This window comes from Streptomyces sp. SCPE 10 (genome assembly GCF_051980735.1).
In the GTDB taxonomy this organism is placed as follows: Bacteria; Actinomycetota; Actinomycetes; order Streptomycetales; family Streptomycetaceae; genus Streptomyces; species Streptomyces misionensis.
This window is the reverse complement of the sequence record NZ_CP197069.1, coordinates 3,781,761-3,837,620: the sequence shown is the minus strand read 5'-3', so window position 1 is coordinate 3,837,620 and position 55,860 is coordinate 3,781,761. Positions and strand designations below refer to the sequence as shown.

The following is a 55,860-nucleotide window of genomic DNA, read 5'->3' as shown; positions in this document are numbered from 1 at the left end:
CGTCGAGTTCACGACCTGGCGGAAAGAGCAGCGGGATGGGACGGTCAGGGCTAGAGTAACCGAACGATCGGTCGGTTCAAGGGGGTCCGCCGTATCTGTGGAAAACCCCGTGCGGGAGGATCGCGGACATGACAGCACTCGACCTCAGCAGCCCCGTGGCCGTCGTCGGCACCGGCACCATGGGTCAGGGCATCGCCCAGGTCGCGCTGGTCGCCGGCCACCCCGTGCGGCTCTACGACGCCGCACCCGGGCGGGCCCGGGAAGCGGCCGTGGCGATCGGCGCCCGCCTCGACCGGCTGGTGGACAAGGGCCGGCTCGACGCCGCCGCCCGGGACGCGGCCCGCGCCCGTCTGGAACCCGCGCAGGCCCTCGCGGAGCTGGCCGACTGCGCCCTCGTCGTGGAGGCCGTCCTGGAGCGCCTCGACGTGAAGCAGCAGCTCTTCGGCGAGCTGGAGGACATCGTCGCCGAGGACTGCCTGCTCGCCACCAACACCTCCTCGCTGTCGGTGACGGCGATCGGCGGCGCCCTGCGCCATCCGGGCCGCTTCCTCGGCCTGCACTTCTTCAACCCGGCCCCGCTGCTCCCGCTGGTCGAGGTCGTCTCGGGGTTCGCCACCGACGTCGCCTCGGCCACACGCGCGTACGAGACCGCCCGTGCCTGGGGCAAGACCCCGGTGGCCTGCGCGGACACCCCCGGTTTCATCGTCAACCGGATCGCCCGGCCCTTCTACGCCGAGGCGTTCGCCGTCTACGAGGCGCAGGCCGCCGACCCGGCCACCATCGACGCGGTCCTGCGCGAGTCGGGCGGCTTCCGGATGGGCGCCTTCGAACTCACCGACCTGATCGGCCAGGACGTCAACGAGGCGGTGACGCGCTCGGTGTGGCAGTCCTTCTTCCAGGACGTGCGGTTCACCCCGTCGCTGGCCCAGCGCCGCCTGGTGGAGTCCGGCCGCCTCGGCCGCAAGACCGGACACGGCTGGTACGACCACACCGAGGGCGCCGAGCGGCCCGAGCCGCACACCGCCGACAAGGAGCAGCCGCCCGCCCACGTCGTCGCCGAGGGGCGACTCGGTCCCGCACGCGAACTGCTCGACCTGATCCGCGAGGCGGGCATCCAGGTCCGCGAGGAGGACGAGGACAACGGCACCCGCCTGGTGCTGCCGAGCGGCGGCCAGCTGGTCCTCGCCGACGGCCAGACCTCCGTGGAGTTCCGCGACGTCGTCTACTTCGACCTGGCCCTCGACTACCGCAAGGCCACCCGTATCGCCCTGGCGGCCTCCCAGGACACCTCGCCCCGCACCCTCGCCGAGGCCACCGGGCTCTTCCAGGCGCTCGGCAAGGACGTCAGCGTCATCGGCGACGTCCCCGGCATGATCGTGGCCCGCACCGTGGCCCGGATCATCGACCTCGCCCACGACGCGCTCGTCAAGGGCGTGGCGACCAAGGAGGACATCGACACCGCGATGCGCCTGGGCGTCAACTACCCGCTCGGCCCCTTCGAGTGGGACGACAGGCTCGGCCACGACTTCGCCTACGAGGTGCTCGACGAGATGCACGACCGCGACCCCTCCGGGCGCTACGCGCCCTCGCTCGCGCTCTTCCGCCACTCGTGCGCCGCCGAACGGCGGGAGGACCCCTCATGACCACGGCACGACGCGACACGTACACCCCCGAGACGCTGCTCTCCGTGGCCGTCCAGGTCTTCAACCAGCGCGGCTACGACGGCACCTCCATGGAGCACCTGTCCCGGGCGGCCGGTATCTCCAAGTCGTCGATCTACCACCACGTCAGCGGCAAGGAGGACCTGCTGCGCCGGGCCGTCAGCCGCGCCCTGGACGGCCTGTTCGCGATCCTGGAGGAGCCGGGGGCGCGGGAGGGGCGGCCCGTGGACATCCTGGAGCACGTCGTACGGCGCATGGTCGAGGTGCTCATATCCGAACTGCCCTATGTGACGCTGCTGCTGCGGGTGCGCGGCAACACCGCCACCGAGCGGTGGGCGCTGGAGCGGCGCCGCGACTTCGACCACCGGGTCGCGGAGCTGCTCAAGGCCGCCGCCGCCGACGGCGACGTACGCGCCGACGTGGAGATGCGGCTGGTCACCCGGCTGGTCTTCGGAATGATCAACTCCATCGTGGAGTGGTACCGGCCGGACGCGCGCGGTGCCACCGGCCGCGAGGTGGCCGACGCGGTCGTCCGGCTGGTCTTCTCGGGGCTGCGCGGCGACTGAGTCACGCGTCCGGCTCCAGGTCCTCCTCCTCGAACACCAGCAGCGTGCGGGTGCTCAGCACCTCGGGGATGGCCTGGAGCCGGGTGAGCACCAGCTCGCGCAGCGCCCGGTTGTCGGGCGTGTGCACCAGCAGCAGGACGTCGAAGTCGCCGCCCACCAGCGCGATGTGCGAGGCGCCGGGCAACTGCCGGAGCTGTTCTCGGACCGTGCGCCAGGTGTTCTGGACGATCTTCAGCGTGATGTACGCCGAGGTGCTGTGTCCGGCGCGCTCGTGGTCCACGCGCGCGCCGAAACCCCGGATCACCCCGTCCTCGACGAGCCGGTTGATGCGCGCGTAGGCGTTGGCGCGCGAGACGTGGACGCGTTCGGCGACCGACCGTATCGAGGCGCGGCCGTCCGCCTGGAGGATGCGCAGAATGTCCTGGTCGATGGCGTCCAGCGGCCGGGCCGGGGACAGTACGGCCTCCTGCGTCTCGTCGGCCATTCGTTCAGGTGCCATGTCCCCCCGCTTCCTCGCCGTGGACGTCCTGCGTTCATTCCAGGCTGTGCAGAACCGTTTGTCCACAGCCTCGACCCGCCTGTAGCCAAATTGTGCCAGCGACCGAACAATCGGTAGGTGAGGCGGGTCACAGCCGACACGCCTCCCGTAGCCGCTCCCACGAGGAGGTGCCGTCATGACGGTTCTGGAGCAGCGGGGCGCGTACCGGCCATCGCCGCCGCCCGCCTGGCAGCCCCGTATGGACCCCGCGCCGCTGCTGCCCGACGCCGAGCCCTACCGCGTCCTCGGCACCGAGGCGGCCGCCAAGGCCGATCCCGACCTGCTCCGCCGGCTCCACGCCCACCTGGTGCGCGGCCGCCGCTACAACACCCAGGCCACCGCGCTCACCAAGCAGGGCCGCCTCGCCGTCTACCCCTCCAGCACCGGCCAGGAGGCGTGCGAGGTCGCCGCCGCCCTGGTCCTGGAAGAGCGCGACTGGCTCTTCCCGAGCTACCGCGACACCCTGGCCGTCGTCGCCCGCGGGGTGGACCCGGTCGAGGCCCTCACCCTGCTGCGCGGCGACTGGCACAGCGGCTACGACCCGCACGCCCACCGGGTCGCCCCCCTGTCCACCCCGCTGGCCACCCAGCTCCCGCACGCCGTGGGCCTCGCCCACGCCGCCCGCCTCAAGGGCGACGACGTGGTCGCGCTCGCCATGGTCGGCGACGGCGGCACCAGCGAGGGCGACTTCCACGAGGCGCTGAACTTCGCGGCCGTCTGGCAGGCACCCGTGGTCTTCCTGGTGCAGAACAACGGCTTCGCCATCTCCGTCCCGCTCGCCAAGCAGACCGCGGCGCCCTCCCTGGCCCACAAGGCCGTCGGGTACGGCATGCCGGGCCGCCTGGTCGACGGCAACGACGCAGCGGCGGTGCACGAGGTGCTCACCGACGCCGTACGGCGCGCCCGCGCGGGCGGCGGCCCCACGCTGGTCGAGGCGGTCACCTACCGCATCGACGCCCACACCAACGCCGACGACGCCACCCGCTACCGGGGCGACGCCGAGGTGGACGCCTGGCGCGCGCACGACCCGGTGCGGCTGCTGGAGACGGAGCTGACCGAGCGCGGCCTGCTCGACGAGACCGCCCTGGAGACCGTACGGGAGGAAGCCGAGGCGATGGCCGCGGACCTGCGCGCGCGCATGAACCAGGACCCCGACCTCGACCCCATGGCCCTCTTCGACCACGTCTACGCCGAGACCACCTCCCAACTGCGCGAACAGCGGGACCTGTTGCGGGCCGAGCTGGCGGCCGAGCAGGACGGGCCCGACCAGCAGGAAGGCGACCGCCGATGACCACCGTGGCCGTCAAGCCCGCCACCATGGCACAGGCCCTCACCCGCGCGATGCGCGACGCGATGGCCGCCGACCCGAGCGTGCACGTCCTGGGCGAGGACGTCGGCACCCTCGGCGGTGTCTTCCGGGTCACCGACGGACTCGCCAAGGAGTTCGGCGAGGACCGCTGCACCGACACCCCGCTCGCCGAGGCCGGCATCCTCGGCGCCGCCGTCGGCATGGCCATGTACGGCCTGCGGCCGGTGGTGGAGATGCAGTTCGACGCCTTCGCCTACCCGGCGTTCGAGCAACTGGTCAGCCATGTCTCCCGGATGCGCAACCGCACCCGCGGCAGGATGCCCCTGCCGATCACCGTGCGCATCCCCTACGGGGGCGGCATCGGCGGCGTCGAACACCACAGCGACTCCTCCGAGGCGTACTACATGGCCACCCCCGGCCTGCACGTGGTCACGCCCGCGACCGTCGCCGACGCCTACGGCCTGCTGCGCCGGTCCATCGCCTCCGACGACCCGGTGGTCTTCCTGGAGCCCAAGCGGCTCTACTGGTCCAAGGACACCTGGAACCCCGAGCAGCCGACGGAGGTCGAGCCGATCGGCCGGGCGGTGGTGCGGCGCACCGGCCGCAGCGCCACGCTGATCACCTACGGCCCCTCCGTGCCCGTCTGCCTGGAGGCCGCCGAGGCGGCGCGGACCGAGGGCTGGGACCTGGAGGTCGTCGACCTGCGCTCCCTGGTGCCGTTCGACGACGAGACGGTGTGCGCCTCGGTGCGCCGCACCGGACGCGCGGTGGTGGTGCACGAGTCCACCGGATTCGGCGGGCCGGGCGGCGAGATCGCGGCCCGCGTCACCGAGCGCTGCTTCCACCACCTGGAGGCCCCCGTGCTGCGCGTGGCCGGGTTCGACCTGCCCTACCCGCCGCCCATGCTGGAGCGGCACCATCTGCCCGGCGTGGACCGCATCCTGGACGCCGTGGCCCGGTTGCAGTGGGAGGCCGAGGGCTGATGGCACAGGTGCTGGAGTTCAAGCTGCCCGACCTCGGCGAGGGGCTGACCGAGGCGGAGATCGTCCGCTGGCTGGTCCAGGTCGGTGACGTGGTCGCCGTCGACCAGCCGGTGGTCGAGGTCGAGACGGCCAAGGCCTCGGTGGAGGTGCCCTGCCCCTACGGCGGCGTGGTCACCGCCCGCTATGGCGAGGAGGGCACCGAACTGCCGGTCGGCGCACCGCTGCTGACGGTCGCCGTCGGCGAACCGGAGGCCGAGCCGGAGAGCGGATCGGGCAATGTCCTGGTCGGCTACGGCACCTCCGGGGCGCCCGGCCGCCGGCGGCGGGTACGGCCGGCGGCGCCGGTCCGCGGAGCGAGAGTGAACGGTGCCGCGCCCGCGCCCGCCGCGAGCGCCCCCGCCGTCACCCCGGCCGCGGCGCCCGGCGGTCCCGTGCCCGTGATCTCCCCGCTGGTCCGGCGGCTGGCCCGCGAGGGCGGGCTGGACCTGCGCGGGCTGGCCGGTTCGGGTCCGGACGGGCTGATCCTGCGCGCCGACGTGGAGCGTGCCCTGCGGGCCGCGCCGGCCCGGAACGGCGCCCGCCCGGCCGGGGCCCCCGCCTCCGCCGTTCCCGCCCCGGGCGCGGCGGAGGTCCGGGTCCCCCTCAAGGGCATCCGCGGGGCCGTGGCCGACAAACTCTCCCGCAGCCGCCGGGAGATCCCGGACGCGACCTGCTGGGTGGACGCCGACGCCACGGAACTGATGCGCGCGCGGGCCGCGATGAACGCGGCCGGAGGACCGAAGATCTCCCTCCTCGCGCTGCTCGCCCGCGTCTGCACCGCCGCGCTCGCCCGCTTTCCCGAGCTGAACTCCTCGGTCGACACCGAGGCCCGCGAGGTCGTCCAACACCCGTACGTGCACCTCGGGTTCGCGGCACAGACCGACCGCGGCCTGGTCGTACCGGTCGTCCGGGACGCCCATGCGCGCGGCGCCGAGTCGCTGACCGCCGAGTTCGCCCGGCTCACCGAGGCCGCCCGCGCCGGGACGCTGACCCCGGGCGAACTCACCGGCGGCACCTTCACGCTGAACAACTACGGGGTCTTCGGCGTCGACGGCTCCACACCGATCGTCAACCACCCCGAGGCGGCCATGCTCGGCGTCGGCAGGATCGTCCCCAAGCCCTGGGTGCACGAGGGGGAACTGGCGGTGCGCCAGGTCGTCCAGCTGTCGCTCACCTTCGACCACCGGGTGTGCGACGGCGGCACGGCGGGCGGCTTCCTGCGGTACGTGGCGGACTGCGTGGAACAGCCGGCGGTGCTGCTGCGCACGCTGTGAACCCGCGGTTCCCTGTGATCGGCCCGGCCCGCATACTCGGGGAGTGACCGACAAAGCCACCGCCGACGAGACCGGCGCCGGGCCGCCGGCCACCGCGGCCGCCACGACCCCCGTGCCGTACGACCCGTACGACGCCGTCGTGCTGGCCGGTGGTGCCGCGCGGCGGCTCGGCGGGGCCGACAAGCCCGGGGTGCGGGTCGGCGGCCGGGCACTGCTGGACCGGGTGCTCGCCGCCTGCGCGGGCGCCCGTACGACCGTGGTCGTGGCCGCGCCCCGGCCCACCGTCCGGCCCGTGCGCTGGGCACGCGAGGAGCCGCCCGGCGCGGGGCCGGTCGCCGCGCTCGCCGCCGGCCTGCGGCACACCACGGCCGAGCACGCCGTCGTCCTCTCCGCCGACCTGCCCTTCCTCCGCCCGGCCACGCTGCGCCGGTTGCTGGCCGCGCTCCACGAGACGGGCGCCGACGGCGCGCTGCTCACCGACGCGGACGGTCGCGACCAGCCGCTGGTGGCCGCCTACCGCACCGCCGCGCTCCGCCGCGAACTGGCCGCCCTCGCCGCCGCGCACGACGGCCTCACCGGCCTGCCGCTGCGCCGGCTCACCGGCGCCCTCCGACTCACCCGCGTCCCGGACCCGCACGCGTCCTTCGACTGCGACACCTGGGACGACATCGCCAACGCCAGGGCACGCATCAGGGAGCATGGGCACGTGTTGGATGAATGGATCTCCGCAGTCAAGGACGAGCTGGGCATCGACCTGGACGTCGACATGAACGTCCTGCTCGACCTGGCCCGGGACGCCGCGCACGGTGTGGCGCGGCCCGCCGCCCCGCTGACCACCTTCCTCGTCGGCTACGCCGCGGCCCGAAGCGAGGGCGGCCCCGAGGCCGTCGCCGAGGCCGCCCGCAAGGCCGCCGCGCTGGCGCTGCGCTGGGCGGAAGAGGCGCGGGAGACCGGCGGGGCCGGGGAAGGGAACGGGGGCCCGAGCGCCCCGGACGCCGGATGACCGCGTCCCGCCTCCGCGGCGGGGCACCCGTGGAGGACGGCGACGACCTCGATGTCGAGGAGGCCCTGGCCCTCGTGCGGGAAGCCAAGGACGACAGCACCGGCCCGGCCCCGGCGCCCGGGGCACGGGACGCGCGGACCGACGGGCCGCACCGGGCCACCCCCTGGCCCGAGGCCCGCGAGATCGCCGCCCGCGCCGCCCGGACGGCCCGGTCCGCGGGCGCCCGCCGCCCCGTCTCCGTCCCGCTCGGCGACTCCCTCGGCCTGGTCCTGGCAGCGCCCCTCGACGCGCTCGGCGACCTGCCCTCCTTCGACACCTCCGCGATGGACGGCTGGGCGGTCGCCGGACCCGGCCCCTGGACGGTGCGCGAGGAGGGGGTGCTCGCCGGGCACGCCCAGCCTGCGCCGCTCACCGACGGCGAGGCGGTGCCCATCGCGACCGGTGCCCGCGTCCCCGCCGACACCACCGCCGTGCTGCGCACCGAGCACGGCCGCACCGACACCCAGGGCCGGCTGCACGCCACCCGGGACCTGGCCCACGGTCAGGACATCCGCCCGCGCGGCCAGGAGTGCCGCAGCGGTGACCAGTTGCTGCCCGTCGGCACCCTGATCACCCCCGCCGTCCTCGGTCTGGCCGCCGCCGCGGGATACGACACCGTCACCGTCGTCCCCCGCCCCCGCGTCGAAGTCCTCGTCCTCGGGGACGAGTTGCTGACCAAGGGGCTGCCGCGCGAGGGACTGATCCGGGACGCGCTCGGCCCGATGCTGCCGCCCTGGCTGCGCGCCCTCGGTGCCGGGGTCGTCGCCGTACGCCGGGTCCGCGACGACGCCAGGGCCCTGCGCAAGGCGATCACCGCCTCCCCGGCCGACCTGGTCGTCACCACCGGAGGCACCGCCGCCGGGCCCGTCGACCATGTCCACCCCACCCTGGAACGCATCGGCGCCGAACTCCTCGTGGACGGCGTCGCGGTGCGCCCCGGCCATCCCATGCTGCTGGCCCGCATCCAGGACGGCCGGCATCTGGTCGGACTGCCCGGCAACCCCCTCGCGGCCGTCTCCGGCCTGCTCACGCTCGCCGAGCCGCTGCTGCGAACCCTGGCCGCCCACCCGGCCCCCGAGCCGTACGCGCTGCCCCTGACGGAGGCGGTGCAGGGGCACCCGTACGACACCCGGCTCGTCCCCGTGGTGCTGCGCGGCGACCGCGCCGTACCGCTGCACTACAACGGCCCGGCCATGCTGCGCGGTGTCGCCGCCGCCGACGCGCTGGCCGTCGTGCCGCCGGGCGGCGCCCGGCCGGGCGAGGAGGCGGAGCTGCTGGACCTGCCCTGGGCGGCCGCCGGGATCGGGGTATGTTTCACGTGAAACACGCGGACTACGACGCCACCGCCTCCCCCGATTCCGCCCTCTCCCGCGACGACGGCCCCCAGATGGACGAACGGTCGGTCGCCCACCGGGTGAAACTCCCGGTCAAGGTGGTGGAGCGCCCCCTCCGCCAGGTCGCCAAACGGCTGCTCATGGCGCTGCTGGTCCTGGTCCTGACCGCGCTCGTCGTCTACGTCGACCGCGCGGGCTACCGCGACAGCGCCGACGACTCCGTGGACCTGCTCGATTCCTTCTACTACGCCACCGTCACCCTCTCCACGACGGGATACGGCGACATCACCCCGGTCAGCGACAGCGCCCGGCTGACCAACATCTTCGTCATCACGCCCCTGCGCGTGCTGTTCCTGATCATCCTGGTCGGCACCACGCTGGAGGTCCTCACCGAGCGGACCCGGGAGGAGTGGCGCCTGAAACGCTGGAGGTCCGCCTTGCGCGAGCACACCGTCGTCATCGGCTTCGGCACGAAGGGGCGGTCCGCCGTGCAGACCGTGTGCGCGACCGGGCTGAAGAAGGAGCAGGTGGTCGTGGTCGACCCCAGCGCCAAGGTGATCGACGCGGCGACCGCCGACGGCTACGCCGGGGTCATGGGCGACGCCACCCGCAGCGAGGTGCTCAAACGGGCCGAGGTGGGCAAGGCCCGGCAGATCATCATCGCCCCGCAGCGCGACGACACCGCCGTGCTGGTCACCCTGACCGCGCGGCAGCTCAACCGGAGCGCCAAGATCGTCGCCGCCGTGCGCGAGGAGGAGAACGCCCCGCTGCTGCGGCAGTCCGGCGCCGATGCCGTCATCACCAGCGCCAGCGCGGCCGGCCGGCTGCTCGGTCTCTCCGTCCTCAGCCCCGCCGCCGGCATGGTCATAGAAGACCTCATCCAGCAGGGCAGCGGACTGGACCTGGTGGAACGGCCCGTGGTGCGCGCCGAGGCGGGCAAACGGCCGCGGGAGATCGACGACCTCGTGGTGAGCGTGGTCCGCGGCCATCGTGTGCTCGGATACGACGACCGCTCCATCGGCACCCTGCAACTCACGGACCGGCTCATCACCATCGTCCGCGCCAGCCCGGGCACCCAGATCACCCCGCACATCCGCCCGCTGCCCGCGGACTGAGCGAACGGCCCCCGCGCACCGGCACCGGCGCCGCTCGGGGAGTAGCGTCACCGGCATGCATGCGATCACGATTCCCGAACCTGGTGGTCCCGAGGCGCTGGTGTGGGACGAGGTTCCCGACCCGGTGCCCGGCGAGGGCGAGGTGCTGGTCGAGGTGGTGGCCGGTGCCGTCAACCGTGCCGACATCCTGCAGCGCCAGGGCTTCTACGACCCGCCGCCCGGTGCCTCCCCCTACCCCGGCCTGGAGTGCTCCGGCCGGATCGCCGCGCTCGGCCCCGGGGTGTCCGGCTGGGCCGTGGGCGACGAGGTCGCCGCCCTGCTCGCGGGCGGCGGCTACGCCGAGAAGGTCGCCGTACCCGCCGGGCAGTTGCTGCCCGTGCCGGAGGGCGTCGACCTCGCCCAGGCCGCCGCGCTGCCCGAGGTGGCGTGCACGGTCTGGTCCAACGTGTTCATGGTCGCCCATCTGCGCCCCGGCGAGACGCTGCTCGTGCACGGCGGCTCCAGCGGCATCGGCACCATGGCGATCCAGCTGGCCAAGGCGGTCGGCGCCAAGGTCGCGGTGACCGCCGGGACCAAGGAGAAGCTGGAGCGCTGCGCCGAGCTGGGCGCGGACATCCTGATCAACTACCGGGAGCAGGACTTCGTCGCCGAGATCAAGGAGGCCACCGGCGGCGCGGGCGCCGACGTCATCCTCGACAACATGGGCGCCAAGTACCTCGACCGCAACATCCAGGCCCTCGCCGCCAACGGGCGGCTGGCGATCATCGGGATGCAGGGCGGCGCCAAGGCCGAGCTGAACATCGGCGCCCTGCTGAGCAAGCGGGCCGCCGTCAGCGCCACCTCGCTGCGGGCCCGCCCGCTGGACGAGAAGGCCGCCATCGTCGCCGCGGTGCGGGAGCACGTCTGGCCGCTGCTCGCGGCGGGGCACGTCCGGCCGGTGGTGGACCGCGCACTGCCGATGCCGGAGGCCGCGCAGGCCCACCGGGTGGTCGAGGAGAGCGGCCACATCGGCAAGGTGCTGCTGTTGGCTCCGTGACGGAGTCCGCCGGTGTGCGCGGGGGCGCTCAGCCCCTGCGCAGCCGCAGGCCCAGGAAGGCCAGGCCCAGCCCCAGGCCGATGAGGACCAGCCCGCTGCCCAGCGGGAGGATCCGCAGCTCCGGCTCGCTCGCGTCCTCGCTCTGCCGGGCCGCTTCCCGCGGGGCCCCCGTGGGGTCGAGGCCCGCGTCCCGGGGCGGGGGCGAGACCGCGGACGTCGGAGGCTCGGCGGTCTCCGGCTCCGCGGGCTCGGCGGCGGCGGAGCCGACGGGGTCGTCGTCGCCCTCCACCTCGGCCCAGGGACCGTCCGCCCGGCCCGGGCGCATCCTGCCCTCACCGGCCCCGCTCCCGGCCCGGGACGGCTCGCCGGACGGCGGGTGGTTCGAGGAGGCGGAGGGCCGGGGGGCGTGCGTGGGACGCGGGGGGTCGCCGGCCGCCGGGCCGTCGTGCTCGTGACCGGGTTCGTGCCCCGGGCCGTCCTGGTGATCGTGCGCCGGGCGAGCCGGGTCGCCGGAGCTGCCCGCGTGCCCCGAGGGCGAGGGCGAGGACGGGGGCGACGGGGAAGGGGCCGTGGGCGTCGAGGAGTGCGTGGTGCCGGGACCGGCGTACGCGGTGGCGGCGCCGTAGGCGGGCAGGGCCGCCACCAGGACGACCAGCAGCCGCAGCGAGTGGTGGGTGAGTCGCAGCCATGGAGTCACGTCGGTGACCTCCCGGAGCCCAGCCGGCGTGAGCCGTGATCGATGGATGAACCGACGGAAACAGCCTCACATCCACCGACTCGCCGGGCATTCCGGATTGGGCCGACGGGTCTAGAGGAAAGTTCGGCCGATCCGGGGGGCACCCCGGTGGCGAGGCGGGCGGGTGGGAGAGAATGACGGCATGGAGATGCCGAGGAACGAACGGTCGCCCGAGAATCCGCAGATCCTCGTCGTGGGCCAGGACGGGATGGCGCTCGGCGGAGGCAGCGGGAACGACGATTCCCGTGAGACTCCGGTGACGGAGCAGGTCGAGCAGCCCGCCAAGGTCATGCGGATCGGCAGCATGATCAAGCAGCTCCTGGAGGAGGTGCGTGCGGCTCCCCTCGACGAGGCCAGCCGGGTGCGGCTGAAGGAGATCCACGCCAGTTCGGTCAAGGAGCTGGAGGACGGCCTGGCGCCGGAGCTGGTCGAGGAGCTGGAGCGGCTGTCGCTGCCGTTCACCGACGACGCCACCCCGAGCGACGCGGAACTGCGGATCGCGCAGGCCCAGCTGGTGGGCTGGCTGGAGGGCCTCTTCCACGGCATCCAGACCACGCTGTTCGCCCAGCAGATGGCCGCCCGCGCCCAGCTGGAGCAGATGCGCAGGGCGCTCCCGCCGGGCGTGTCGATCCCCGAGGGCGACGACCACCAGGCCGGCGGCCGCTCGGGCGGTCCGTACCTCTAGGGCCGGCCCCCGACCACGCGAAAGGGCCCGGCGCACACGCGCCGGGCCCTTCTCACGCGCGCGTCACTGCGGCGGATTGCCCGTCGACACGCTCAGCTCGATGGTGCCCGGGTCCTTGGCGTTCACGTCCGTGCCCTCGGACGGGAACTGGTCCATCACGGTCCCGTCGCCCCAGGTGTTGTCGTCCACCTTCTTGACCTTCAGCTGCCAGCCGGCCGCCTGGAAGCACGCCTTGACGGAGTTGATGTCCTTGTAACGGAAGTCGGGCAGCCGGATCTTGTCGGGGTCGTCGTACGACTCCTCCGGCTCCGTGCACTTCGTCTTGTCGATCACCCGGGTGGTGTCCGGCGCCCGGTAGCCCGGCCGGTGCGAGGCTGCCGCCGAGGCGGAGGCGCCACCGCGCCCGCCCGTGTCGTCGCCGCCGCCGTTGTTCGCGGTCAGCGCCACGATCAGGCCGACGACCGCGGCGAGCGACACCACGCTCGCGCCGATGATCACGCCCTTGTTGCCCCGGCCGCCGCCGGAGCCCCGCCCGGCTCCCTGCACGGCCGTCTGCGGCGCCTGGGCGTACGGCGGCGGGGTCTGCGGCCCGTAGCCCACGGGCGGGGTCTGGTAGCCGGCCTGCTGCGGGTAGCCGTAGGACGGGGCGGGCGCGACCGGAGCCGGGGTGCCCTGGCCGGGGCCGTACGGGCCCGGCTGGTACGGCGTCTGCACCGGACCGGGCGGCGACTGCCGCGCCTGGTCGACCGGCGGGAAGACCGCGGAGCCGACACCCGAACCGCTCTGCCGCGGGCCCGCGCCGGGCACGATGCTCGGCGCCGCCGCCTGGAAGGAGGCGGCGACCCGCAGGCACTCCTCGCGCATGGCCTCGGCGGTCGGGAAGCGCTCGTTCGGGTTCTTCCGCAGCGCGCGGGCGACCAGCGCGTCCACCGCGGGGGGCAGCGAGCGGTTGACGGAGGACGGCGCGACCGGTTCCTCCTGCACATGCGCGTACGCGATGGCCAGCGGGGAGTCCGCGTCGAACGGCAGCCGCCCGGTGACCAGTTGGAACAGCATGATGCCGACCGAGTACAGGTCGGAGCGGGCGTCCACGCCCCGGCCGAGGGCCTGCTCGGGCGAGAGGTACTGCGGGGTGCCGACGACCATGCCGGTCTGCGTCATGGACGTCACACCGGACTGCATGGCGCGGGCGATGCCGAAGTCCATGACCTTGACCACACCGCGCTTGGTCATCATCACGTTGCCCGGCTTGATGTCGCGGTGGACGAGCCCCATCTCGTGGCTGATGTCCAGCGCCGCCAGCACGTCGGCGGTGACCTTCAGCGCCTTGTCGGCGGGCATGGCGCCGTACTGCCGGATGTCCTCTTCGAGTACGGAGCCCAGCGGGCGGCCCTCGACGTACTCCATGACGATGTACGGCGTGGCCATGCCGCCCAGGTCGTCCTCGCCCGTGTCGAAGACGGAGACGATGTTGGTGTGCGTGAGCTTCGCCACGGCCTGGGCCTCGCGGCGGAAGCGCTCGCGGAAGGCCTGTTCGCGGCCGAGTTCGGTGTGCAGCGTCTTGATCGCGACCTGACGGTCCAGCACGGAGTCGTACGCGAGGTGCACGGAGGCCATGCCGCCCTCGCCGAGCAAGTCGCGCAGCTGGTAGCGGCCACCGGCCAGCGCCTGCCCCGCGTACCGGCCGTGTGCGCCGTCCTGGCTCATCTCTCCGCGTCCCCCGTCGGCCGTCAGATGCCCTGGCGCATCGCGCGGGCCTTGATCGAATGTGTCATTCCCGGCCAAGTCTGCCCCAGGCCCCGGACACGTCAAGCTCGGTGCCCGTTCCGTGACCGTACGCGCAAGAAGCGTCGCGCAAGCGTTACAGGGGGCGTACGACCGGCACACACAATTTGCACGACGGCCCTTGCTGAGGGTTTGATGACCGGTCCGTCGCTTGGCTGGTCCCGGTCCCGGTTCCGGACCGGTGGCCCCCACGGAGGCTGTAGCGTGGCCGACGGAGACCGTGACAACACCGCGCGCACCGCGGGCAGAAACGACGGCGAGGACTGATGGCACAGACGCAGCGCGCCCAGGGCCCGTCCGACCCGGAGGCGTCTGGCGGCGGCATGTCGGACGCGCCGGAGTCGTGGGGCAACGGAGGGCTTGTCGGCGACGGCCGGTACCGGCTCACGCACCGGCTCGGCCGGGGCGGCATGGCCGAGGTCTTCGCCGCCGAGGACGTCCGTCTGGGCCGTACGGTCGCGGTCAAGCTGCTCCGCGCCGACCTGGCCGAGGACCCCGTCTCCAAGGCCCGCTTCACACGCGAGGCACAGTCGGTCGCCGGACTCAACCACCACGCGATCGTGGCCGTGTACGACTCCGGTGAGGATGTCGTGAACGGCCAGTCCGTGCCGTACATCGTCATGGAGCTGGTCGAGGGCCGCACCATCCGCGATCTGCTGATCAACGCGGAGGCGCCGGGCCCGGAGCAGGCGCTGATCATCGTCTCCGGCGTCCTGGAGGCGCTCGCCTACTCGCACCAGCACGGCATCGTGCACCGCGACATCAAGCCGGCGAACGTGATCATCACCGACAGCGGCGCCGTCAAGGTGATGGACTTCGGTATCGCCCGCGCCCTGCACGGCGCGCAGTCCACGATGACCCAGACCGGCATGGTCATGGGCACCCCCCAGTACCTCTCCCCGGAGCAGGCGCTCGGCAAGGCCGTCGACCACCGTTCCGACCTGTACGCGACCGGCTGCCTGCTGTACGAACTGCTCGCGCTGCGGCCCCCGTTCACCGGTGAGACCCCGCTGTCGGTCGTCTACCAGCATGTCCAGGACACGCCGGTGCCGCCGTCGCAGGTCCTTCAGGCCTGCCCGCCGGAGCTGGACGGCCTGGTCATGCGCTCGCTCGCCAAGGAGCCGGACGACCGGTTCCAGACGGCCGAGGAGATGCGCGGCCTGGTCCAGTACGGCCTGCAGATGCTGTACGACCAGGGCGGGCACACCGGCACCTGGAACACCGGCCCGGTAGCCGCGCACGACGCCCGGCAGACCCCCGCGGGCGGCTTCGCGGGCACGACCGTGATGCCGCACCCCATGGACGGCGCCGGCACCGCGCAGATCCCGCAGCCGTTGCTGCCGCAGGGCTACGGCAGCGGCGACGACGGCGGCTTCGAGGGCCACGGCAACAAGGGCAGCGGCCGCGGCAAGCTGTGGATCCTCGCCGTGCTCGCGGTCATCGCCATCGCGGCGGGCGTGGCCCTGGCGGTGAAGGGCACGGACGGCGGAGGCGGCTCCGGCCCCGACACCAAGCCGCCGGCGACGCACACCAAGAGCACCAAGGACGACTCCGACCCCGCGAGCCCGACCGACGACAGCACCGGGCGGCCCACGGACACCGCCACCGACAACGGGTCGGACACCGGTTCCGGGTCGGGCTGGGGGCAGCCGTCGTACTCGCCGTCGTACACCCCGTCGCAGCCGCAGCACACCGGCTCGACGGGCCAGCCGACCGCCCCGCAGAGCACGGCCTCACAGCCCTCGGACCCGACGAGCGGCGGCGCGGACGCGGGGACCGGCGACGGCGGCACGGACGCCGGCAGCTCGGACGGCGGCACGGACGCGGGCGCCAACGGCGGCGGCACCACCAACGACGGCGGCCTGTCGAACGGCGGGGCGGGCCTGCCCACCGGCTGAGCGGCGCCGCCGGTCACCGGGTGAACGCCTCGCACACCGCGTCGTACTGCCGGGTCCACCACACCGCGAGCGCGGAGGCGGCCGGGAACTGGCAGTCGGCGCGGGTGTCGCCGCGCTCGTAGTGCCAGCGCAGCATCCAGAAGTCGTTCAGCCGTTCCCACCACACCCGGTGCACGGCCGCCGTCAGCTCCACGGACGTGACGCCGGCCGCGCGCCGGTACGCGCGGGCGTACGCCCGCACCTTCGGCAGGTCCAGCGTGCCCTCCGGGCGGACGAAGAAGATCGCGGCGGCGCGTACCGCCTCCTCGGCGCGCGGCTGTACGCCGAGCCGGTCCCAGTCCACGATGGCCGCGGGGGCGCCGTCCTTGTAGAGCAGGTTGAACGGGTGGAAGTCGCCGTGCACCCAGCCGACCGGTCCGCCGGGCGGCGGGCGCCGGTCCGTGTGCCGCTCCAGCAGCGCGCGCCGCTCCAGCAGCCGGTGGCGGGCCAGCGCGTCGAAGGCGTCGGCGGGGCGGTGCCGGCGCACCCGGGCGAGCAGCCGGCCGATGAGGTCGAAGGTGTCCGCCGGATCGGCGCTCTCCACGGGATGCGGTCCGGTGGCCGGGCGGGTGCGCCCCTTGGGTGGCATCACGCGCTCCAGACAGGCGTGCACGGCGCCGAGCAGCGCCCCGAGGCGGGCGCTCTCCGTGCGGGTGAGCTGGCCGCCGTGGCGGTGCCCGCCGTCGATCCAGGGGTGCAGGGCGTAGGCGTGGCCGCCGATCACGGCGACGGTGCGGCCCTCACGGTGCGCGAGCGGCACGGCGACCGGGACGCCCAGGTCGGCCAGGCGCCGGGTGGCCCGGTGTCGGCGCTCGATGGCGGCCGGGTCGGCGGTGTCGGGGTCGAAGTGGTGTTTGAGGAAATAGCGGCCGCGCGTGGTGCACAGCCGGTAGCCGCGATTGAGCAGACCCTGGTCGACCGGTTCGCAGGCCACCGCGGTACCCGCGGTGTCGTAAAGGCGGAGAAGGGCGCCCACCGGGGGCGCGGGGGGTGGTACACAAGGGCGCGGCACGCCGGAGATGCTAGGGCACCGAAAAAGCCTGTGAGCTGGGCATTGTCACAGGAAGTCAGCGCCGATCGCATTCGGTCACAGGGTGTACCGCCGTGAACGCGCACGTGTATTCCGGTATCCGCCGCCAACTCTTCCCGTCACCTGGGTGACCGGGATAACGTGCGGGTGCTCCGGCCTTGCCACAAGGCTGTGACCAGCACGCTTCCGCACCATCTCGATTTACTTGGAAATCCAAGCAAAATCGCAGGTCAGGTGGGGTTTCACAGAATTGTGGAGCACTGGGTAACGTAATGGTTGCAGGGCGCTCGCCGGGGCACCTGTCACGCCTGTTCCCGGCCGAGTGGCACCCACCCCGTGCCCGGTGGTCGAAACAGGTGAGCCGCACTGGCCTACCGGCAACCCCGGGGGCCGGAACGACGGAGGAGCACACGTGACCGTGGACAGCAGTGCCGCGCGCAAGCGCAGCGCCGCAGGCAAAGCCGGCACCACCGGCAGCAAGACCGGCACCGCCGGGACGAAGTCCGGAGCCACCGGCGCCAAGCGCACCACCAGCACCACCCGGGCCCCGCGCACCGCGCGCGCAGGCGCCAGGAAGAGCACCGAGCCCGCTCTCGTGCAGCTTCTGACGCCGGAGGGCAAGCGGGTCAAGAACGCCGAATACGACTCCTACGTCGCCGGCCTCACCCCCGAAGACCTGCGCGGCCTCTACCGCGACATGGTGCTCACCCGTCGTTTCGACGCCGAGGCCACCGCCCTGCAGCGCCAGGGCGAGCTGGGCCTGTGGGCCTCCCTGCTGGGCCAGGAGGCCGCCCAGATCGGTTCCGGCCGCGCCACCCGCGAGGACGACTACGTCTTCCCGACCTACCGCGAGCACGGCGTCGCCTGGTGCCGCGGGGTGGACCCGACCAACCTGCTCGGCATGTTCCGCGGCGTGAACAACGGCGGCTGGGACCCCAACAGCAACAACTTCCACCTGTACACGATCGTCATCGGCTCCCAGACGCTGCACGCCACCGGCTACGCGATGGGCGTGGCCAAGGACGGCGCGGACTCGGCGGTCATCGCCTACTTCGGCGACGGCGCCTCCAGCCAGGGCGACGTCGCTGAGTCCTTCACCTTCTCCGCGGTCTACAACGCGCCCGTGGTGTTCTTCTGCCAGAACAACCAGTGGGCGATCTCCGAGCCGACCGAGAAGCAGACCCGGGTGCCGCTCTACCAGCGCGCCCAGGGCTACGGCTTCCCGGGCGTGCGCGTGGACGGCAACGACGTGCTCGCCTGCCTGGCGGTCACCAAGTGGGCCCTGGAGCGCGCCCGCAACGGCGAGGGCCCCACCCTGGTCGAGGCGTTCACCTACCGCATGGGCGCCCACACCACCTCCGACGACCCCAGCCGCTACCGCGGCGACGAGGAACGCCAGGCGTGGGAGGCCAAGGACCCGATCCTGCGCCTTCGCCGCTACCTGGAGGCCTCGAACCACGCGGACGAGGGATTCTTCGAGGAACTCGAGGCCGAGTCCGAGGCGTTGGGCAAGCGAGTGCGCGAAGCGGTCCGCGCCATGCCCGACCCGGACCACTTCGCCATCTTCGAGAACGTGTACGCGGACGGGCACGCGCTCGTCGACGAGGAGCGGGCCCAGTTCGCCGCCTACCAGGCGTCGTTCGCGGACGCAGAAGGGGGTCACTGAGATGGCCGAGAAGATGGCGATGGCCAAGGCCATCAACGAGTCGCTGCGCCGCGCCCTGGAGGCCGACCCCAAGGTCCTGGTCATGGGTGAGGACGTCGGCAAGCTCGGCGGCGTCTTCCGGGTGACGGACGGCCTCCAGAAGGACTTCGGCGACAGCCGGGTCATCGACACCCCGCTCGCCGAGTCCGGCATCGTCGGCACCGCGATCGGCCTCGCCCTGCGCGGCTACCGGCCGGTGGTGGAGATCCAGTTCGACGGCTTCGTCTTCCCGGCCTACGACCAGATCGTCACCCAGCTCGCCAAGATGCACGCGCGCTCGCTGGGCAAGGTCAAGATGCCCGTCGTCGTGCGCATCCCCTACGGCGGCGGCATCGGCGCGGTCGAGCACCACTCGGAGTCCCCCGAGGCCCTGTTCGCGCACGTGGCCGGCCTGAAGGTCGTCAGCCCCTCGAACGCCTCGGACGCCTACTGGATGATGCAGCAGGCCATCCAGAGCGACGACCCGGTGATCTACTTCGAGCCCAAGCGCCGCTACTGGGACAAGGCCGAGGTGGACGTCGAGGCCATCCCCGCCCCGCTGCACAAGGCCCAGGTGGTCCGCGAGGGCACCGACCTGACGCTGGCGGCGTACGGCCCGATGGTGAAGCTCTGCCAGGAGGCCGCCGCCGCGGCCGCCGAGGAGGGCAAGTCGCTGGAGGTCCTGGACCTGCGCTCGGTCTCCCCCCTCGACTTCGACGCCGTCCAGGCCTCGGTGGAGAAGACCCGCCGCCTGGTCGTGGTCCACGAGGCCCCGGTGTTCTTCGGCTCCGGCGCGGAGATCGCCGCCCGGATCACCGAGCGCTGCTTCTACCACCTGGAGGCCCCGGTGCTCCGGGTCGGCGGCTACCACGCCCCGTACCCGCCGGCCCGCCTGGAGGAGGAGTACCTGCCGGACCTGGACCGCGTGCTCGACGCCGTCGACCGCTCGCTGGCGTACTGAGGGAGAGGGTCGTGACGACGATGACGGACGCGTCCGTACGCGAGTTCAAGATGCCCGACGTGGGCGAGGGCCTGACCGAGGCCGAGATCCTCAAGTGGTACGTCCAGCCGGGCGACACGGTCACCGACGGTCAGGTGGTGTGCGAGGTCGAGACCGCCAAGGCGGCCGTCGAACTGCCCATCCCCTACGACGGCGTGGTCCGCGAACTGCGCTTCCCCGAGGGCACCACGGTCGACGTGGGCACCGCCATCATCGCGGTGGAGGTCGCGGGCGGGGCCCCCGTTCCGGCCCCCGCGGAGCCCGAGGCGTCGGCCGCCCCCGCGGCGCCCGCCGAGGAGCCCAAGGCCGAGGGCCGCCAGCCGGTCCTGGTGGGCTACGGCGTGTCGACGTCCTCCACCAAGCGCCGTCCCCGCAAGGGCCCTGAAGTCACCGTCCCGGCTCCGGCCGAGGCCATCCAGGCCGAGCTGAACGGCCACGCCCCCGCGGCGGACCGCTCCCGCCCGCTGGCCAAGCCCCCGGTGCGCAAGCTGGCCAAGGACCTTGGCGTCGACCTGGCCGCGGTCACCCCGTCCGGCCCGGACGGCGTCATCACCCGCGAGGACGTCCACGCGGCGGCCACGCCGGTGGCCGCGCCCGAGCCGGTGGCGGCCCCCGCCGCTCCCGCTGCCGCCGCTCCCGCCCCGGTGGTGACGTACGACGGCGCCCGGGAGACCCGTATCCCCGTCAAGGGTGTGCGCAAGGCGACGGCGGCGGCGATGGTCGGCTCGGCCTTCACGGCCCCGCACGTCACGGAGTTCGTGACGGTGGACGTGACCCGCACCATGAAGCTGGTCGAGGAGCTGAAGCAGGACAAGGAGATGCAGGGCAGGCGGGTCAATCCGCTGTTGCTGATCGCCAAGGCCCTGCTGGTCGCCATCAAGCGCAACCCGGACATCAACGCCTCCTGGGACGAGGCGGCCCAGGAGATCGTGGTCAAGCACTACGTCAACCTGGGCATCGCGGCGGCCACCCCGCGCGGTCTGATCGTGCCGAACATCAAGGACGCGCACGACAAGACGCTGCCCCAACTGGCCGACGCGCTCGGCGAGCTGGTGTCCACGGCGCGCGAGGGCAGGACCTCCCCGTCGGCGATGCAGGGGGGCACGGTGACCATCACCAACGTCGGCGTCTTCGGCGTCGACACCGGCACGCCGATCCTCAACCCCGGCGAGTCGGCGATCCTCGCGATCGGTGCGATCAAGCTCCAGCCCTGGGTCCACAAGGGCAAGGTCAAGCCCCGCCAGGTCACGACCCTGGCCCTGAGCTTCGACCACCGCCTGGTCGACGGCGAGCTGGGCTCCAAGGTCCTCGCCGACGTGGCGGCGATCCTGGAGCAGCCGAAGCGGCTGATCACCTGGGCGTGACGGCTCCGCGGAGACCGTGACAAGGGCCGCGCACCCCTGCCGGGGTGCGCGGCCCTGTGCCGTGGTGGGCCGCTCGGCCCCGGGGCGCGCGGCTCGGCCTCGAAGCGCGCGGCTCAGTCCTCGTCGCCCGCGGGTGCGGCGAGCTGTCCGGTGAGGAGGGCCAGCCAGCCGCTGGGCGAGTAGGGCGCCGGCGGGTCGACCTCCATGCCGAGTTCCGCGACCGCGAGGGCGTAGTCGGACTCGTCCAGCTCCAGGGCGAGCAGTTCCTGGAGCTCGCCCACGAGGCGGGCGACGAGCTGCGGGTCGGTGGAGTGCCGGTAGTCCTCGACGGCGGCGTGGTGGTCGTCGAACTCGTCCGGCATGTCCTGGGAGAACCATCCCCCCAGGAACTGGCCGAGTTCCGGGAACCGGGCGTGCCACTCCCAGTGGGTGACGGGCGGCGCCGGCGCCGGCACCTCCCCGGTCTCGATGCTCGCCCTGATGTGGTCGGCGAGGCAGCGCAGCCAGGACTGGATCTCGCCCTGGGGCAGCCCGACATCGGGGATCGCGTAGAACTCGCCGAGGCGCAGCCGCAGCCGTCCGGGCGGGTTGTCGGCGTACTCCCGCAACTGCCGCTCGGCGACGGCCAGGGCCCACGGCCGGCTGTGCCAGGTGTGCCGGAGGTAGGCGGTGAGCGCCTGACCGGCCTGCTCCGGGGTGTCGTCGGCGGGCTGCCCCAGGTAGGCGCGCATGACCTGGTCGAGTTCGCCGTACCGGCGGTCGTGTTCGAGGGGGCTCAGGGGCACGGTGGTCAGCCTCTACGGGTCGCTACAGATGGATCGGGAAGGTGGCGTGCACGACGAACCCGTGCGGGCGCGCGGGGTCCCTCCGCAGGACCACCCGGGCGGCCCGCACCTCGACGGGCTCCCGGCCCGCCAGCATCATCGCCTGCAACAACACCCGCCCGACCGGCTCCTCCCGCGCGGGCCAGGCCGCCTCGATACTCAGCCGCGCCCGCGTGGACTGCGCGAGCCAACGGTGAATGAGCTGCTCATTGGCGGTGACGACCTGCTGGGTGGCCCATTGGGCGGTTTCCCGGTCGGGGTAGGTGGCGGAGCGGGTACGCATCTAGGCGACGTCCCCCTCGGTCCGGTCCCGGCCGGGTGTCCACAGTGGCGAGTGGGCTTCCTTCAGGTGCTCGATGCAGCGCCGGGCGAGCAGCGGGAAGAAGTCGAGGAAGTCCGCGCTGCCCGACCCGCCGTCCATCCCCTCCAGGGAGAAGAACATGTCCAGCTGGTCCTCGGTGTGGAAGAGCGCGAGGGCCTGGTAGCACTCGGACACGACACCCGGCAGCCGCCACGGGCACTGCGGGTGCGACTCCTCGATGAACATGCGGATTCCGTCCTCCACGGAGGAGTCCCGCATCTCGTCGCTGATCGCGACGCCGTCCTGGCCCCAGTAGATCGGCAGGATCTGGGAGAAGCGCGGGAAGCGCAGGCGCAGCTCGCCCGTGGTCAGGGGGACGTCCTCGGAGGACCGCCATTTCCCGATCTCCAGGTGCTCGGCGATCTCCCGGAGCACCCGGGGCGTGCGGTCCTCGGTCTCCGCGCGGGGAATGCGGCCGAGTGCTTCGTGCGTGGGGTCGGCCTCGAAGAGATCCGCGGCCACGCGCAGTTCGGCGGCGATCTCCCGGAGATTGCGGCCGCCGTCCTGTTCGGCATTCCGTATTCCGCGGATGAGCGGGAACAGCCGCGGCCCCCATTGGGCGGGGTCGTCGGGAATTCCCGTGCCCCACCGGTCGTACGGGGACAGGAGTACGCGGGCGCCCTCAAGGCTCCAGTAATCCACGGATCCCGGATTCGTCATGCGATCATCCTACGTCTCAAAGGTTCTTCGGCATCGAGGTCATGACGGTGAACGGGGGATCGAGATCCTCGTTGTACACGAGACGTGTTTCGACGCCCTGCACATTTCTCGCCTTGTCCGCCGGGAAGGGATCGCTCTTGAGCTCCGTCTTGCTGATGCTCCGGCCGCTGTCGCCGTACGGGGTATTGGGGACGCTGATGTCCAGGCGCTTCCGTTTACCGGGTTCCTGTTCCTTCTGCTCGGCTATCCACTCGCTGATCTGCTTGGAATTCTGGTCGATGTTGTACTGCGTCATCTTCTGCGCGGACTCCAGATCGGTGAAGGTCGACGCCTCCCCGACCATGGGCTGGCCGTAGGGCCAGTCCGTTCCGGGGCGGGGCGGCTTCTTCAGCTCGTCCCGCAGCCGCTGCGCCAACTGCTCGTCCGTCAGGCCGACGTGCTTGGTGACGGTGTGCGAGTTCTGCATCCACTCCGTCGACGCGAGATCGACCTTGTAGACCCCGTGGTCCGCGTCCCCCGGCGTGCTCCACTTGTGCTCGTTCTTGAAGTCGTTGAGCGAGCGTGCGCCGAACGCCTCCGCGCGCGCCTCCTCCGCCACATACGTCGGAGCGCTCAGCGACGCCTCGTGCAGCTCGGGTATGAGTGCCCTGAGCTTGTCCGCCTGCTCGTGGAACGCCTTGTGGTAGTCCTCCACCGCCTTGTCGGCACCGGACTTGTCCATGTGCGACCGGAAGACGGCGACCACCTTGCCGAACGTCGCGATGGCGGCGAGCTTGGTGAACTCGTCCCAGCTGAAGCCGTCGGGCGTCAGATCCTTGACCGTCGCCTTGGCCGCCTCGGTGGCCAGGTGCTCGGTGATCTTGCGGCATTTCTCCGCGGCGGTCGCCGCGTCGTGGAACGCCGTCTTCATCTCGTCGCCCGTCTTCTTCAGGACGTCGATGATGGGGCGGCGGGCGGACGGCGCCACCGAGGGATTGGTGCGCCAGTCCCGGCCGCCGGTGTCCCCCGGGCCCATGAAGCCACCGTCCGGCTTCCAGCTGCGGCCCCAGGCGGTGGTGCCCCAGATCGACTGGCAGAACGCGTTCATGGCGCCCTGCCAATCGCTGTTGCCGTCGTCGGTCAGGTACCCGATGCAGCCGGTGAACGCGTCCGCGGACTTCTGCGCGGCCTTGCCCGCGGCCTCCCAGGCGTTCCCGATGCTGCGCAGGTCGTCGGTCTCGGCCCCGGGCGTGATCTCGGCGGTCTTGCCCAGCCGCAGACCTTCCTCGACGGCGGGCTTGATCAAACCGGCCAGGAAGTCGGGTACGTCGCCGATCGCGCCCAGGATGGGGACGTCCGTGCCGTCGCCGGTGCCCGTCCACTTGATCGAGGCGACCGGGCCGTAGGACACCTTGCCCACGCCGATCGGAGGATCCCTGCGCGGGGGCGGCCCGAAGATGCCGCGGGACGACCAGTCGGCCGCCACGTAGTTGTTCGCGGTGAGGGTCAGTCCGACGGCGACCCCGCCGATGCTGGCCACGGCCTTCGCCCAGACCTCCAGGAACAGCTTGGCGACCTCGTCGTACGCCTTCGCGAAGTCGTCGGCGCCCGATCCCTTTCCGGCCGCCTGCCGGTGGTGCACGTCCTCGACCAGCTGCGTGGCGGCCTTGTGGAAGGTGAACTGTTCGTCTCGGATGAGCGCGGACGTGTAGTACACGTGAGCGGGCTCGATGTGGAAACCCTTGCCGTCGCTCCCCGGCGCGGGCTGCTTCAGCTGTTCCCGCTCCCACTTGCGGCGGGCGTCCGAGGGCCGGCCGTCGGCGCCGGTGGGCGGCGGCGGAGGCGGCTTGTAGTTCGGGTCCGGGGACGGGCCGGGACTGGGGTCCGGCAGCTTGGGCTCGCTCGGCTCGGCCGGAGGGTTCGGGTTCGCCGACGGACTGGTGGACGGGGACGGCTGCGGCGGGGACGGAGTCGCCATCAGGCCGCTCCCCAGCCGCGCAGTACCGCACGGTGCGCCGCCGCGTAGTTGGCGTGGCCGGTGGTCACGTACGCGTGCAGCCATTTCTGGGCCGCCTGGAGGTCCTGGGCCGAGCGGTCCCACTCGTCGAGCTTCTGCACGAAGACCTCGCGGGCCTCGCCCTTCCAGGACAGGACGACGGGCTCCACGCGGTCGAACAGGTCCTCCAGCCGGCCGTTGAGCTGCTTGAGGATGTCCTCCAGGTCGGAGGCGAGTTCGTGCAGGGTGGAGAACGAGACGGTGATGTGGTCGTCGGCGGAACCGGTCGACATGGTGCCCCCCTTGTGTCGGTAATCGTGGCAGAGCGTCTGGTCCGGCGTCCCGGAGCGTCAGAAGCCGTCGAGTGCGCTGCGCGGGGGAGCCGGTGTGCCGTCGGCTCCGGTGTTCGGTGTGGACAGCTTGTCGACGGCGCTGCCGATGTCGATGTGGATCCGCCGCATGTGCTCGAGCACCTGCAGATCGTCGGAGCTGAAGCCGTCGCGGCTCAACCGCACGGCCTCCTCGAGCTGTTTCATCACTTCCCGGATCCGCACGGCGTCCTCCGCCGCCGCACGGTGGAACTCCCGGTACGCCCGCGCCGCCGGGCCCTGCCAGCCGGCTTCGATGCGGTCGACCAGTTCGTCCATGCGTCTGACCTGCTGGTCCAGATGGTCCTGCATATGGCCGAGGTCGTTCGCCAGCTTGGTGAGGTCCTGGGACGAGACATGCAGGTCGGCGCCTTGCCCGTGCTCCTGCCCGGTCCGTCGAGTGCTCATGTCGTACCCCCCGTCGTCGGCGGCACCACTGGCCCACCGACGGAGTCATTCTACGGCGGTCTCTCCGGAAGTGACCTGGCCCGAGCCCGCGTCGGGGACCTCGGCCGTCAACTCCCGTCCGCCTTGCGGGTGAACCGGGAGCACGCCCGGCGGGCTCCGGGGAGCGCCGGCGGGACGCACCCCCGGCGCACACCTCACGCGCCCGTCCGGCGCGCCTTCTCAGCGCTCCCGGACGGTGGCCAGAGTTCTCCTTGCCGGAGTCGGGTGCCCGGCTCCAGGCGCAGTTCCGCTCTTCGCTCCAGAGGTTCGATGACGACGCAATCCGGCCGGACCCGCGGGCTCACGGTGTTGTTCGCCGCCGTGGCCATGGCCGCCGCCGGTCCGACCCCCGGCCGTCGTCGCGCCGCGCGCCGTACCCGCCCGGTGAACCACTCTCGACGAAGAGCTTCCTCGAAGGAACGCGAAGGAAAAGGTGACTGGTTTGCGTAGTTCCGCTCTCGCCACCGTGTTCGTGGCCGCGCTCGGCCTGCCGCTGGCCGCCACCGTGCCGGCCTCCGCCGCCGCTCCGGTGACGTACACGCATGCCCAGGCGGCCAAGGAGTTCCGGGCCCACGGAGTGTCGTGGACCTCGTCCGGGCACTGCGACAACCGCAACGACAGCAGGTGCACGTCGTTCACGGGCATCCGCCGCACCACCGTCGCCGGCGTCATCGCGCTGAAGCGCACGAGCCACTGCGCGGTGACGGTCACGGCGGGCACCGAGAAGGGCCACAGCCGGACGGGCAAGTACCGCCACGACAACGGCTACAAGGTCGACCTGCACGTGACCAACTGCCTGGACACCTACATCCGCAAGCACTTCCGCTCGGCGGGCACGCGCGGTGACGGCGCCAAGCTCTACAAGTCGTCCGGCGGCAACGTCTACGCCTACGAGAAGCCCAGGAAGGGCGCCCTGCACTGGGACGTCACCTACTACAACGGCAGCGTCTGACCGCCCCGGCGCGGCCCGTCAGCCGCCCCTGTCCGTGCGCGACACACGGGCAGGGGCCTCATGCGTCCGGGAGGCGGCCGGAACGGGCACCGATCCCTGACGGGGGATCAGGGGAGGTTCAGGGTTCCGACAGGGATGTCACGGATGGTGAGGATGTGATCGCGGGCGGCACGCTGGTGCCATGACGAAATCCCTTGCAGCCGACCGCCGTTCGGGTCACGCCCGTCGCGCCGTGGTCCTGGCGGGCGCCGCCGTCCTCGCCGGTACGGCTGCGCTCTGCGCCCCCGGCGCCGCCTACTCCGCGCCCCGCCCGGCCGCGTCCCCGCCCGCCGGTCCGTCGTCGGTGTCCCGGTCCGCCGGATCCGCCTCCGCCACGACCCCGGTGCCCGCGGCCGGCTTCCGTGACTGCCCGGCCCTTCCCGACGGTGTCGACCCGGCCCGCTGGAGATGCGAAGTGCACACGGCGGCCCCGAGGCTGACCATGGGCAAGGTGTCCGTGCAGCTCGCCCCGATCACCATGACGCACGCCGAGGGCCCCCTGCCGGACGGCGGCGACGGGCAGGTGTGGGGAGCGATGCGCACCACGCCGACCGCCCTGCCGGCGGCAGGCCCCGGCCCCGTCCGGCACCTCGCGATACAGCCTGTGTACGGCGGCAGTTCGGACTTCTACACCGGCCGGTTCAGCCTCCGCTTCCGTCTCCTCGGCCCGGGCCCGGCGCCCGGTTGCGAGATAGGCGCGAGTACCCCCGTGGACTTCCGGCTGACGCGCTCGGGCCCGTCCACCTGGGTCTCCCAGGACCCGCCGCTGATCGAGTTCTCGGCCTACGACGACACCTTCACGGTGCCCGCCGCCGAACACTGCGGTCCCCTCACCACCGTCCTCGACAGGCGCCTCGGACTGCCCGCGGCGAAAGGGAACCTGATGACCTACGACGCCTCGTACACCTTCAAGACCTACGACCGGCTGGGCTGGGACTGACGCCGGCCCCGGGGCCGTCTCCGAGACCTTCATCGCGGCACCCCGGCCGGTCCTCCCCGGATGCTCCGCCCGGGTTCGGGCAGCAGAAAGGGCCCGCCGCTGGGTGCGACGGGCCCGGGTGTCCGAAAGGAGGTCAGCCGAGCTTGGCGAAGCCGTAGTTGAGGAGCTTCGTGGCGTCCGACTGGCGCTGGTTGACGGAGCTGGAGGAGAGGACGGTGCCGATGACCGTCTTGCCGTGCCGGGTGGCGGCGAAGACCAGGCAGTAACCCGCCTCGGGGCCGGAGCCGGTCTTCACGCCGATGGTGCCGCTGTAACTGCTGAGCAGCGTGTTGGTGTTGGTCCACGTGCCCATCGTGCGGGTGCCGCCGGTCTTGGTCTTCGTCTTGGCCGTGTACGACTTGGTCTTGACGATGGTGCGGAACGTGGAGTTCTTCATCGCGCTGCTGGCGATCTTCGTCAGATCGCGCGGCGTCGAGTAGTTCTTGCCGTTGCCGATGCCGTCGAAGGAGTCGAAGTGCGTGTGCTTGAGGCCCAGGCTCTTCGCGGCGCTGTTCATCTTGCCGATGAAGTTGGACACGCGGGCGGCGCGGGTGGAGCCGGAGCCGTACTTGTCCGCGAGGGCGTAGGCGGCGTCGCAGCCGGACGGCAGCATCAGGCCGTACAGCAGCTGGCGGACGGTGACCTTGTCGCCCACGATCAGGTGCGCCTGGGAGGCGTTGTTCTTGACGACGTAGTCGCTGTACGCCTTCTGGATCGTCACCGTGGCGTCGAGGTTGAGGTTCTTCTGCGCCAGCACGACCTTCGCGGTCATGATCTTGGTGGTGGAGCCGGTGGATCGCGTGGTGTCCGCGGCCTTGGTGTACAGCGACGAACCGTTCGCGTTGTTCATCACATAACCGCCCTTGGCCACGATCGAAGGCGTCGTGACGGCCTGCGCGGGCGCCGCGGAGAGGGCGCCGGCGGCGAGCAGCGCGCCGGAGGTGACGGCGACGGCGGTGGCTCGGCGGAGGCGGATGCCCTTGATGCCGGTAATCAAAGCGATATACCCCGATTGTCTGGAATGCCCCTGGATGCGGCCGAGTTGAGGTGGCGAGAGTCGGGCCGCACATGTGTGACATGTAGGTAGCACAGAAGGTTGTGCGGCCGCCGGGGGTGATTCAGGTCATGTCCGCATCGTGGATACCGGTACGCGTTGCGTACCTGTTGTATCTATCCTGTGGGCATGAAGACGGCCGTCCCGCACTCCTCCCCGCCCACCAAACAGCCCCCCGCCGCCGACCGCGTCTACGCCCACGTCAAGCAGGGCGTCCTCGACCGCAGCTACGAGGGCGGCACCCTCCTCACCGAGGGGGAGCTGGCCGAGGCCGTAGGGGTGTCGCGCACCCCCGTGCGGGAGGCACTGCTGCGGCTGGAGGTCGAGGGCCTGATCCGGCTCTACCCCAAGAAGGGCGCACTGGTCCTGCCCGTCTCCGTGCAGGAGATCTCCGACGTGGTGGAGACCCGGCTGCTGGTGGAGGAGTACGCCGCCCGCAAGGCCGTACCCGCCCCGCCGGGGCTGGTGGAGCGGCTGGCCGAGCTGCTGGAGCAGCAGAAGGCGCAGGTCGCCTCGGGTGATCTGGCCGGGGCCGCGGCGACCGACCGCTGCTTCCACGCCGAGATCGTCCGCAGCGCGGGCAACGAGATCCTCTCCCGCCTCTACGACCAGATGCGCGACCGCCAGCTGCGGATGGGCGTCGCCGTCATGTACTCGCACCCCGACCGGGTCGCGAGGACCCTCGCCGAGCACGAGGAGATCCTGGAGGCGCTGCGGGCCGGGGACACGGACGCGGCCGTCGGGGTCGTGCACCGGCACGTGAGCCGGGTGTCGCTGCTCGCGCGGGGGGAGGCCCGATGAGCAAGGTCACCCTTCCGAGCGACCCGCCCGGCGGCCTGCGAGCCGTCGTGGTGTGGTCCATAGGCGTCGCGGTCTACTTCGTCGCCGTCATCTTCCGCACCTCGCTGGGGGTGGCCGGCCTCGACGCGGCGGCCCGCTTCCATGTGAACGCCTCCGCGCTGTCCACCTTCTCCATACTCCAGCTGCTGGTCTACGCCGGCATGCAGATACCCGTCGGCCTGATGGTCGACCGGCTCGGCACCAAGAAGGTGCTGGGGCTGGGCGCCGTGCTGTTCACCATCGGGCAGCTGGGCTTCGCCTTCTCCCCCTCCTACGGCACCGCCCTCGCCTCCCGGGCGCTGCTGGGCTGCGGCGACGCGATGACCTTCATCAGCGTGCTGCGACTGGGCACCCGCTGGTTCCCCGCCCGGCGCGGCCCGATGGTCGCGCAGCTCGCCGCCCTGGTCGGCATGGCGGGCAACCTGATCTCCACCCTCGTCCTGGCCCGGCTGCTGCACAGCATCGGCTGGACGCAGGCGTTCGCGGGCAGCGCGCTGGCCGGCGTGGTCGTCCTCGTGCTGACGCTGCTCTTCCTGAAGGACCACCCCGAGGGGCACGAGCCCGAGCCGTCCAGGCACCAGGGCTCCGCCTACGTCCGCCGGCAGATCGCCGAGGCCTGGCGCGAACCGGGCACCCGCCTCGGCATGTGGGTGCACTTCACCACCCAGTTCCCGGCGATGGTCTTCCTGCTGCTGTGGGGTCTGCCGTTCCTGGTCGAGGCGCAGGGCCTCAGCCGGGCCACGGCCGGCGAACTGCTGACCCTGGTGGTGCTGTCCAACATGGTGGTGGGCCTGGTCTACGGCCAGGTCGTGGCCCGGCACCACACCGCCCGGCTGCCGCTCGCGCTGGGCACCGTCGCGGCGACGGCGCTGCTGTGGGCGGCGACCATCTTCCACCCCGGTGCGCACGCGCCGATGTGGCTGCTGATCGTGCTCTGCGTGGTGCTCGGCGCGTGCGGTCCGGCCTCGATGATCGGGTTCGACTTCACCCGCCCCGCCAACCCGCCCGAGCGGCAGGGCACCGGCTCCGGGATCACCAACATGGGCGGCTTCATCGCCTCGATGACGACGCTGCTCGCGATCGGCGTGCTGCTGGACGCGACGAACGACAACTACACGGTCGCGTTCAGCGCGGTGTTCGTCCTCCAGGCGCTCGGCCTCAGCCAGATCCTGCGGCTGCGCGGCCGGGCGGCCCGCAGGGAGCGGGAGCGGCTGGTGGCCAGCCGGGTGGAGACGGTGCACGTACCCGCGTGAGCCCGGGGGCCGGGCCCGGGGTCAGCGCCGATCCGGCACGAGGGTGAGGTAGGCGATCCCGAGGACGCCCCGGTAGTTCATCCACTGGGCCCGGTGCCGGTCCAGGCGGGCCCGGGTCTCGGCCGCCAGCGGATGGTCCGGGTGGGCGGCGAGCCAGACCTCCAGGTCCGCCTGGTAGCCCGACTCGAACTCCTCCCACTCCTCGCGGCTCGCGGTCTCGGTCCACTCCGGCCGGAAACCGGCGGCGACGGCGAGATCGAGCAGGGTCTTGAGGTCGTAGTGGTCGCCGGCGCCGGCGCCCGGCCACATGCCCGACAGTTCGGCCTCGGTCGGCGGCCGCTCCCAGAAGCCCTCGCCGACCAGCACCCGGCCGTCGTCGCTCACCAGACGGCGCAGCTCGCGCAGGGCCTCGGCGGTGGCGGGTTCGGCCTGGCTGAGGGCCTGGGTGGCGCCCAGGCAGAGCACCAGGTCGGCCGGACCCCGCCGGGTGCCGAGGGCGGACTCCTCGGCGAACTCCACCCGGTGGGCGAGTCCGCGTTCCTCGGCGCCGCGCCGGGCGCGGGCGAGGTCCTCGGCGTTCACATCGACGCCGGTCCCGGTGGCGTCGGGCACCGCCGCCAGTATCCGGAGCAGCAACTCGCCCCAGCCGCAGCCGATGTCGAGGACGGTGCGGGGGCGGTTCGCGGCGAGGCGCCGGACGACGGCGTCGGCGCGGGCGGCGGAAAGGGGGCCGTGGAAGGTGAGCCGGGTGAGCCGGGGCAGGGCAGAGGTCATGCCGGGCACGCTAGAAGGATGCCCCGGCCGTCACCACCGATTTGCGGGCGACCCGGTCCCCCGGGGCCGGGCGAACCTCACGGGGTCACGGCGAAGTTGTGCAGGATGGCCTTCGTCAGGTCCTGGTCGCCGTCGGTCTTGACGCGGTCCGCCACCGCCTCGGGGGTCACCCGGCCGCACGCCAGCCGGACGTAGGTCTCCCAGTCGAGGGTGAGGGTGGCCACCGGGCCGAGCGCCGGGGCGGTCTCCAGGGTGCCGCGGCCCTGGATGTCGACGCGGATGGTGCGCAGGAACTCGACGGGCCCGCTCACGTCGAAGACGACGGCCGAACTGCGCGGCGCGTTCGCGTCCTTCGCGACGATCTTGGGCAGCGCTTCCAGCAGGACGTCACGGGTGACGTACGCGCCGGGCGAGTCGAGGTTGCCGGGGCGGCCGAGGGCCGTGCGCAGGTCCTGTTCGTGCACCCAGACGTCGAAGGCGCGCATCCGGTAGGCGTGTTCGAGGGTGATGTCCTTGCCCAGCGGTCCGCGCACCGTGGCGGAGGGGTCGCGGTTCTCGTTGCGCAGCTGGCGGTTGCGGCGGATGACCGTGTACTCCAGTTCGGCCGTCATCTCCGGCGCCGTGTGGTGGCGGCGGACGTCGACCTGCATCTCCATGTAGCGCTGGTGGTCGGTGGTGACGTGGAAGAGATCGCGCGGCAGGGAGTGGATGGGGCGCGGGTCGCCGAGCAGCTCGCAGTCCATCCCGATGACGTGCGACACGATGTCGCGCACCGACCATCCCGGGCATGGTGTCCGCCGGTTCCACTCGCCCTCGACCAGTGACTGCACCATCTCGGATATCGCGTCGATGGAGTGCGTCCAGGCGTCGGCGTAGGGCTGGAGGGTGGGATGCAGACTCACGGAACGGGACCCCTCGGCGGTCGGTACACGGGCAGGTTGTGGCGGCGTTGCCAGCGGGCGGCGGCTGCACGTCGGCGGGTGTCTGGGAAGCTAAGTTACGCTGCTGGCAGGCACCCCGGCAGTGCTTTCGCGTGACGATCGTAGGCCCGTGTGGACGACTCGAATGCCAGGACGGTGGTAGTGTGCGCGCCTCTCTGATCCAGATCGCCGTCGACGAGGGCGAATCGATCGCCTCGCGCAGGCGGCGCGCGGCCTCGCTGGTGCGTGAACAGGCCGGGGCCGACCTGGTGGTGCTGCCCGAGCTGTGGACCACCGGTGCCTTCGCCTACGAGGACTTCGGCCGCGAGGCCGAGCCGCTCCAAGGCCCGACGTACGAGGCGATGGCCAAGGCGGCGGCCGACGCGGGCGTGTGGCTGCACGCCGGGTCGATCCCCGAGCGCGCACCCTCCGGCGACGGCGCCACCGGCGAGGGCACGCTCTACAACACCTCCCTCGTCTTCTCCCCCTCCGGCGAACTGGCCGCCGCCTACCGCAAGATCCACCGTTTCGGCTTCGACAAGGGCGAGGCCGTGCTGATGGGCGCCGGACGCGACCTGGTGACGGTCCGGCACCCGCGGACCACGCTCGGCCTGGGCACCTGCTACGACCTGCGCTTCCCCGAGCTCTTCCGCGGACTCGTCGACGCCGGAGCCGAGGTGCTGGTGCTCCCGGCGGGCTGGCCCGAGCGGCGACGCGCGCACTGGACGCTGCTGGCCCAGGCGCGGGCGGTGGAGAACCAGGCGTTCGTGCTCGCCTGTGGAACGGCCGGGACCCACGCGGGAGTTCCGCAGGCCGGTCACTCGATCGTGGTGGACCCGTGGGGCGAGGTGCTGGCCGAGGCCGGTCCCGGCGAGGAGGTCCTCACCGTCGACTTCGACCCGGCGAGGGTGGCCGCCACCCGCGAGCAGTTCCCGGCGCTGAAGGACCGCGTCCTCGGACTGGCCCCGCCGACGCGGTAGGGGTCCGCCGGGCAGGGCCGGCGGCCGGGGTTCAGTCGTGCTCCCGCTCCTTCTCCGCCAGGTGGATCACGCACACCGCGACCGCGATGAGGAGCGCCGGGTCGGCGTCGTCGCGTACGACGTCCAACCCGTAGGTCTCCCGCAGGTGCAGCCAGCGCCGGGAGATCACGGCCAGCAGCTCGCCGTCGTACTCGACCGCGAACTCGCGGTCGAGGATCTTCCCGCTGACGTCCAGTTCGGTGCCGTCCGCCAGCGCGACCCGGTAGTGGTTGCGCAGCAGGGACAGCCGCTTGCGCCGGATGGTGGCCAGGCCCTCGCCGTCCCGTTCGATCACCATCGTGTCGCGCAGCGCGAACATCTTCTGGTGGATGTCGATCAGGACCCGGCCGTGGGCGTCCTTCAGCTCGAAGGTGTCCCGCAGCCGCATCGCCTTGCCGTCGACGAGGAACACCTTCCGGCCGTGCTCGTCCTCGATCCAGTAGTCCTCGCCGATGCCGAGGATCCGGTCGCGTACCAGGAATCTCATGCCTGAGCCCTTCCCCGGTACGGCGGATTCATCACGGCCGCACACAGGGCGATCGGCCGGGCGCGGACCGCTTTTCCACAGGCCGCGCGGGTGAGTTGCGCGGTTGTCCACAGGCCCGGCGGGATGTCGGGGGCGGGTGGCACTCTGGAGCCATGACCGACTCCGCGCGACCCCGACGCCCCCGCGTCCGTGCCCCCGAGCTGACCGGCGAGGGCGGCTGGCTGAACACGGGAGACTGCCGCTACACCCTGGCCGACCTGCGCGGACGCATAGTCGTCCTGGACTTCTGGACCTTCTGCTGCATCAACTGCCTGCACGTCCTGGACGAGCTGCGCGAGCTGGAGGAGCGGCACCGGGACACGGTGGTGGTGATCGGCGTGCACTCGCCTAAGTTCGCGCACGAGGCGGACCACCGGGCGGTCGCGGACGCGGTGGAGCGGTACGGCGTGGCACATCCGGTCCTGGACGATCCGCGGCTGGCCACGTGGAAGCAGTACGCGGTGCGCGCCTGGCCGACGCTCGTGGTGATCGACCCGGAGGGGTACGTGGTCGCCCAGCACGCGGGCGAGGGCCATGTGCACGCCATCGAGCGGCTGGTGACCGAGCTGGAGGCCGAGCACGGCGCGAAGGGCACCCTGCGCCGCGGCGACGGCCCGTACGTCCCGCCGGAGCCGGAGCCGACGACCCTGCGCTTCCCGGGCAAGGCCCTGCTGCTGCCCTCCGGCGGCTTCCTGGTCAGCGACACCACCCGGCACCAGCTGGTCGAGCTGGCGGCGGACGGGGAGACGGTGCTGCGGCGGTTCGGCAGCGGAGCCCGGGGCCTCGCGGACGGCGGCCCGCGCCAGGCGGCCTTCAACGAACCGCAGGGTCTCGCCCTGCTGGACGACGGCTCGGTGGCCGTCGCCGACACGGTCAACCACGCCCTGCGCCGGCTGGACCTCTCGACCGGCGAGGTGACCACCCTGGCCGGCACCGGCAAGCAGTGGTGGCGTGGCTCACCGGTCTCGGGCCCGGCCCGCGAGGTGGACCTCTCCTCGCCCTGGGACGTGGCCTGGTGGCAGGGCCGGGTGTGGATCGCCATGGCCGGCACACACCAGCTGTGGGCCTACGACCCGGTGACGCGGACCGTCGGTGTCACCGCGGGCACCACCAACGAGGGCCTGGTCGACGGCCCCGCCACCGAGGCGTGGTTCGCCCAGCCCTCCGGGCTCGCCGCCACCGCCGACCGGCTGTGGGTCGCCGACTCCGAGACCAGCGCGCTGCGCTGGGTGGACCCCGACGGGTCGGTGCACACCGCCGTCGGCACCGGCCTGTTCGACTTCGGACACCGCGACGGCCCCGCCGAACAGGCCCTGTTCCAGCATCCGTTGGGTGTCACCGCGCTGCCGGACGGGTCGGTCGCGGTCGCCGACACCTACAACCACGCCCTGCGCCGCTACGACCCGGCGACCGGCGAGGTCTCGACGCTCGCCACGGACCTGCGCGAGCCCGGCGGCGCCGTGCTCGTCGGCGAGGACATCGTGGTGGTGGAGTCGGCCCGGCACCAGCTGACCCGGCTGCGGCTGCCCCAGGAGGCGGTGCGGGTGGCACCGGTGGCCCACCGGACCCGGCGCGCGGCCACCGAGGTCAACCCCGGCCGCCTCCGGCTGGACGTGGTCTTCCAGGCGCCCGCGGGCCGGAAACCCGACGACCGCTTCGGCCCCGCCACCCGCCTCCTGGTCTCCTCGACCCCGCCCGAGCTGCTGCTCGAGGGCGAGGGAGCGGACACCGGCCTGAGCCGTGAGCTGGAGCTCGACCCGGCCGTCCGGGAAGGGGTGTTGCACATATCCGCGACGGCCGCGTCCTGCGACGACGACCCGGGCGTCGAGTATCCCGCCTGCCATGTCCACCAGCGGGACTGGGGCATCCCGGTCCGCCTCACCGAGGGTGCGGCGGACCGCCTGCCGCTCGTCCTGGCGGGCGTGGACGAGCAGGAGGGCGGTTCTCAGATGCCGTAGCCGTCCGTGTAGCCGTCGCCGGTGTGGTGGTGATGGTGGTGGGGTTCCTCCTCCACGACCGGCGTCGGCGGTACGACGACCCGCCGACGCCGCGCGATACCGCTGAACGTGGCGGTGCCGATCAGGCCGACGGCCATCAGGATCAGGCCGACGACCGTGAGGTTGACACCGTTCATGTGCCAGTCGGTAGCGAACGTGAGTATGGCCCCCACGGCGATGAGGATGATGCATCCGCCGAGCCCCATGAGGCTTCGCCTCCCCTTTCGGTTCCGGAATCTCCGGTCTCGTCCGGGTACCCCGGGGCTTTCCGACTAGCCCTCCAGAAAAGCCGTCAGGGCGTTCGCGAGGAGGAACGGGTCGTCGGCGCCGCACAGTTCGCGGGCGCTGTGCATGGAGAGGATGGCCACGCCGATGTCGACCGTGCGGATGCCGTGCCGGGCCGCGGTGATCGGGCCGATGGTCGTGCCGCAGGGCATGGAGTTGTTGGAGACGAAGTGCTGGAAGGGGACGTTCGCCCGCTCGCAGGCCGCGGCGAACACCGCGCGCCCCGAACCGTCGGTGGCGTAGCGGTTGTTGACGTTCACCTTGAGGATCGGGCCGCCGTTGACCCGGGGGTGGTGCGTCGGGTCGTGCCGTTCCGCGTAGTTGGGGTGCACGGCGTGGCCGGTGTCCGAGGACAGGCACACGGTGCCGGCGAAGGCGCGGGCGCGGTCCTCGTAGGAGCCGCCGCGGGCGAACACCGAGCGCTCCAGGACGGAGCCGAGCAGCGGGCCGTCGGCGCCGGTGTCGGACTGCGAGCCGTTCTCCTCGTGGTCGAAGGCGGCCAGCACCGGGATGTGGGTCAGCGAGGCGGCGGAGGTCGCGGCGGCGGCCAGCGCGGCCGCGCCCGCGTGCACCGACAGCAGGTTGTCCATGCGCGGCCCGGCGACCAGTTCGCGGTCCCGGCCGAGGTAGGCCGGTGCCTCCACCGGGTGCACCATCAGGTCCCAGCCGGCCACCGAACGGGCGTCGAGGCCGGCCTCCTGCTCCAGGAAGGAGATCAGATCGCCGTCGAGCACCTCGTCGCCCAGGCCCCACACCGGCTGGAGGTGCCGCTGCTTGTCCAGCTTGAGTCCCTCGGTACTCACCGAGCGGTCCAGGTGGATGGCCAGCTGCGGCACCCGCAGCAGCGGCCGGTCCACGTTCACCAGGACCGTGGAGCCGTCGCGCAGGGTGAGCCGGCCGGCCAGGCCCAGGTCGCGGTCGAGCCAGGAGTTCATCAGCGGGCCGCCGTAGATCTCCACGGCGACCTGGCGCCAGCCGTGCGCCCCGCTGTCCGGGCGCGGCTTGATCCGCAGGTTGGGGGAGTCGGTGTGCGCGCCGATGATGTGGAAGGGCATGTGCGGCGCGGCGCCCTCGGGGACGTACCAGGCGACGATCGCACCGCCGCGCAGCACGAACCGGCCGCCGCTGGTGCCGTCCCAGGCGTCCGTCTCGGCGACCTGCCTGAAGCCTGCCTTCTCCAGCCGCTCGGCGACGTTCGCCACGGCGTGGTACGGCGACGGGCTCGCCGCGAGGAAGGCCATCAGGTCGTCGGTGTGGCCGCGGTCGAAGGTGAGGGGTGCGCGCGCAGCGCTCGCGGGAGGGGTGGCGGCGGGCGACGGGCTGGATGGTGCGCTCATGGGATTCACCTTAACGACGTGCACGGGCCCGCTCCCGGTAAGGGGAAGCGGGCCCGTGCGGGGATACGACGGGGACGTCCCAAACGTCGGGAAGGCGTATCCGAATCGTCCGGAAGCGTCCGGGGCGAGGTCTTAGAAGGCGGCCTCGTCCAGCTCCATCAGGTCCAGCTCGACGCCCGAGGCGACCTTGCGGGCCAGGGTGACGCCGGGCAGGACGTTCGCGGCGAAGAACTTCGCCGCGGCGATCTTGCCGGTGTAGAACGCCTTGTCCTTCGCGGAGGCCGTGGCCAGCTTCTCGGCGGCGACCGCGGCACCCTTGAGCAGCAGGTAGCCGACGATGACGTCGCCGGAGGCGAGCAGCAGGCGGGTGGTGTTCAGGCCGACCTTGTAGATGTTCTTGGCGTCCTCCTGGGTGGCGGACAGGTCGGTCAGCATCAGGCCGACGATCGCCTCCAGCTCGACGGCGGCCTTGGCCAGGTGCTCGCGGGCGCCCGCCAGTTCCTCGCCGCCGGTGCCGAGCGCCAGGAACTTCTTGATGTCCTCGGCGAGCGAGTTCAGCGCGGCGCCCTGGTTGCGGACGATCTTGCGGAAGAAGAAGTCCTGGCCCTGGATCGCGGTGGTGCCCTCGTAGAGGGTGTCGATCTTGGAGTCCCGGATGTACTGCTCGATCGGGTACTCCTGGAGGAAGCCGGAGCCGCCGAAGGTCTGGAGCGACTGGGCCAGCTGCTCGTAGGCCTTCTCCGAGCCGTAGCCCTTGACGACCGGCAGCAGCAGGTCGTTGAGGGCGTGCTCGGCGGTGGCGTCCTCGCCGTTCGCCTCCTTGATCTGGATCGCGTCCTGGATCGAGGCGGTGTACATCACCAGGGCGCGCATGCCCTCCGCGTACGCCTTCTGCGTCATCAGCGAGCGGCGCACGTCGGGGTGGTGGGTGATGGTGACCTTGGGCGCGGTCTTGTCCATGAAGTTGGCCAGATCCGGACCCTGGACGCGCTCCTTGGCGTACTCCAGGGCGTTCAGGTAGCCGGTGGACAGGGTGGAGATCGCCTTCGTGCCGACCATCATGCGGGCGAACTCGATGATGCGGAACATCTGGCGGATGCCGTCGTGCTTGTCGCCGATCAGCCAGCCCTTGGCGGGGTGCTTGTCGCCGAAGGTCATCTCGCACGTGTTGGAGGCCTTCAGGCCCATCTTGTGCTCGACGTTGGTGGCGTAGACGCCGTTGCGCTCGCCCAGCTCGCCGGTCTCGAAGTCGAACAGGTACTTCGGCACGAGGAAGAGGGACAGGCCCTTGGTGCCGGGGCCGGCGCCCTCGGGGCGCGCGAGCACGTAGTGGAGGATGTTCTCCGACATGTCGTGCTCACCCGAGGTGATGAAGCGCTTCACGCCCTCGATGTGCCAGGAGCCGTCCTCCTGCTGCACGGCCTTGGTGCGGCCGGCGCCCACGTCGGAGCCCGCGTCGGGCTCGGTGAGCACCATGGTGGAGCCCCACTGCTTCTCCACGGCGACCTTGGCGATGTGCTTCTGGACCTCGTTGCCCTCCTCGAAGAGGATGCCGGCGAACGCCGGGCCCGAGGAGTACATCCACACGGCCGGGTTGGCGCCCAGGATCAGCTCGGCGTAGGCCCAGATCAGGGAGCGCGGCGAGGTGGTGCCGCCGATCTCCTCGGGCAGGCCGAGGCGCCAGTACTCGGAGTCCATGAAGGCCTGGTAGCTCTTCTTGAAGGACGCCGGCACCGGGGCGGTGTTGGTCTCCGGGTCGAAGACGGGCGGGTTGCGGTCGGCGTCGGCGAAGGACTCGGCCAGCTCGTTCTCCGAGAGGCGGGTCAGCTCCTCCAGGACGCTCTTGGCGGTCTCGACGTCCATCTCCTCGAACGGGCCGGTGCCGTACACCTTGTCGCGCCCGAGTACTTCGAAGAGGTTGAACTCGATGTCGCGGAGATTCGACTTGTAGTGCCCCATGGCGACGGCTCCGTTGAGGGATCGGCGAGGCACTGACTCCTCGCATTCGGTTCACGTACCAACAAGTAGCTACGATGATGCTACCCGTCGGTAATAAGGCGCAACCCCTGTCCCGACAAGTGTGAGAAGGGTCTACTCCCGCGGGCCGTTCGGGTCCATCCCTGCGGCGGCCATTCCCTCGGTACGCTTGCGCCCATGTACGGATACGGCCAGCCCATGGACGGCGGCGCCGCGCAGCAGCAGTACACGTCGGGGCAGCAGCAGATGGCGGGCGGGGCCGGCGGGTACGGCCAGCAGCCGCCGCTCTACCCGGAGCCGTCCCCGCCGTCGCTCGCGGACGCGGTGCGCGCGTTCACCACCGGGCAGATGTCCCCCGAGGACTTCCAGCAGATCTTCGCCACGTCGAAGGTGTACTGCCCGCGCGGCGACACCCCCGGCTTCCTCGCCCTGCACAACACCCAGCAGCCGGTGATCCCGATGTTCACCTCGCTCAAGGAGCTGCGGCGGTACGCGGGCAAGGAGTCCAAGTACTTCGTGATCACCGGCGCGGAGGTGATCGACCTGCTGCCGACCGGCTACGGCTTCGTCCTGGACATGGAGGGCGAGCACCGGATGGTGTTCGACGCGAAGGCGGTCGAGCAGATGGTGGACTACGCGATGCGCCGTATGTACGGCTGAGATCGCCCGTACGGCTGAGAGTGGCCGTTCGAGGAGCCCGGAGGGAATGCCCTCCGGGCTCTTTCTGTTGTGGGTGGCGGAAAGTTCAACGCTCAACTAAACTGGGCGTACGAAGGAGGTAGCCACCATGCCTGCAGTGACCGTCGAGAACCCGTTGACGCTGCCCCGTGTGACCGCTCCCGCCGATGCCGTGGCGCGGCCGGTGCTCACCGTCACCACCGCTCCCAGCGGCTACGAGGGCGAGGGCTTCCCGGTGCGCCGGGCGTTCGCGGGGATCAATTACCGCCACCTCGACCCGTTCATCATGATGGACCAGATGGGCGAGGTGGAGTACGCGCCGGGCGAGCCCAAGGGCACCCCCTGGCACCCGCACCGCGGGTTCGAGACCGTCACCTACATCATCGACGGCGTCTTCGACCACCAGGACAGTCACGGCGGTGGCGGCACCATCACCAACGGCGACACCCAGTGGATGACGGCCGGCGCCGGCCTGCTGCACATCGAGGCGCCGCCGGAGCACCTGGTGGTCTCGGGCGGCCTCTTCCACGGGGTCCAGCTGTGGGTGAACCTCCCCGCCAAGGACAAGATGATGGCCCCGCGCTACCAGGACATCCGGGCTGGCAGCGTCCAGCTGCTGACCTCGCCGGACGGCGGCGCGCTGCTCCGGGTCATCGCGGGCGAACTGGACGGCCACGCGGGCCCCGGCATCACGCACACCCCGATCAGCATGGTCCACGCGACGCTCGCGCCGGGCGCGGAGATCACCCTGCCCTGGCGGGAGGACTTCAACGGCCTGGCGTACGTGCTGGCGGGCCGCGGCAGCGTCGGCGTCGAGCGACGTCCCGTCCGCACGGGCCAGACGGCGGTCTTCGGCGCCGGGTCCTCGCTGACCGTGCGTGCGGACGAGCAGCAGGACGGCAACACGCCGGACCTGGAGGTCGTCCTCCTCGGCGGCCGGCCGATCCGCGAGCCGATGGCCCACTACGGCCCGTTCGTCATGAACACCAAGGACGAGCTGATGCAGGCCTTCGAGGACTACCAGAAGGGCCGTCTGGGGACGGTCCCGGCGGTGCACGGCATGACGGACGAGGGTCCCGGGGCCTGAACCCGGGGCGCCGCCGCGCCACAGAACGAGGAGGCCCCCGCCGGGCCGAGGACGTCCCGGCGGGGGCCTTCCTCACCCGCCCGGACCCGCGGGCAGGACACCCGGCCGCGGCCGTGATCCGCTGGGAACGTGCTGCTGTTGCCCGAGCCGGTCCGCCGGCTCGCCGCCTGGTGCGTCGTGCTGCTGCTCGTCGCCGGGGTCGGCTGGATCGGGGTGCGGCTGTGCGGGGAGCTGCGCACGGCCGTCACGGCGGTGCTGCTGGCGCTGCTGGGCACCGCCCTGCTCGCCCCGCTGCACCGGCGGCTCGTGCGGGCCGGTGTGCGGCGCTCCGTGTCGGCGGGGCTGACCTGCGTCGCCGTGGTCGCCGTCGTCGGCGGCGCCGTCTACATCGTGGTCGCCGCCCTCGTCGACAGCGGCGACGAGATCATCGCCTCCTTGCGCGACGCGGGCAAGAGCCTCTCCCGGCACTTCGGCGCCGCCGGGACCGGCCTGGACGACATCGCCGCCAACTCCCGGGAACTGCTGCGGAAGTTCGGCGGCACGGCCGCGTCCAACGTCATCAGCGGGGTCAGCGTCGTGGGCGAGGGCATCGCCATCGCGGTGCTCGCCCTCGTCCTGGTCTTCTTCTTCCTGCGCGACTCCCACCTCGTCCTGGGCACCCTGCGGGCCGTCGCCCCCGGGGGCACCGCCGACACCCTGGAGGCCGTCGCCCGGCGCGCCTACGAGGCGGTCGAGGGGTTCATGCGCGGCACCACCCTGATCGCGCTGATCGACGCCCTGTGCACCACCGTCGGCCTGCTGATCCTGCGGGTGCCGGGCGCGCTCGGGCTCGGCGCGCTGGTGTTCGTCGGCGCCTACATCCCCTACCTCGGCGCGTTCCTCTCCGGCGCGGTCGCGGTGCTGGTCGCCCTCGCCGACCGGGGCTTCGTCATCGCGCTGTGGACGCTCGGCGTGGTCCTCGCCGTGCAGCTGCTGGAGGGGCACGTGCTGCAGCCGGTGATCCAGAGCCGCACCGTGCAGATGCACCCGGCGGTGGTGATGGTCACCATCACGGCCGGCGCCTCGGTGGCGGGCATCCTCGGCATGCTCCTGGCCGTCCCGCTGACCGCGGCCGCCTTCGGCGTCGTCCAGGAACTGCGCACCCGCTACGCGTCCTCGCCGCCCGGCCCCGAGCCCCCGGGGCCCGCCGGCACCCCGGCCCCCGAGCGCTCGTAGAGCTCGAACCAGATGCTCTTGCCGTCACCTCTCGGCTCCACCCCCCAGGTGTCCGCCAGGATGCCGATCAGCAGCAGCCCCCGCCCGGACGAGGCGAGTTCGCCGGGGCGGCGCTTGTGCGGGAGGTCGTCGCCGGTGTCGAAGACCTCCACCCGCAGCAGGCGCCGGTCGCCGTCCGTGGCGACCTCGGCCAGCAGCAGGGCGTCGGTGTCGGTGTGCACCAGCACATTGGTGACCATCTCGCAGGCCAGCAACTCGGCCGAGTCCACCTGGTCGGGGTCGGCCCAGTCGTGCAGCAGCTCGCGCACGTACCGGCGGGCCTCGGCGATCCGCTCGGGCTCGTCCTGTCCCACCGGCAGCAGCACGCGCCGCACCAGGGGCCGCACCGCCGCGCCGCCGTCCGGGTCACTGCCGCGTCCCGGACGGCACAGCAGCACCAGCGCGATGTCGTCCTCGCGGCGGTCGGCCAGCGGGCCGGTGGTGTGGTGCGAGGAGGGCCCGTGCACACCCTGCACCAGCGCGTCGGCCAGCGACTCCAGGTCGCCCTCGTGGTCCTCCAGGATCGCGCGCAGCCGCCGCCAGCCGCTCTCCAGGTCGTGCCCGCCGGTCTCGATCAGCCCGTCGGTGCACAGCATCAGCGTCTCCCCCGGCTGGAGCGCGAACCGGGTCGTCGGATAGTCCGCGTCCGGGTCGATGCCCAGCGGCAGCCCGCCCGCCGTCGGCCGCTTCATCACCGTGCCGTCGGCCATCCGGATCACCGGGTCCGGATGGCCCGCGCGGGCGATCTCCAGCCGTCCGGTCGCCGGGTCGACCGCCACGTACAGGCAGGTCGCGAAGCGCGCGTCGGACAACTCCTCGTCCTGGGTGATCCCGTGCAGGAAGCGGGCGGCCCGCGAGAGCACGGCGTCCGGGCGGTGCCCCTCGGAGGCGTAGGCGCGCAGGGCGATCCGCAGCTGGCCCATCAGCCCCGCCGCCCGCACGTCATGCCCCTGCACGTCCCCGATGACCAGCGCGAAGCGGCCGGAGGGCAGCGGGATCATGTCGTACCAGTCGCCGCCCACCTGGAGTCCGCCGCCGGTCGGGATGTAGCGGGCGGCGATCCGGATCCCCGGGATGCGCGGGCCGAGCGAGGGCAGCATGGAGCGTTGCAGCCCCTCCGTCAGCTCCCGCTCGGACTCGGCGGTCTCCGCCCGGGACAGGGCCTGGGCGAGCATCCGGGCCACCGTCGTCAGCACCGCGCGTTCGTCGGGGGTGAAGGCCACCGGATAGGCGAATCCCGCCATCCAGGCGCCCATCGTGCGCCCGCCCACGGTCAGCGGCAGGAACGCCCACGAGCTGCGTCCGAAGGGCCGGGCGAGCGGCCAGGTCACCGGATAGCGGTCCTTGTACTCCTCGGGCGAGGAGAGGTACACCGCACGGCCGGTGCGCACCACCTCGGCCGCCGGGTACTCCATGGCCAGCGGCATCTGGGTGAAGGGGCCCATGTCGTCGGTCCGGTGCCCGTGGTGGCCGATCATCGTCAGCCGGTCGCCCTCCACGCCGAACACCACCAGCCCGTCCGGTGAGAACCCCGGCATCGACAGGCCCGCGGCGACCCGCAGCACCTCGGCCGTGGACCGCGCCTCCGCCAGCGCCCGGCCCGCGTCCAGCAGGAACGCCTCCCGCGAGCGCCGCCAGGGCCCGGTGACCGTGGAGCGGCCGCCCGCCTCCGGGCCCGGCTCGGCGACCTCCTGAAGGGTGCCGGTCAGCACATAGGCGTGCCGCTCGCGGTCGTACGACGGCTTGGACCGGCTGCGCACGACGCGCAGCACCTCGCCGCGCTCGTCCATGATCCGCACACGCACCTCGGCGAGCGTGTCCTCGGCGACCGCGAGCTGCACCACCGAAGTGATCTCGTTCCAGTCCACCGGGTGCAGCCGGGCCCGGGTCTGGGCCTCGGTGAGGGTGGCCGGCGTCGCGGGCAGCCCGAGCAGCCGTGCCGCCTCCGCGTCCACGGTGACCAGCTTGTCCGCCGTGTCCCAGTGCCACACACCGGTCGCGAGGGCGGCGAGGACGTCCCCTACGGCCGGGAGCGGCTCACCTGTGCGCATTGTCCCCATTTAAGACAATGTGCGCGCGGCGTGCCACCGTAGGGCCGCGGGCCGCAAATGGTGGGGAGCCGATCTTGGGGTGGCCGGTACCCTTGGTTCAGCTGGGGGCGGCAACCCCGGTGATCACCAACTCAATCCGCGAAGGACGATGAACGACGATGCATCGGTACAGGTCCCACACCTGCGGCCAGCTCCGCGCCTCTGACGTCGGCACCGACGTCCGGCTCAGTGGCTGGCTGCACAATCGGCGCGACCTGGGCGGCATCCTCTTCATCGATCTGCGCGACCACTACGGCATCACGCAGCTGGTCGCCCGCCCCGGCACGCCCGCCTACGAGGCCCTGGACAAGCTCTCCAAGGAGTCCACGGTCCGCGTCGACGGCAAGGTTGTTTCACGTGGAACCGAGAACGTGAACCCCGACCTGCCGACCGGCGAGATCGAGGTCGAGGTGACCGAGGTCGAGCTGCTCGGCGCGGCCCAGCCGCTGCCCTTCACCATCAACGCCGAGGACGGCGTCAACGAGGAACGGCGCCTGGAGTACCGCTTCCTCGACCTGCGCCGCGAGCGCATGCACCGCAACATCATGCTGCGCACGGCGGTCATCTCCGCGATCCGCCACAAGATGACCGCGCTCGGCTTCAACGAGATGGCGACGCCGATCCTGTCCGCGACCTCCCCTGAGGGCGCCCGCGACTTCGTCGTCCCCTCCCGGCTGAACCCCGGCAAGTTCTACGCCCTGCCGCAGGCCCCGCAGCAGTTCAAGCAGCTGCTGATGATCTCCGGCTTCGACCGCTACTTCCAGATCGCGCCCTGCTTCCGCGACGAGGACGCCCGCGCCGACCGCTCGCCGGGCGAGTTCTACCAGCTCGACGTCGAGATGAGCTTCGTCGAGCAGGAGGACGTCTTCCAGCCGATCGAGAAGCTCATGACCGAGCTGTTCGAGGAGTTCGGCGGCGGCCGGCACGTCACCTCCCCCTTCCCGCGGATCCCGTTCCGCGAGGCGATGCTGAAGTACGGCTCCGACAAGCCGGACCTGCGCGCCAAGCTGGAGCTGGTGGACATCACCGATGTCTTCGAGGGCTCGGAGTTCAAGGCGTTCGCCGGCAAGCACGTGCGCGCGCTGCCGGTGCCGGCGGTCCAGGACCAGCCGCGCAAGTTCTTCGACCAGCTCGGTGACTACGCGGTCTCGCTGGGCGCCAAGGGCCTGGCCTGGGTCCGCGTCGGCGAGGACGGCACGCTGTCCGGCCCGATCGCCAAGTTCCTCACCGAGGAGAACGTCGCCGAGCTGACCAAGCGCCTCTCGCTGGCCCCCGGCCACGCGATCTTCTTCGGCGCGGGCGAGTACGACGAGGTCTCGAAGATCATGGGCGCGGTCCGCGTCGAGGCCGCCAAGCGCGCCGGCCACTTCGAGGAGAACGTCTTCCGCTTCTGCTGGATCGTCGACTTCCCGATGTACGAGAAGGACGAGGAGACCGGCAAGATCGACTTCTCGCACAACCCCTTCTCGATGCCGCAGGGCGGCCTGGAGGCCCTTCAGACCCAGGACCCGCTGGATATCCTGGGCTGGCAGTACGACATCGTCTGCAACGGTGTCGAGCTGTCCTCCGGCGCGATCCGGAACCACGAGCCGGAGATCATGCTGAAGGCCTTCGAGATCGCGGGCTACGACCGGGAGACCGTCGAGGAGAAGTTCGCGGGCATGCTCCGCGCGTTCCGCTTCGGCGCCCCGCCGCACGGCGGCATCGCCCCGGGCGTGGACCGCATCGTCATGCTCCTCGCGGACGAGCCCAGCATCCGCGAGACGATCGCCTTCCCGCTCAACGGCAACGCCCAGGACCTGATGATGGGCGCCCCGACCGAGTTGGAGGAGGCCCGCCTGCGCGAGCTGCACCTGGAGATCAGGAAGCCGCAGCCGAAGTAGTCCCTCCGGTGGTCGTCGAAACGCCCGGGGCCCTTGGGGTCCCGGGCGTTTCGCGTCACTCGGCGTCGTCCCCGCCCTCCGAGTCCTCCGTGTCCTCCACGTCGGGTGAGGCGCCATCCTCCAGCAGCCGCTCGGCGATGTCGTCGGACCACCGCTGCGCCCAGGCGCGCAGCCCGGTGAGCGCCGCCTCGTCCAGGCCGTACCGGGTGAACTGGGCGTCGGCGTAGAAGTCCGTGCCGGTCAGCCGGGACTGGAGGGTGGGCAGGTCGAAGACGTCATGGGCGTGCCGGCGTCCCAGCTCCTCCAGATCGGGCAGGGAGAAGCGGGCCGCCGCCGCTTCGGCGTCGATCAGGTCGACGGCCGCGCCCCGGTCGTAGAGCGCGCGGATCTTCGTGCCGACGGCGTCCTCCAGGCAGAGGGTGGGGCCGTACTCGGTGAGCTCCGGCGGCCCCCACAGACTCTCCTTGTGCAGGGCGAGGACACAGGACTCACCGGTCGGCGGGTCGGTGACGGTCAGCTGCGCGGTGCGCTCGGTGGCGGCGCCGGGGCGCACGGCACGGCCGCGCGCCTCCAGGGCGGCGGCGAGGGCACCGGCGAGGCGGTCCATGGGCTCGGCGCTCTCGGTGGCGAGGTCCACGTTGGCGTGCGGGCGCCGGACCAGTCCGTGCGCCTGGAGGGCGTAGCCGCCGGCGAGCACCAGACCGTGCGGTCCGCCCGCGGTGACGGCGTCCGCGAGGAGCCGCCGGTGGGGTTCGGGAAGGTTCACGGCATCCGTACTTTGCCAGACGGGCCGCCGGTGACGGCGGATGCGGGAAGGACCCGGGAGCGGTGCGGCTTCCGGGTCCTTCGGGTGTGCGCTGCCTCAGGCGGTCGGCTTCTCCTCCAAGCGGGGGAAGAGGACCGCGCCCTTGGTGACGGTCGAGCCCGCCGGAAGCCTGCCCCAGTCGCCCGCGTCCTGGACCCGCTGTTCGGCGAGCGCGCCGAGGGACGCCTCTGCGCCCAGGGAGTCCCAGAGCTTCTGCGAGGTCTCCGGCATCACCGGGTTGAGCAGGACGGCGACGGCGCGCAGGGACTCGGCGGCGGTGTAGAGGATGGTCGCGAGGCGGGCCCGGCCCTCCTCGGAGTCGTCCTTGGCCACCTTCCACGGCTCCTGCTCCGTGATGTAGCCGTTGACCTGCTTGACGAACTCGAAGACGGCCAGGATGCCGCCCTGGAAGTCCAGTTCCTCGCCGATCTTCCGGTCGGCCTCGGCGACCGCCTTGGCGAGACCCTCGTGCACCGCCGCCTCCGCGGAGCCGTCCGCCGTGGCCGCGGGCAGGGTGCCGCCGAAGTACTTGCCGACCATGGCGGCCACGCGGGAGGCGAGGTTGCCGTAGTCGTTGGCCAGCTCGCTGGTGTAGCGGGCGGAGAAGTCCTCCCAGGAGAAGGAGCCGTCCTGCCCGAAGGCGATGGCGCGCAGGAAGTACCAGCGGTAGGCGTCGACGCCGAAGTGAGTGGTGAGGTCCTGCGGCTTGATGCCGGTCAGGTTGGACTTCGACATCTTCTCGCCGCCGACCATCAGCCAGCCGTTGGCCGCGATCTTGCTGGGCAGGGGCAGGCCCTGGGCCATCAGCATGGCCGGCCAGATCACCGCGTGGAAGCGGAGGATGTCCTTGCCGACGAGATGGACGTCGGCCGGGAAGGTCTCCTCGAACTTCTCCTGGTTCTCGTTGTAGCCGACCGCCGTGGCGTAGTTCAGCAGGGCGTCGACCCACACGTAGATGACGTGCTTGTCGTCCCAGGGGATCGGGATGCCCCAGTCGAAGGTCGAGCGGGAGATGGAGAGGTCCTGCAGGCCCTGGCGGACGAAGTTCACGACCTCGTTGCGCGCGGACTCGGGCTGGATGAAGCCCGGGTTGGCCTCGTAGTGGGCGAGGAGCTTCTCGCCGTACTCGCTGAGGCGGAAGAAGTAGTTCTCCTCGCTGAGGATCTCCACCGGACGCTTGTGGATGGGGCACAGCTTCTGGCCCGCGTACTCGCCCTCGCCGTCGAGGAGCTCGCCCGGGAGCTTGTACTCCTCGCAGCCGACGCAGTAGGGGCCCTCGTAGCCGCCCTTGTAGATCTCGCCCTTGTCGTACAGGTCCTGCACGAACTCCTGGACGCGGTCGGTGTGCCGCTGCTGGGTGGTGCGGATGAAGTCGTCGTTCGCGATCTCCAGGTGCTCCCAGAGAGGCTTCCAGGCCTCGGTGACGAGCTTGTCCGCCCACTGCTGGGGCGTCACCCCGTTCGCCTCGGCCGTGCGCATGATCTTCTGACCGTGCTCGTCCGTGCCGGTGAGGTACCACACCTTCTCACCGCGCTGGCGGTGCCAGCGCGTGAGCACGTCGCCTGCGACGGTCGTGTAGGCGTGGCCCAGGTGAGGAGCGTCGTTGACGTAGTAGATGGGCGTGGAGACGTAGTACGCCTTCCCCGCCTGCTTCTCGGATCCAGTGGCCGCCATAAGGCGAAATCCTACTGGTCCCGCGGAGATCGCCTCACACGTGTTTCGGGGGGTGGACGTCTCGGTCCACCCCCCGGTCAGGCGTTCGTCGGGTCATCCGCCCGTGGGCTCACGGCCGCCAGGTGGCGAGGACGCCCTCGTACAGCTCCGCGTCCGTCAGCTCGCGGGGGGTGGGGCCCGCGTGGAAGAAGGCGGTGTTGGGGGTCTTCAGCTTGCGCAGGTAGTCGAACGCCTTGTTGTCGTGCTCACCGAACGCGACGAACGAGAAGAAGACCGTGGGGTGGCTCTCCGCCGCTGCGGTGAGGGCCTGGGTCGCGGGCGTCTTGGCGTCCGGGGCGCCGTCGGTCTGGAACACCACCAGCGCCGGGGTGCCGGGGGCGACGTGCTCGTCGTAGTGGGCGAGTACGGCTTCCACGGCGGCGTGGTAGCTGGTCCGGCCCATCCGGCCGAGGCCCGCGTGGACGTCGTCGATCCTCGTCGCGTGCTCCGGGGTGAGGGTCAGGTCGGTGGTGCCGTCGACCTCCGTGGAGAAGAAGACGGTGTGGACCGTGGTCTCGGGGTCCAGGTGGGCCGCGAGGGCGAGGGCCTGGTCGGCGAGGGCCTGCGCGGAGCCGTCCTTGTAGTACGGCCGCATGCTCGCGGAGCGGTCCAGCACGAGGTAGAGCTTCGCGCGGGTCCCGGTGAGGTCGGTCTTCGCGAGCGGCTCGACGGCGGCGGTGTAGGCCGCGGCGAGGGCGGGGGCGGCGGCCTGGACGGCGGGGAGGGGGGTGGCGGGGGCACGGCCGGCATCCTCGGCGGGTGCCTCCGGCGCGACCGGCTCGGCGGGCTCGGTGGGCTCGCTGTCGGGGGTGGCGGTCTCCTGGGCGGGCTCGGGCTCGGTCGGTGTGGCTTCCGTCTCCGGTTCGGCGCCGGTGTCGGGGGTGGCGGTCTCCCGGGCGGGCGCGGCCACTTCGGTGGGTGCTGCCTCCGGCTCGGTCTCGGTCGGCTCGGCTTCGGCGGTGGCCGGTTCCGGCTCCGTCTCGGCGGGAGCGGCCTGCGACTCCGGAACGGCTTCGGCCTCGGGAGCGGCAGCCTCCTCGGCGGGCTCGGCTTCGGCGGCGGCCGCCGTTTCCGGCTCAGCCGCGGCCGGTTCCTCCGCCGCTTCCGTCAGCGGCTCGGGCTCCGCCTCCGTCACCGCGGCGGGTGCCGCTTCCGGCTCCTCCTCGGCCACCGGCTCCGAAGACGCCTCGGTCTCGGCGACCGGCTCCGAAGACGCCTCGGTCTCGGCGACCGGCTCCGCCTGCGCGGTCGCGGTCTCCGTCGGTTCCGGGGAGGCGGCCCCGGTCTCCGACGGCTCGGGCGTGGCCGCCGGGGCGTCCACGTGCTCCGCGGCCACCTCGTCCGCCGGTGCTTCCGGCGCCGGCGCGGTTTCTGCCGCCGTCTCTTCCTCGGCCGTCGCCTTCGCCTCGGGATCGCCCTCGGCCGTCGTGACGGCGTCGGCCGCTGCCTCGGCCGTCTCCGGCTCGTCCACGAGGGACGTCGCCGCCGGGGTCACCTCGTCCGCCGGTGCGGGCTCTGCCGCCGGCGCTTCTTCCATCCGCGCTTCAGCGCCGGTCTCGGTGTCGGCCGCGGGTTCCGCCGCCTCGGTGTCGGCCTTCGCCTCAGCGGTCGGCTCCGCCTCGGGCTCGCCGGTCGGCTCGGACTCGTCCTCGGCGGCCGTCACGGCGTCCGCCTCGGCCTCGGCGTCGGCCTTCGCCTCGGCGTCACCGTCGGCCTGCGCGTCCGCCTTCGCCACGGCGTCCGCCTCGGACCCGCCCTCGGCCTCGGCCACCGTCTCCGACCCGGCCACGGCGTCGGTCTCGACCTCCGTGTCCGCCTTCGCCTCGGCGTCGGTGTCAGCCTCCGCCTCCGTCTTCACGTCCGCCTCGGCGTCACCCCCGCCCCCGGCACCCGTGACCCGCTTGGTGTCCGCGTCGGTCTCCGGCACCGTGTCGGCCGCTCGCGTGGCCCCCTCGGTGGCGGGCTTCCGTTCGGGAGTCTCGGGAGCCGTCGTTTCGGTGGTCGACGTGTCGGGGGCGTCGTCCGCCGGAGCCGAGGGGTTCGGTACCCGGACCTTGTCGAAGGCGGCGGCCACCAGCTCGTGTTCCTCGGCGGTGGAGTCGCGGGGTTCGGGGACCGTCGCCGTCGGCTCGGGGGCGGGAGCGGCCGGGTCGCGGGGTTCCGGGACCGCCGGCGCCGGCTCGGCCGGGACCGGCTCGGCCGGTTCCACCGACTGGGCCGGCTCGGCCGGGGGCTGGGCCGTCGCACCCTCTGCCTCGGCGGCTCGGGACTTGCGTGAGCGGCCGAATGCGTTCCGCAGGAGAGTGAGAATGCCCATGTGTGCAACCCTTCGCGTGAGGTGACACCGTCAATCGCTGGCCAGGACGGACACGTAAGGTTAGCGGCCCTGGATGTCCGCGGTGTGGCCCCGAACCCCTACGGCGCACCGTCGACGCGTGCCAGGAAATCCCCCAGCACCCGGTTGAACTCCTTCGGGCGCTCCAGATTGGGCAGATGGGCCGCCCCCTCGATGACCTCCAGGGTGGAGTCGGGGAGGGACCGCGCCAGGGACTCGGCGTCGGCGACAGGGGTGTAGGTGTCGTCGGCGCCCACCACCACCAGCGCGGGGACGGCCACCCGGGTCAGCAGGCCCCGGTAGTCGGGGCGTTCGGCCCGCCCGCGCAGGGACGCCGCCGCGCCCTGCGCGGCCGTCGCGGTCATCATGCCGTGGACGTGCGCCTTGACCTCCGCGCGGGCGTACGGCGCGACCATGCGGTCCAGCACCTCGTCGGCGTAACCCCGCATCCCCTCCGCGAGCAGCCGGTCCGCCATCGCGTTCCGGTTCCGTACGCCCTCGGGGGTCTCCGGCTCGGCGAAGGTGTCCGCGAGGACCAGGCCCCGGATCCGGTCGCCGAAGCGGTCATGGCACTCCATGGCGATCTGGCCGCCCATCGACAGCCCGGCCAGCACGAAGGTGTCCACGCCCAGGAAGCCGAGGAGTTCGGCCAGGTCCTCGGCGTGGCGGGAGAGCGGGACCTTGCCGGGAGTCACCGGTGAGGCGCCATAGCCGCGCAGGTCGGGGGCGACGACCCGGCGGCCGGCGGAGAACTCCGCCACCTGCGGGTCCCACATCGTGCGGTCGAAGGGGTGCCCGTGGATCAGCACCAGAGGGCAACCGGTGGAAGCCGAATCAGGGGATTTGTCGGTGAACGCGAGGTACGGGGGCATGTGATCGACCCTAGGCGGCCCCAATTGCTCGGTGCAATAAGATCTTTGCCCTCGGTGCAATCGCGGCTCGGCCGACGCGCCAGACCAACAGGGGGACCGATGAACGACTTTCGGCGGATCGCCGACCGGATAGCCGCCGACATCGCGAGCGGGCGGCTGCGCCCGGGGCAGCGGCTGCCCCCGCAGCGGGCCTTCGCGCGGCGGCACGGGCTCGCGCCCTCCACGGCGGGGCGGGTGTACGCCGAACTCGTGCGCCGGGGACTGGTGGTGGGCGAGGTAGGGCGGGGCACCTTCGTGCGGGCCACCGCCCCGGACGGACAGCCGGGGCACGCCCTGACCGAGGCGGCGGCCGGGGCACCGCCCGTGAACCTGGAGTTGAACTACCCGGAGGCGGCGGGGCAGTCGGAGGTGCTGGCCCGGACGCTCGCGCCGCTGCTGCGGCCGGACGCGCTCGGGGACGCGCTGCGGCCGGCCGGGGCCGCCGGGACCCCGGCCGCGCGGGAGGCGTTCGCCGCGCTGCTCGAAGAGGGCGGGGTGCGGGCCGACCCGGCACGGATCCTGTTCACCGGGAACGGCCGGCAGGCGATCGCCGCGGCGCTCGCCTCGCTGGCCCGCCCCGGCGACCGGGTCGGGGTGGAGCCGCTCACGTATCCGCTGGTCAAGGAGATCGCCGGCCGGCTCGGGCTGAGTCTGGTGCCGCTCGCCATGGACGAGGAGGGCGTCCGCCCGCAGTCCGTCGCCGCCGTCCACCGCACCGCGCCCCTGGCCGCCCTCTACCTCCAGCCGACCCTGCACAACCCGACCGCGCTGACCATGGGCGCATCCCGGCGCGCCGAGCTGGCGGACGTCGTCCACAGGCTGGGGATACCGGTCGTCGAGGACCGGATCTGGTCCTTCCTGGAGCCGGGTCCGCGCCGGGTCCCGCCGCTGGCCGCGCTCGCGCCGGACCTCGTCCACCTCGTGGACGGGCTGTCCAAGCGGGTCGCGCCCGGTCTCACCGTCGGGTTCGTCGTCGTGCCGCGGGGCCGGGGCGAGGCGGTGGCGCGGGCCGTCCGAGCCGGGGGGTGGAGCGCGGGCGGGTTCGCGCTGGCGGCGGCCGTGCGCTGGCTCGCCGACGGGACCGTGGACCGGCTGGTGGCCGCGAAGCGGCGGGACGCGGCGCGCCGGCAGCGGCTGGCCGCGGAGAAGCTGGCCGGCTTCGCCGTGCGCTCCGACCCGGCCGCCTGTTTCGCCTGGTGGCAGCTGCCCGCGCCGTGGCGCGCGGACACCTTCACGGCGGCCGCGCGCGAACACGGGATCGCGGTCACGCCCGGTACGGCCTTCTCGGTGGGGCCAGGTCGCGCCCCGGACGCGGTCAGGCTTGGGCTCGGTTCGGCTCCGGAGCCGACGCTGGCGCGGGCTCTGGAGACCCTCGCCACCGTCGCACGAGGCGGGCGGGGCGCAGATTCCGGGTCAGCCAGGTGGTGAGGGCCACCACGAGGCCGAGGCCGAGCAGTAGCCAGGAGACCGTGCGCAGGGTGCCGGTCAGGGCGTCGTAGACGGCGCCGGCGGCCGGGCGGGGCACGTCGGCGGGCAGGCCGGCGAGGGTGAGACGGCGGCCGATCGCCACGGCGAGACCGAGCAGCGCGCCGCCGAGGGCGGTGCCCAGCGCGGTCGCGGCGATGGCCCGGCGGCGGCGGACGGCCAGGGCGATCCCCGCGGCGGCGAAGGCCACGGCCGCCACCGGCAGCCAGAATCCGGCGACTTCGAGCACGTGGAACCCCTTTCGGAGCGACGTCAGTTCGTCGGCCGGGAGCACGGCGACAGTGGTGTGCTGCACCGGGATACGGGCGGCGAGCGGTATGTGCTCGTCGCTGAGCTGCTGTTTGACCTGGGCGGTGACGGGGGCGAGGTCGACGGTGACCGGCTCGGCGGCCGCGTCGTCGCGGTCGTCGCGCAGCGCCCGCAGCACCGCGTCGTGGGTGACCCGGTTGCCGGTGTCCCAGGCCAGCCGGAAGGCCTCGGTCTGGGTGAAGGAGCGAACGGCGTCGTGCACGAACGGGCGGACGGAGCCCCGCAGCGGGCCGACGTCGAGCCGGTGGTCCACCTCCTGGAGCAGGCTGTCCCCGACGGCGTTCGCGACGGCCTCCCGCACGTCCGGGTCGGTGGCGAGCGGGGCCATCGTGGTGACGTACCGGCCCGTGTCGGTGAGTCCGTACGCCGCCCAGACCGCCAGCGCGCCGAACGGCACGAGCAGGCAGGACAGGGTGATCAGTACGGCCGACAGGGCGCTCCTGAGGCGTTGCGGCACGCTTTCAGGCAACGGCCGGCGGGGCCGGGGCGCCACCGGGGGGCGCCCGTCCGGGCGACCGCCGCACGGGGGGTGCGGCCTCAGCGGATCCGCCGTCCGAAGGCGTCCTCGCGTGTGTAGTACCGGTAGAAGAAGACGATGAAGGTGGCCGCCGAGATCAGCAGCGACATCAGCACGGTCCGGGCGACGGAATGGCCGCCCTGGCTGTACAGGAAGCCGAACGCGCAGCCGACGAACGCCGTCCACAGCAGCGCGTGCACCTCCCGGATCATCCGTGGGGCCAGCGCCAGCAGGGCGATGCACAACACGGCGAAGACGAGGGCGCTGCCGAAGCCGAGCAGCAGGTTCCAGCCGGTCACGGGGCCGCCGGAGCGGTTCATCTCCGCGACCCAGTAGCCGTAGACCAGGGCCAGGACGACCGGGATCACGATCCGGCCGATCCGGTGGGTGCGGGCGTCGAAGACGTCGGGGGTACGGCGCTGGTCGGGGGAGGTGGCGGCCTGCACCTCGGGCGCCGGGGCGCGCCGGGGGATGCCACCGGGTGCGGGTGCCGCATGGGTCATGTGAGCACTCCTCTCTCCTCGCCCCCGTTCGCCTTCCAATGCACACCTGTGCGCCCGCCCCGGCAACTCGGACGGCGCAGCGCCCGGCGTGTTCACCGGCCGAACCTGGAGACTCGGCCGGTGTGAACCGGATGACGTACCCGCGGCACCACCCGCGGCGGCTCTGCGGCCAGGGTTACGCCTGGCTGCTGCCGTCGCTGCTGCTCGTCGGCATCGTGCTGCTGGACTTCAACACCGGCGCGGAGTACCGGTTCGTCTCCTGGACCGTGCTGGTGCCCGGCATCGCCGCGGCGATCTGCGGGGTGCGCACCACGGCCTGCTTCTGCGTGGTGTCGCTGGTGGCGTACGTGCTGGTGGACAACGCCTGGCCGGACCAGTACCGGGCGGGCTTCGCCGACTTCCTGCTGGTCGCGCTCGGCGGTGCGCTGGCCACGGTGGTCTCGGCCCTGCGGGTGCGGCAGGAGCGGCACGCGCTGCGCATGGAGGACGTCGCGGCGGCCACGGTACGGGCCGTGCTGCGCCCGCTGCCCGAGCACTGGGCGGGTCTCGAACAGGCGGGCGCGTACTTCCCCGCGGACGTGGAGG

The 55,860-nt window shown here is 72.4% G+C and carries 50 protein-coding genes (1 of these 50 cut by a window edge); 26 read left to right on the top strand and 24 right to left on the bottom strand.

What is annotated here, in order from left to right; genetic code table 11:
- Positions 1-128: 128 nt before the first annotated feature.
- Positions 129-1,643: a 3-hydroxyacyl-CoA dehydrogenase gene (locus tag ACSP97_RS17805; RefSeq protein WP_355321548.1), complete on the top strand. Its 1,515-nt coding sequence runs from the start codon at positions 129-131 to the stop codon at positions 1,641-1,643.
- The gene (locus tag ACSP97_RS17800; protein ID WP_355321550.1) at positions 1,640-2,227 is read left to right on the top strand and encodes a TetR/AcrR family transcriptional regulator; all 588 of its coding nucleotides are present in this window, start codon (positions 1,640-1,642) and stop codon (positions 2,225-2,227) included. The genes ACSP97_RS17805 and ACSP97_RS17800 overlap by 4 nt, the downstream gene beginning before the upstream one ends.
- 1 nt (position 2,228) lies before the next feature.
- On the opposite strand, the gene ACSP97_RS17795 is transcribed toward ACSP97_RS17800, so the two are convergent.
- On the bottom strand, positions 2,229-2,726 hold the full coding sequence (locus tag ACSP97_RS17795; protein ID WP_208624867.1) for an Lrp/AsnC family transcriptional regulator: 498 nt from the start codon (positions 2,724-2,726) through the stop codon (positions 2,229-2,231).
- A 175-nt stretch (positions 2,727-2,901) separates the two neighbouring features.
- Here ACSP97_RS17795 and pdhA (ACSP97_RS17790) point away from each other — a divergent pair, with 175 nt between their 5' ends.
- The 7 genes from pdhA (ACSP97_RS17790) (at position 2,902) to ACSP97_RS17760 (ending at position 10,897) form a co-directional block, all read left to right on the top strand.
- Entirely contained in the window at positions 2,902-4,056 is a 1,155-nt protein-coding gene (gene pdhA / locus ACSP97_RS17790) for a pyruvate dehydrogenase (acetyl-transferring) E1 component subunit alpha (RefSeq protein WP_440558263.1), read from the top strand.
- Complete coding sequence (locus ACSP97_RS17785) at positions 4,053-5,057, top strand: alpha-ketoacid dehydrogenase subunit beta (protein WP_355525880.1); 1,005 nt, start codon at positions 4,053-4,055, stop codon at positions 5,055-5,057. Before pdhA (ACSP97_RS17790) ends, ACSP97_RS17785 begins: the two co-directional genes overlap by 4 nt.
- Positions 5,057-6,370, top strand: a complete 1,314-nt coding sequence (locus ACSP97_RS17780) for a dihydrolipoamide acetyltransferase family protein (protein ID WP_440558261.1) — start codon at positions 5,057-5,059, stop codon at positions 6,368-6,370. Before ACSP97_RS17785 ends, ACSP97_RS17780 begins: the two co-directional genes overlap by 1 nt.
- Positions 6,371-6,482: 112 nt before the next feature.
- Entirely contained in the window at positions 6,483-7,373 is an 891-nt protein-coding gene (locus tag ACSP97_RS17775; RefSeq protein WP_358673801.1) for an NTP transferase domain-containing protein, read from the top strand.
- A complete protein-coding gene (locus ACSP97_RS17770) occupies positions 7,370-8,734 on the top strand; it encodes a molybdopterin molybdotransferase MoeA (RefSeq protein ID WP_440558258.1) in 1,365 nt (454 codons plus the stop codon). Before ACSP97_RS17775 ends, ACSP97_RS17770 begins: the two co-directional genes overlap by 4 nt.
- Positions 8,722-9,861 (top strand): potassium channel family protein, encoded by a 1,140-nt coding sequence (locus tag ACSP97_RS17765; protein ID WP_382010168.1) that lies wholly within the window; start codon positions 8,722-8,724, stop codon positions 9,859-9,861. Before ACSP97_RS17770 ends, ACSP97_RS17765 begins: the two co-directional genes overlap by 13 nt.
- 55 nt (positions 9,862-9,916) lie before the next feature.
- Entirely contained in the window at positions 9,917-10,897 is a 981-nt protein-coding gene (locus tag ACSP97_RS17760; RefSeq protein ID WP_355146422.1) for an NAD(P)H-quinone oxidoreductase, read from the top strand.
- A 28-nt stretch (positions 10,898-10,925) separates the two neighbouring features.
- On the opposite strand, the gene ACSP97_RS17755 is transcribed toward ACSP97_RS17760, so the two are convergent.
- Positions 10,926-11,594, bottom strand: a complete 669-nt coding sequence (locus ACSP97_RS17755) for a hypothetical protein (protein WP_358673542.1) — start codon at positions 11,592-11,594, stop codon at positions 10,926-10,928.
- A gap of 181 nt (positions 11,595-11,775) precedes the next feature.
- On the opposite strand from ACSP97_RS17755, the gene ACSP97_RS17750 reads away from it, so the two are divergent.
- Complete coding sequence (locus ACSP97_RS17750; RefSeq protein WP_355146418.1) at positions 11,776-12,318, top strand: bacterial proteasome activator family protein; 543 nt, start codon at positions 11,776-11,778, stop codon at positions 12,316-12,318.
- A gap of 63 nt (positions 12,319-12,381) precedes the next feature.
- Here the strand turns inward: ACSP97_RS17750 and ACSP97_RS17745 are convergent, their stop codons facing one another.
- A complete protein-coding gene (locus ACSP97_RS17745) occupies positions 12,382-14,025 on the bottom strand; it encodes a protein kinase domain-containing protein (protein ID WP_355146416.1) in 1,644 nt (547 codons plus the stop codon).
- Between the two features lie 344 nt (positions 14,026-14,369).
- On the opposite strand from ACSP97_RS17745, the gene ACSP97_RS17740 reads away from it, so the two are divergent.
- A complete protein-coding gene (locus ACSP97_RS17740) occupies positions 14,370-16,001 on the top strand; it encodes a protein kinase domain-containing protein (protein ID WP_355146414.1) in 1,632 nt (543 codons plus the stop codon).
- Between the two features lie 13 nt (positions 16,002-16,014).
- Here the strand turns inward: ACSP97_RS17740 and ACSP97_RS17735 are convergent, their stop codons facing one another.
- Positions 16,015-17,052 carry a phosphotransferase gene (locus ACSP97_RS17735; protein WP_355525896.1) on the bottom strand — a complete coding sequence of 346 codons (1,038 nt, stop codon included), beginning with the start codon at positions 17,050-17,052 and terminating at the stop codon, positions 16,015-16,017.
- A 430-nt stretch (positions 17,053-17,482) separates the two neighbouring features.
- Between ACSP97_RS17735 and pdhA (ACSP97_RS17730) the strand changes: the two genes are divergently transcribed.
- The 3 genes from pdhA (ACSP97_RS17730) to ACSP97_RS17720 are packed head-to-tail and all read left to right on the top strand — an operon-like array spanning position 17,483 to position 21,118.
- On the top strand, positions 17,483-18,736 hold the full coding sequence (pdhA, locus tag ACSP97_RS17730; RefSeq protein ID WP_355146410.1) for a pyruvate dehydrogenase (acetyl-transferring) E1 component subunit alpha: 1,254 nt from the start codon (positions 17,483-17,485) through the stop codon (positions 18,734-18,736).
- A gap of 1 nt (position 18,737) precedes the next feature.
- Entirely contained in the window at positions 18,738-19,715 is a 978-nt protein-coding gene (locus tag ACSP97_RS17725) for an alpha-ketoacid dehydrogenase subunit beta (RefSeq protein ID WP_070024386.1), read from the top strand.
- An 11-nt stretch (positions 19,716-19,726) separates the two neighbouring features.
- Positions 19,727-21,118: a dihydrolipoamide acetyltransferase family protein gene (locus ACSP97_RS17720; RefSeq protein WP_355321570.1), complete on the top strand. Its 1,392-nt coding sequence runs from the start codon at positions 19,727-19,729 to the stop codon at positions 21,116-21,118.
- A 113-nt stretch (positions 21,119-21,231) separates the two neighbouring features.
- On the opposite strand, the gene ACSP97_RS17715 is transcribed toward ACSP97_RS17720, so the two are convergent.
- From ACSP97_RS17715 to ACSP97_RS17690, 6 genes are read right to left on the bottom strand one after another with little or no spacing between them, the layout of a single operon-like run.
- On the bottom strand, positions 21,232-21,903 hold the full coding sequence (locus ACSP97_RS17715; RefSeq protein WP_355146406.1) for a contact-dependent growth inhibition system immunity protein: 672 nt from the start codon (positions 21,901-21,903) through the stop codon (positions 21,232-21,234).
- Positions 21,904-21,925: 22 nt separating this feature from the next.
- Entirely contained in the window at positions 21,926-22,225 is a 300-nt protein-coding gene (locus tag ACSP97_RS17710) for an RNase A-like domain-containing protein (protein WP_355146404.1), read from the bottom strand.
- Complete coding sequence (locus tag ACSP97_RS17705) at positions 22,226-22,963, bottom strand: hypothetical protein (RefSeq protein ID WP_440558253.1); 738 nt, start codon at positions 22,961-22,963, stop codon at positions 22,226-22,228.
- A 16-nt stretch (positions 22,964-22,979) separates the two neighbouring features.
- A complete protein-coding gene (locus ACSP97_RS17700; protein WP_355528740.1) occupies positions 22,980-24,920 on the bottom strand; it encodes an RNase A-like domain-containing protein in 1,941 nt (646 codons plus the stop codon).
- Positions 24,920-25,231, bottom strand: coding sequence for a WXG100 family type VII secretion target (locus ACSP97_RS17695; protein ID WP_070024379.1), 312 nt, complete (start codon positions 25,229-25,231; stop codon positions 24,920-24,922). Before ACSP97_RS17695 ends, ACSP97_RS17700 begins: the two co-directional genes overlap by 1 nt.
- A 57-nt stretch (positions 25,232-25,288) precedes the next feature.
- The gene (locus ACSP97_RS17690) at positions 25,289-25,714 is read right to left on the bottom strand and encodes a WXG100 family type VII secretion target (protein ID WP_355146398.1); all 426 of its coding nucleotides are present in this window, start codon (positions 25,712-25,714) and stop codon (positions 25,289-25,291) included.
- 472 nt (positions 25,715-26,186) lie between these two features.
- On the opposite strand from ACSP97_RS17690, the gene ACSP97_RS17685 reads away from it, so the two are divergent.
- Positions 26,187-26,705 carry a hypothetical protein gene (locus tag ACSP97_RS17685; RefSeq protein WP_440558251.1) on the top strand — a complete coding sequence of 173 codons (519 nt, stop codon included), beginning with the start codon at positions 26,187-26,189 and terminating at the stop codon, positions 26,703-26,705.
- 181 nt (positions 26,706-26,886) lie between these two features.
- Positions 26,887-27,684 carry a hypothetical protein gene (locus ACSP97_RS17680; RefSeq protein WP_440558250.1) on the top strand — a complete coding sequence of 266 codons (798 nt, stop codon included), beginning with the start codon at positions 26,887-26,889 and terminating at the stop codon, positions 27,682-27,684.
- Between the two features lie 133 nt (positions 27,685-27,817).
- Here ACSP97_RS17680 and ACSP97_RS17675 read toward each other — a convergent pair whose 3' ends face one another.
- Positions 27,818-28,720, bottom strand: a complete 903-nt coding sequence (locus tag ACSP97_RS17675; protein ID WP_355146392.1) for a D-alanyl-D-alanine carboxypeptidase family protein — start codon at positions 28,718-28,720, stop codon at positions 27,818-27,820.
- A gap of 186 nt (positions 28,721-28,906) precedes the next feature.
- On the opposite strand from ACSP97_RS17675, the gene ACSP97_RS17670 reads away from it, so the two are divergent.
- Positions 28,907-29,578 (top strand): GntR family transcriptional regulator, encoded by a 672-nt coding sequence (locus tag ACSP97_RS17670; RefSeq protein ID WP_355146390.1) that lies wholly within the window; start codon positions 28,907-28,909, stop codon positions 29,576-29,578.
- A complete protein-coding gene (locus ACSP97_RS17665; protein ID WP_355146387.1) occupies positions 29,575-30,870 on the top strand; it encodes an MFS transporter in 1,296 nt (431 codons plus the stop codon). The genes ACSP97_RS17670 and ACSP97_RS17665 overlap by 4 nt, the downstream gene beginning before the upstream one ends.
- A gap of 21 nt (positions 30,871-30,891) precedes the next feature.
- Here the strand turns inward: ACSP97_RS17665 and ACSP97_RS17660 are convergent, their stop codons facing one another.
- Both ACSP97_RS17660 and ACSP97_RS17655 read right to left on the bottom strand, forming a co-directional pair.
- Positions 30,892-31,644: an SAM-dependent methyltransferase gene (locus tag ACSP97_RS17660; RefSeq protein WP_358673526.1), complete on the bottom strand. Its 753-nt coding sequence runs from the start codon at positions 31,642-31,644 to the stop codon at positions 30,892-30,894.
- 77 nt (positions 31,645-31,721) lie between these two features.
- Positions 31,722-32,546 carry a maleylpyruvate isomerase family mycothiol-dependent enzyme gene (locus tag ACSP97_RS17655; protein WP_355146383.1) on the bottom strand — a complete coding sequence of 275 codons (825 nt, stop codon included), beginning with the start codon at positions 32,544-32,546 and terminating at the stop codon, positions 31,722-31,724.
- Positions 32,547-32,728: 182 nt separating this feature from the next.
- On the opposite strand from ACSP97_RS17655, the gene ACSP97_RS17650 reads away from it, so the two are divergent.
- Entirely contained in the window at positions 32,729-33,544 is an 816-nt protein-coding gene (locus ACSP97_RS17650) for a carbon-nitrogen family hydrolase (protein WP_358270096.1), read from the top strand.
- Between the two features lie 31 nt (positions 33,545-33,575).
- Here the strand turns inward: ACSP97_RS17650 and ACSP97_RS17645 are convergent, their stop codons facing one another.
- Positions 33,576-34,070 carry an LURP-one-related/scramblase family protein gene (locus tag ACSP97_RS17645; RefSeq protein ID WP_440558247.1) on the bottom strand — a complete coding sequence of 165 codons (495 nt, stop codon included), beginning with the start codon at positions 34,068-34,070 and terminating at the stop codon, positions 33,576-33,578.
- Between the two features lie 152 nt (positions 34,071-34,222).
- Here ACSP97_RS17645 and ACSP97_RS17640 point away from each other — a divergent pair, with 152 nt between their 5' ends.
- The gene (locus ACSP97_RS17640; protein WP_440558245.1) at positions 34,223-36,067 is read left to right on the top strand and encodes an NHL domain-containing thioredoxin family protein; all 1,845 of its coding nucleotides are present in this window, start codon (positions 34,223-34,225) and stop codon (positions 36,065-36,067) included.
- On the opposite strand, the gene ACSP97_RS17635 is transcribed toward ACSP97_RS17640, so the two are convergent.
- From ACSP97_RS17635 to ACSP97_RS17625, 3 genes are all read right to left on the bottom strand, one after another.
- Complete coding sequence (locus tag ACSP97_RS17635; protein WP_355146375.1) at positions 36,055-36,312, bottom strand: DUF6458 family protein; 258 nt, start codon at positions 36,310-36,312, stop codon at positions 36,055-36,057. The two genes, ACSP97_RS17640 and ACSP97_RS17635, sit on opposite strands and share 13 nt — an antisense overlap.
- A 66-nt stretch (positions 36,313-36,378) precedes the next feature.
- Positions 36,379-37,632 carry a M18 family aminopeptidase gene (locus ACSP97_RS17630; protein WP_440558450.1) on the bottom strand — a complete coding sequence of 418 codons (1,254 nt, stop codon included), beginning with the start codon at positions 37,630-37,632 and terminating at the stop codon, positions 36,379-36,381.
- Between the two features lie 228 nt (positions 37,633-37,860).
- Positions 37,861-39,687, bottom strand: a complete 1,827-nt coding sequence (locus ACSP97_RS17625; protein ID WP_355528720.1) for an acyl-CoA dehydrogenase — start codon at positions 39,685-39,687, stop codon at positions 37,861-37,863.
- 195 nt (positions 39,688-39,882) lie between these two features.
- Here ACSP97_RS17625 and ACSP97_RS17620 point away from each other — a divergent pair, with 195 nt between their 5' ends.
- The 3 genes from ACSP97_RS17620 (at position 39,883) to ACSP97_RS17610 (ending at position 42,685) form a co-directional block, all read left to right on the top strand.
- Entirely contained in the window at positions 39,883-40,365 is a 483-nt protein-coding gene (locus ACSP97_RS17620) for an SseB family protein (RefSeq protein ID WP_071828465.1), read from the top strand.
- A 127-nt stretch (positions 40,366-40,492) separates the two neighbouring features.
- Complete coding sequence (locus ACSP97_RS17615) at positions 40,493-41,470, top strand: pirin family protein (protein ID WP_355146369.1); 978 nt, start codon at positions 40,493-40,495, stop codon at positions 41,468-41,470.
- A 129-nt stretch (positions 41,471-41,599) separates the two neighbouring features.
- The gene (locus tag ACSP97_RS17610; protein ID WP_355146367.1) at positions 41,600-42,685 is read left to right on the top strand and encodes an AI-2E family transporter; all 1,086 of its coding nucleotides are present in this window, start codon (positions 41,600-41,602) and stop codon (positions 42,683-42,685) included.
- Here the strand turns inward: ACSP97_RS17610 and ACSP97_RS17605 are convergent.
- A complete protein-coding gene (locus tag ACSP97_RS17605; RefSeq protein WP_355146365.1) occupies positions 42,616-44,775 on the bottom strand; it encodes a SpoIIE family protein phosphatase in 2,160 nt (719 codons plus the stop codon). The two genes, ACSP97_RS17610 and ACSP97_RS17605, sit on opposite strands and share 70 nt — an antisense overlap.
- A 158-nt stretch (positions 44,776-44,933) precedes the next feature.
- Between ACSP97_RS17605 and aspS the strand changes: the two genes are divergently transcribed.
- Positions 44,934-46,697, top strand: coding sequence for an aspartate--tRNA ligase (gene aspS, locus ACSP97_RS17600; protein ID WP_364723806.1), 1,764 nt, complete (start codon positions 44,934-44,936; stop codon positions 46,695-46,697).
- A gap of 55 nt (positions 46,698-46,752) precedes the next feature.
- Here aspS and ACSP97_RS17595 read toward each other — a convergent pair whose 3' ends face one another.
- From ACSP97_RS17595 to ACSP97_RS17580, 4 genes are all read right to left on the bottom strand, one after another.
- Positions 46,753-47,463, bottom strand: a complete 711-nt coding sequence (locus ACSP97_RS17595; protein WP_355528711.1) for a hypothetical protein — start codon at positions 47,461-47,463, stop codon at positions 46,753-46,755.
- Positions 47,464-47,559: 96 nt separating this feature from the next.
- Positions 47,560-49,176 carry a methionine--tRNA ligase gene (gene metG / locus ACSP97_RS17590; protein ID WP_355146359.1) on the bottom strand — a complete coding sequence of 539 codons (1,617 nt, stop codon included), beginning with the start codon at positions 49,174-49,176 and terminating at the stop codon, positions 47,560-47,562.
- Between the two features lie 109 nt (positions 49,177-49,285).
- Positions 49,286-51,532 (bottom strand): VWA domain-containing protein, encoded by a 2,247-nt coding sequence (locus ACSP97_RS17585; RefSeq protein ID WP_440558240.1) that lies wholly within the window; start codon positions 51,530-51,532, stop codon positions 49,286-49,288.
- Positions 51,533-51,630: 98 nt separating this feature from the next.
- The gene (locus ACSP97_RS17580) at positions 51,631-52,422 is read right to left on the bottom strand and encodes an alpha/beta fold hydrolase (RefSeq protein ID WP_440558239.1); all 792 of its coding nucleotides are present in this window, start codon (positions 52,420-52,422) and stop codon (positions 51,631-51,633) included.
- A 99-nt stretch (positions 52,423-52,521) separates the two neighbouring features.
- Here ACSP97_RS17580 and ACSP97_RS17575 point away from each other — a divergent pair, with 99 nt between their 5' ends.
- Complete coding sequence (locus ACSP97_RS17575; RefSeq protein WP_355146353.1) at positions 52,522-53,889, top strand: aminotransferase-like domain-containing protein; 1,368 nt, start codon at positions 52,522-52,524, stop codon at positions 53,887-53,889.
- On the opposite strand, the gene ACSP97_RS17570 is transcribed toward ACSP97_RS17575, so the two are convergent.
- Positions 53,777-54,712: a hypothetical protein gene (locus tag ACSP97_RS17570; RefSeq protein ID WP_435643434.1), complete on the bottom strand. Its 936-nt coding sequence runs from the start codon at positions 54,710-54,712 to the stop codon at positions 53,777-53,779. The two genes, ACSP97_RS17575 and ACSP97_RS17570, sit on opposite strands and share 113 nt — an antisense overlap.
- 80 nt (positions 54,713-54,792) lie before the next feature.
- Positions 54,793-55,275: a hypothetical protein gene (locus ACSP97_RS17565; RefSeq protein WP_355146349.1), complete on the bottom strand. Its 483-nt coding sequence runs from the start codon at positions 55,273-55,275 to the stop codon at positions 54,793-54,795.
- Between the two features lie 131 nt (positions 55,276-55,406).
- Between ACSP97_RS17565 and ACSP97_RS17560 the strand changes: the two genes are divergently transcribed.
- Positions 55,407-55,860, top strand: the 5' portion of a protein-coding gene (locus ACSP97_RS17560; protein ID WP_440558449.1) for a PP2C family protein-serine/threonine phosphatase. Its footprint extends 767 nt past the window's final position; 454 of the gene's 1,221 nt are visible here — the first part of the coding sequence; the start codon lies at positions 55,407-55,409; its stop codon lies off the right edge, out of view.

Excerpts from the sequence above, each read along its gene's own strand:
- ACSP97_RS17630 (WP_440558450.1), bottom strand. The coding sequence starts at position 37,632 with ATGGCCTTCCTCGCGGCGAGCCCGTCGCCGTACCACGCCGTGGCGAAC.
- pdhA (WP_440558263.1), top strand. The coding sequence starts at position 2,902 with ATGACGGTTCTGGAGCAGCGGGGCGCGTACCGGCCATCGCCGCCGCCC.
- ACSP97_RS17565 (WP_355146349.1), bottom strand. The coding sequence starts at position 55,275 with ATGACCCATGCGGCACCCGCACCCGGTGGCATCCCCCGGCGCGCCCCG.
- ACSP97_RS17635 (WP_355146375.1), bottom strand. The coding sequence starts at position 36,312 with ATGGGGCTCGGCGGATGCATCATCCTCATCGCCGTGGGGGCCATACTC.
- ACSP97_RS17615 (WP_355146369.1), top strand. The coding sequence starts at position 40,493 with ATGCCTGCAGTGACCGTCGAGAACCCGTTGACGCTGCCCCGTGTGACC.
- ACSP97_RS17680 (WP_440558250.1), top strand. The coding sequence starts at position 26,887 with ATGACGAAATCCCTTGCAGCCGACCGCCGTTCGGGTCACGCCCGTCGC.
- ACSP97_RS17780 (WP_440558261.1), top strand. The coding sequence starts at position 5,057 with ATGGCACAGGTGCTGGAGTTCAAGCTGCCCGACCTCGGCGAGGGGCTG.
- ACSP97_RS17785 (WP_355525880.1), top strand. The coding sequence starts at position 4,053 with ATGACCACCGTGGCCGTCAAGCCCGCCACCATGGCACAGGCCCTCACC.
- metG (WP_355146359.1), bottom strand. The coding sequence starts at position 49,176 with ATGGCGGCCACTGGATCCGAGAAGCAGGCGGGGAAGGCGTACTACGTC.
- ACSP97_RS17700 (WP_355528740.1), bottom strand. The coding sequence starts at position 24,920 with ATGGCGACTCCGTCCCCGCCGCAGCCGTCCCCGTCCACCAGTCCGTCG.
- ACSP97_RS17695 (WP_070024379.1), bottom strand. The coding sequence starts at position 25,231 with ATGTCGACCGGTTCCGCCGACGACCACATCACCGTCTCGTTCTCCACC.
- ACSP97_RS17625 (WP_355528720.1), bottom strand. The coding sequence starts at position 39,687 with ATGGGGCACTACAAGTCGAATCTCCGCGACATCGAGTTCAACCTCTTC.
- ACSP97_RS17745 (WP_355146416.1), bottom strand. The coding sequence starts at position 14,025 with ATGAGCCAGGACGGCGCACACGGCCGGTACGCGGGGCAGGCGCTGGCC.
- ACSP97_RS17765 (WP_382010168.1), top strand. The coding sequence starts at position 8,722 with ATGTTTCACGTGAAACACGCGGACTACGACGCCACCGCCTCCCCCGAT.
- ACSP97_RS17645 (WP_440558247.1), bottom strand. The coding sequence starts at position 34,070 with ATGAGATTCCTGGTACGCGACCGGATCCTCGGCATCGGCGAGGACTAC.
- ACSP97_RS17620 (WP_071828465.1), top strand. The coding sequence starts at position 39,883 with ATGTACGGATACGGCCAGCCCATGGACGGCGGCGCCGCGCAGCAGCAG.
- ACSP97_RS17670 (WP_355146390.1), top strand. The coding sequence starts at position 28,907 with ATGAAGACGGCCGTCCCGCACTCCTCCCCGCCCACCAAACAGCCCCCC.
- ACSP97_RS17795 (WP_208624867.1), bottom strand. The coding sequence starts at position 2,726 with ATGGCACCTGAACGAATGGCCGACGAGACGCAGGAGGCCGTACTGTCC.
- ACSP97_RS17575 (WP_355146353.1), top strand. The coding sequence starts at position 52,522 with ATGAACGACTTTCGGCGGATCGCCGACCGGATAGCCGCCGACATCGCG.
- ACSP97_RS17800 (WP_355321550.1), top strand. The coding sequence starts at position 1,640 with ATGACCACGGCACGACGCGACACGTACACCCCCGAGACGCTGCTCTCC.
- ACSP97_RS17705 (WP_440558253.1), bottom strand. The coding sequence starts at position 22,963 with ATGACGAATCCGGGATCCGTGGATTACTGGAGCCTTGAGGGCGCCCGC.
- aspS (WP_364723806.1), top strand. The coding sequence starts at position 44,934 with ATGCATCGGTACAGGTCCCACACCTGCGGCCAGCTCCGCGCCTCTGAC.
- ACSP97_RS17710 (WP_355146404.1), bottom strand. The coding sequence starts at position 22,225 with ATGCGTACCCGCTCCGCCACCTACCCCGACCGGGAAACCGCCCAATGG.
- ACSP97_RS17640 (WP_440558245.1), top strand. The coding sequence starts at position 34,223 with ATGACCGACTCCGCGCGACCCCGACGCCCCCGCGTCCGTGCCCCCGAG.
- ACSP97_RS17725 (WP_070024386.1), top strand. The coding sequence starts at position 18,738 with ATGGCCGAGAAGATGGCGATGGCCAAGGCCATCAACGAGTCGCTGCGC.
- ACSP97_RS17660 (WP_358673526.1), bottom strand. The coding sequence starts at position 31,644 with ATGACCTCTGCCCTGCCCCGGCTCACCCGGCTCACCTTCCACGGCCCC.
- ACSP97_RS17580 (WP_440558239.1), bottom strand. The coding sequence starts at position 52,422 with ATGCCCCCGTACCTCGCGTTCACCGACAAATCCCCTGATTCGGCTTCC.
- ACSP97_RS17750 (WP_355146418.1), top strand. The coding sequence starts at position 11,776 with ATGGAGATGCCGAGGAACGAACGGTCGCCCGAGAATCCGCAGATCCTC.
- ACSP97_RS17770 (WP_440558258.1), top strand. The coding sequence starts at position 7,370 with ATGACCGCGTCCCGCCTCCGCGGCGGGGCACCCGTGGAGGACGGCGAC.
- ACSP97_RS17805 (WP_355321548.1), top strand. The coding sequence starts at position 129 with ATGACAGCACTCGACCTCAGCAGCCCCGTGGCCGTCGTCGGCACCGGC.
- ACSP97_RS17665 (WP_355146387.1), top strand. The coding sequence starts at position 29,575 with ATGAGCAAGGTCACCCTTCCGAGCGACCCGCCCGGCGGCCTGCGAGCC.
- ACSP97_RS17585 (WP_440558240.1), bottom strand. The coding sequence starts at position 51,532 with ATGGGCATTCTCACTCTCCTGCGGAACGCATTCGGCCGCTCACGCAAG.
- ACSP97_RS17740 (WP_355146414.1), top strand. The coding sequence starts at position 14,370 with ATGGCACAGACGCAGCGCGCCCAGGGCCCGTCCGACCCGGAGGCGTCT.
- ACSP97_RS17690 (WP_355146398.1), bottom strand. The coding sequence starts at position 25,714 with ATGAGCACTCGACGGACCGGGCAGGAGCACGGGCAAGGCGCCGACCTG.
- ACSP97_RS17605 (WP_355146365.1), bottom strand. The coding sequence starts at position 44,775 with ATGCGCACAGGTGAGCCGCTCCCGGCCGTAGGGGACGTCCTCGCCGCC.
- ACSP97_RS17760 (WP_355146422.1), top strand. The coding sequence starts at position 9,917 with ATGCATGCGATCACGATTCCCGAACCTGGTGGTCCCGAGGCGCTGGTG.